This window comes from Ekhidna sp. (assembly GCF_040223195.1).
Lineage (GTDB): Bacteria > Bacteroidota > Bacteroidia > Cytophagales > Cyclobacteriaceae > Ekhidna.
Window position 1 is genome coordinate 1 of the sequence record NZ_JAVKDX010000006.1, and the last position, 57,671, is coordinate 57,671.

56 protein-coding genes (1 of these 56 running past the window's edge) are annotated in these 57,671 nt (G+C 44.1%); 33 read left to right on the forward strand and 23 right to left on the reverse strand.

Features of this window, described 5'->3' with window-relative positions:
• On the reverse strand, positions 1–1,779 hold a 1,779-nt coding region (locus tag RLN88_RS01390), incomplete at its 3' end, for a phage tail-like protein (RefSeq protein WP_502880095.1).
• Positions 1,780–2,099: 320 nt separating this feature from the next.
• Here RLN88_RS01390 and rimP point away from each other — a divergent pair.
• The 4 genes from rimP to RLN88_RS01410 all read left to right on the forward strand — a co-directional run bounded on the left by rimP (position 2,100) and on the right by RLN88_RS01410 (position 7,007).
• Complete coding sequence (rimP, locus tag RLN88_RS01395) at positions 2,100–2,549, forward strand: ribosome maturation factor RimP (protein WP_350219577.1); 450 nt, start codon at positions 2,100–2,102, stop codon at positions 2,547–2,549.
• Between the two features lies 1 nt (position 2,550).
• Positions 2,551–3,792: a transcription termination factor NusA gene (nusA, locus tag RLN88_RS01400; protein WP_350219578.1), complete on the forward strand. Its 1,242-nt coding sequence runs from the start codon at positions 2,551–2,553 to the stop codon at positions 3,790–3,792.
• Between the two features lie 21 nt (positions 3,793–3,813).
• Positions 3,814–6,486, forward strand: a complete 2,673-nt coding sequence (gene infB / locus RLN88_RS01405) for a translation initiation factor IF-2 (protein WP_350219579.1) — start codon at positions 3,814–3,816, stop codon at positions 6,484–6,486.
• Between the two features lie 167 nt (positions 6,487–6,653).
• Complete coding sequence (locus tag RLN88_RS01410) at positions 6,654–7,007, forward strand: hypothetical protein (protein WP_350219580.1); 354 nt, start codon at positions 6,654–6,656, stop codon at positions 7,005–7,007.
• On the opposite strand, the gene RLN88_RS01415 is transcribed toward RLN88_RS01410, so the two are convergent.
• From RLN88_RS01415 to RLN88_RS01425, 3 genes are all read right to left on the reverse strand, one after another.
• Positions 7,004–7,732 (reverse strand): 1-(5-phosphoribosyl)-5-[(5-phosphoribosylamino)methylideneamino]imidazole-4-carboxamide isomerase, encoded by a 729-nt coding sequence (locus tag RLN88_RS01415; protein ID WP_350219581.1) that lies wholly within the window; start codon positions 7,730–7,732, stop codon positions 7,004–7,006. The two genes, RLN88_RS01410 and RLN88_RS01415, sit on opposite strands and share 4 nt — an antisense overlap.
• 69 nt (positions 7,733–7,801) lie before the next feature.
• Positions 7,802–8,491: a response regulator transcription factor gene (locus RLN88_RS01420; protein ID WP_350219582.1), complete on the reverse strand. Its 690-nt coding sequence runs from the start codon at positions 8,489–8,491 to the stop codon at positions 7,802–7,804.
• Positions 8,481–10,091 carry a sensor histidine kinase gene (locus RLN88_RS01425; RefSeq protein ID WP_350219583.1) on the reverse strand — a complete coding sequence of 537 codons (1,611 nt, stop codon included), beginning with the start codon at positions 10,089–10,091 and terminating at the stop codon, positions 8,481–8,483. The genes RLN88_RS01420 and RLN88_RS01425 overlap by 11 nt, the downstream gene beginning before the upstream one ends.
• 142 nt (positions 10,092–10,233) lie before the next feature.
• Between RLN88_RS01425 and RLN88_RS01430 the strand changes: the two genes are divergently transcribed.
• On the forward strand, positions 10,234–11,067 hold the full coding sequence (locus RLN88_RS01430) for a T9SS type A sorting domain-containing protein (protein ID WP_350219584.1): 834 nt from the start codon (positions 10,234–10,236) through the stop codon (positions 11,065–11,067).
• Between the two features lie 48 nt (positions 11,068–11,115).
• Here the strand turns inward: RLN88_RS01430 and RLN88_RS01435 are convergent, their stop codons facing one another.
• From RLN88_RS01435 to RLN88_RS01450, 4 genes are all read right to left on the reverse strand, one after another.
• The gene (locus RLN88_RS01435) at positions 11,116–11,505 is read right to left on the reverse strand and encodes a DUF1987 domain-containing protein (RefSeq protein WP_350219585.1); all 390 of its coding nucleotides are present in this window, start codon (positions 11,503–11,505) and stop codon (positions 11,116–11,118) included.
• A gap of 11 nt (positions 11,506–11,516) precedes the next feature.
• On the reverse strand, positions 11,517–12,911 hold the full coding sequence (locus tag RLN88_RS01440) for a PP2C family protein-serine/threonine phosphatase (protein WP_350219586.1): 1,395 nt from the start codon (positions 12,909–12,911) through the stop codon (positions 11,517–11,519).
• Positions 12,912–13,006: 95 nt separating this feature from the next.
• Positions 13,007–13,705, reverse strand: a complete 699-nt coding sequence (locus RLN88_RS01445; protein WP_350219587.1) for a response regulator transcription factor — start codon at positions 13,703–13,705, stop codon at positions 13,007–13,009.
• Positions 13,698–14,933, reverse strand: a complete 1,236-nt coding sequence (locus tag RLN88_RS01450) for a sensor histidine kinase (protein ID WP_350219588.1) — start codon at positions 14,931–14,933, stop codon at positions 13,698–13,700. The genes RLN88_RS01445 and RLN88_RS01450 overlap by 8 nt, the downstream gene beginning before the upstream one ends.
• Before the next feature lie 128 nt (positions 14,934–15,061).
• Here RLN88_RS01450 and RLN88_RS01455 point away from each other — a divergent pair, with 128 nt between their 5' ends.
• The 3 genes from RLN88_RS01455 (at position 15,062) to RLN88_RS01465 (ending at position 18,778) form a co-directional block, all read left to right on the forward strand.
• Positions 15,062–15,427: a DUF1573 domain-containing protein gene (locus tag RLN88_RS01455; RefSeq protein ID WP_350219589.1), complete on the forward strand. Its 366-nt coding sequence runs from the start codon at positions 15,062–15,064 to the stop codon at positions 15,425–15,427.
• 135 nt (positions 15,428–15,562) lie between these two features.
• Positions 15,563–16,390 (forward strand): GNAT family N-acetyltransferase, encoded by an 828-nt coding sequence (locus RLN88_RS01460; protein ID WP_350219590.1) that lies wholly within the window; start codon positions 15,563–15,565, stop codon positions 16,388–16,390.
• A 3-nt stretch (positions 16,391–16,393) separates the two neighbouring features.
• The gene (locus RLN88_RS01465) at positions 16,394–18,778 is read left to right on the forward strand and encodes a bifunctional UDP-N-acetylmuramoyl-tripeptide:D-alanyl-D-alanine ligase/alanine racemase (RefSeq protein ID WP_350219591.1); all 2,385 of its coding nucleotides are present in this window, start codon (positions 16,394–16,396) and stop codon (positions 18,776–18,778) included.
• Here the strand turns inward: RLN88_RS01465 and RLN88_RS01470 are convergent, their stop codons facing one another.
• Entirely contained in the window at positions 18,779–18,907 is a 129-nt protein-coding gene (locus tag RLN88_RS01470; RefSeq protein ID WP_350219592.1) for a hypothetical protein, read from the reverse strand.
• Positions 18,908–18,969: 62 nt separating this feature from the next.
• Between RLN88_RS01470 and RLN88_RS01475 the strand changes: the two genes are divergently transcribed.
• Together RLN88_RS01475 and purE are read left to right on the forward strand one after the other, a co-directional pair.
• Positions 18,970–20,112, forward strand: coding sequence for a 5-(carboxyamino)imidazole ribonucleotide synthase (locus RLN88_RS01475; RefSeq protein WP_350219593.1), 1,143 nt, complete (start codon positions 18,970–18,972; stop codon positions 20,110–20,112).
• Positions 20,112–20,600: a 5-(carboxyamino)imidazole ribonucleotide mutase gene (gene purE, locus RLN88_RS01480; RefSeq protein WP_350219594.1), complete on the forward strand. Its 489-nt coding sequence runs from the start codon at positions 20,112–20,114 to the stop codon at positions 20,598–20,600. Before RLN88_RS01475 ends, purE begins: the two co-directional genes overlap by 1 nt.
• Here the strand turns inward: purE and RLN88_RS01485 are convergent, their stop codons facing one another.
• The 4 genes from RLN88_RS01485 to RLN88_RS01500 form a co-directional block, all read right to left on the reverse strand.
• Positions 20,601–21,587 (reverse strand): TerC family protein, encoded by a 987-nt coding sequence (locus RLN88_RS01485; RefSeq protein ID WP_350219595.1) that lies wholly within the window; start codon positions 21,585–21,587, stop codon positions 20,601–20,603. It lies immediately after the preceding gene.
• Between the two features lie 104 nt (positions 21,588–21,691).
• On the reverse strand, positions 21,692–23,143 hold the full coding sequence (locus tag RLN88_RS01490; RefSeq protein WP_350219596.1) for a sodium:proton antiporter: 1,452 nt from the start codon (positions 23,141–23,143) through the stop codon (positions 21,692–21,694).
• A 97-nt stretch (positions 23,144–23,240) separates the two neighbouring features.
• A complete protein-coding gene (locus RLN88_RS01495; protein ID WP_350219597.1) occupies positions 23,241–24,473 on the reverse strand; it encodes a Glu/Leu/Phe/Val dehydrogenase dimerization domain-containing protein in 1,233 nt (410 codons plus the stop codon).
• Between the two features lie 37 nt (positions 24,474–24,510).
• Positions 24,511–25,548, reverse strand: a complete 1,038-nt coding sequence (locus tag RLN88_RS01500; protein ID WP_350219598.1) for an anhydro-N-acetylmuramic acid kinase — start codon at positions 25,546–25,548, stop codon at positions 24,511–24,513.
• A gap of 27 nt (positions 25,549–25,575) precedes the next feature.
• On the opposite strand from RLN88_RS01500, the gene RLN88_RS01505 reads away from it, so the two are divergent.
• Genes RLN88_RS01505 through RLN88_RS01540 form a run of 8 tightly spaced genes read left to right on the forward strand, consistent with a single transcriptional unit; the run spans position 25,576 to position 32,436 of the window.
• Positions 25,576–26,289 (forward strand): type III pantothenate kinase, encoded by a 714-nt coding sequence (locus RLN88_RS01505; protein WP_350219599.1) that lies wholly within the window; start codon positions 25,576–25,578, stop codon positions 26,287–26,289.
• A complete protein-coding gene (bamG, locus tag RLN88_RS01510; RefSeq protein WP_350219600.1) occupies positions 26,286–27,530 on the forward strand; it encodes a BamG family beta-barrel-assembly machinery protein in 1,245 nt (414 codons plus the stop codon). The genes RLN88_RS01505 and bamG overlap by 4 nt, the downstream gene beginning before the upstream one ends.
• A gap of 13 nt (positions 27,531–27,543) precedes the next feature.
• Positions 27,544–28,860 carry a tetratricopeptide repeat protein gene (locus RLN88_RS01515; protein ID WP_350219601.1) on the forward strand — a complete coding sequence of 439 codons (1,317 nt, stop codon included), beginning with the start codon at positions 27,544–27,546 and terminating at the stop codon, positions 28,858–28,860.
• Positions 28,838–29,482, forward strand: a complete 645-nt coding sequence (gene lptC, locus RLN88_RS01520) for an LPS export ABC transporter periplasmic protein LptC (protein ID WP_350219602.1) — start codon at positions 28,838–28,840, stop codon at positions 29,480–29,482. Before RLN88_RS01515 ends, lptC begins: the two co-directional genes overlap by 23 nt.
• Complete coding sequence (locus tag RLN88_RS01525) at positions 29,479–29,703, forward strand: hypothetical protein (protein WP_350219603.1); 225 nt, start codon at positions 29,479–29,481, stop codon at positions 29,701–29,703. Before lptC ends, RLN88_RS01525 begins: the two co-directional genes overlap by 4 nt.
• The gene (locus tag RLN88_RS01530) at positions 29,696–30,979 is read left to right on the forward strand and encodes a hemolysin family protein (protein ID WP_350219604.1); all 1,284 of its coding nucleotides are present in this window, start codon (positions 29,696–29,698) and stop codon (positions 30,977–30,979) included. Before RLN88_RS01525 ends, RLN88_RS01530 begins: the two co-directional genes overlap by 8 nt.
• Positions 30,980–31,984: a 1-acyl-sn-glycerol-3-phosphate acyltransferase gene (locus RLN88_RS01535; RefSeq protein WP_350219605.1), complete on the forward strand. Its 1,005-nt coding sequence runs from the start codon at positions 30,980–30,982 to the stop codon at positions 31,982–31,984. It abuts the gene before it with no gap.
• Positions 31,981–32,436: a GNAT family N-acetyltransferase gene (locus RLN88_RS01540; protein ID WP_350219606.1), complete on the forward strand. Its 456-nt coding sequence runs from the start codon at positions 31,981–31,983 to the stop codon at positions 32,434–32,436. The genes RLN88_RS01535 and RLN88_RS01540 overlap by 4 nt, the downstream gene beginning before the upstream one ends.
• Here RLN88_RS01540 and RLN88_RS01545 read toward each other — a convergent pair.
• The 4 genes from RLN88_RS01545 to htpG all read right to left on the reverse strand — a co-directional run bounded on the left by RLN88_RS01545 (position 32,433) and on the right by htpG (position 38,971).
• Complete coding sequence (locus RLN88_RS01545) at positions 32,433–33,347, reverse strand: toxin-antitoxin system YwqK family antitoxin (RefSeq protein WP_350219607.1); 915 nt, start codon at positions 33,345–33,347, stop codon at positions 32,433–32,435. The two genes, RLN88_RS01540 and RLN88_RS01545, sit on opposite strands and share 4 nt — an antisense overlap.
• Positions 33,301–35,865 carry a M14 family metallopeptidase gene (locus RLN88_RS01550; RefSeq protein WP_350219608.1) on the reverse strand — a complete coding sequence of 855 codons (2,565 nt, stop codon included), beginning with the start codon at positions 35,863–35,865 and terminating at the stop codon, positions 33,301–33,303. The genes RLN88_RS01545 and RLN88_RS01550 overlap by 47 nt, the downstream gene beginning before the upstream one ends.
• Before the next feature lie 200 nt (positions 35,866–36,065).
• A complete protein-coding gene (locus RLN88_RS01555) occupies positions 36,066–37,016 on the reverse strand; it encodes a hypothetical protein (RefSeq protein ID WP_350219609.1) in 951 nt (316 codons plus the stop codon).
• A 65-nt stretch (positions 37,017–37,081) separates the two neighbouring features.
• Positions 37,082–38,971 (reverse strand): molecular chaperone HtpG, encoded by a 1,890-nt coding sequence (gene htpG / locus RLN88_RS01560; RefSeq protein ID WP_350219610.1) that lies wholly within the window; start codon positions 38,969–38,971, stop codon positions 37,082–37,084.
• 142 nt (positions 38,972–39,113) lie between these two features.
• Here htpG and RLN88_RS01565 point away from each other — a divergent pair, with 142 nt between their 5' ends.
• Together RLN88_RS01565 and RLN88_RS01570 are read left to right on the forward strand one after the other, a co-directional pair.
• Entirely contained in the window at positions 39,114–39,380 is a 267-nt protein-coding gene (locus RLN88_RS01565; RefSeq protein ID WP_350219611.1) for a YlcI/YnfO family protein, read from the forward strand.
• Positions 39,361–39,705, forward strand: a complete 345-nt coding sequence (locus RLN88_RS01570; RefSeq protein ID WP_350219612.1) for a type II toxin-antitoxin system PemK/MazF family toxin — start codon at positions 39,361–39,363, stop codon at positions 39,703–39,705. Before RLN88_RS01565 ends, RLN88_RS01570 begins: the two co-directional genes overlap by 20 nt.
• Here RLN88_RS01570 and RLN88_RS01575 read toward each other — a convergent pair.
• Complete coding sequence (locus RLN88_RS01575) at positions 39,698–40,189, reverse strand: DUF4293 domain-containing protein (protein WP_350219613.1); 492 nt, start codon at positions 40,187–40,189, stop codon at positions 39,698–39,700. The two genes, RLN88_RS01570 and RLN88_RS01575, sit on opposite strands and share 8 nt — an antisense overlap.
• Before the next feature lie 131 nt (positions 40,190–40,320).
• On the opposite strand from RLN88_RS01575, the gene truA reads away from it, so the two are divergent.
• The 3 genes from truA to RLN88_RS01590 are packed head-to-tail and all read left to right on the forward strand — an operon-like array spanning position 40,321 to position 43,447.
• The gene (gene truA / locus RLN88_RS01580) at positions 40,321–41,109 is read left to right on the forward strand and encodes a tRNA pseudouridine(38-40) synthase TruA (RefSeq protein WP_350219614.1); all 789 of its coding nucleotides are present in this window, start codon (positions 40,321–40,323) and stop codon (positions 41,107–41,109) included.
• A gap of 7 nt (positions 41,110–41,116) precedes the next feature.
• Positions 41,117–42,886, forward strand: coding sequence for an ABC transporter ATP-binding protein (locus RLN88_RS01585; protein WP_350219615.1), 1,770 nt, complete (start codon positions 41,117–41,119; stop codon positions 42,884–42,886).
• Positions 42,887–42,907: 21 nt separating this feature from the next.
• On the forward strand, positions 42,908–43,447 hold the full coding sequence (locus RLN88_RS01590) for a hypothetical protein (protein ID WP_350219616.1): 540 nt from the start codon (positions 42,908–42,910) through the stop codon (positions 43,445–43,447).
• Here the strand turns inward: RLN88_RS01590 and RLN88_RS01595 are convergent, their stop codons facing one another.
• Positions 43,448–45,232 (reverse strand): ABC transporter ATP-binding protein, encoded by a 1,785-nt coding sequence (locus RLN88_RS01595; RefSeq protein ID WP_350219617.1) that lies wholly within the window; start codon positions 45,230–45,232, stop codon positions 43,448–43,450.
• Positions 45,233–45,360: 128 nt separating this feature from the next.
• On the opposite strand from RLN88_RS01595, the gene RLN88_RS01600 reads away from it, so the two are divergent.
• The 9 genes from RLN88_RS01600 (at position 45,361) to coaE (ending at position 51,130) form a co-directional block, all read left to right on the forward strand.
• On the forward strand, positions 45,361–46,461 hold the full coding sequence (locus RLN88_RS01600) for a Glu/Leu/Phe/Val family dehydrogenase (protein ID WP_350219618.1): 1,101 nt from the start codon (positions 45,361–45,363) through the stop codon (positions 46,459–46,461).
• Between the two features lie 86 nt (positions 46,462–46,547).
• On the forward strand, positions 46,548–47,714 hold the full coding sequence (nusB, locus tag RLN88_RS01605; protein ID WP_350219619.1) for a transcription antitermination factor NusB: 1,167 nt from the start codon (positions 46,548–46,550) through the stop codon (positions 47,712–47,714).
• Positions 47,714–47,917, forward strand: coding sequence for a hypothetical protein (locus RLN88_RS01610; RefSeq protein WP_350219620.1), 204 nt, complete (start codon positions 47,714–47,716; stop codon positions 47,915–47,917). Before nusB ends, RLN88_RS01610 begins: the two co-directional genes overlap by 1 nt.
• Positions 47,918–48,184 carry a type II toxin-antitoxin system RelE family toxin gene (locus RLN88_RS01615; RefSeq protein ID WP_350219621.1) on the forward strand — a complete coding sequence of 89 codons (267 nt, stop codon included), beginning with the start codon at positions 47,918–47,920 and terminating at the stop codon, positions 48,182–48,184.
• A 12-nt stretch (positions 48,185–48,196) separates the two neighbouring features.
• The gene (locus RLN88_RS01620; protein WP_350219622.1) at positions 48,197–48,493 is read left to right on the forward strand and encodes a YtxH domain-containing protein; all 297 of its coding nucleotides are present in this window, start codon (positions 48,197–48,199) and stop codon (positions 48,491–48,493) included.
• A gap of 122 nt (positions 48,494–48,615) precedes the next feature.
• Positions 48,616–49,149, forward strand: coding sequence for a DUF1573 domain-containing protein (locus RLN88_RS01625; RefSeq protein WP_350219623.1), 534 nt, complete (start codon positions 48,616–48,618; stop codon positions 49,147–49,149).
• A 78-nt stretch (positions 49,150–49,227) separates the two neighbouring features.
• Positions 49,228–49,551 (forward strand): preprotein translocase subunit YajC, encoded by a 324-nt coding sequence (gene yajC, locus RLN88_RS01630; RefSeq protein WP_350219624.1) that lies wholly within the window; start codon positions 49,228–49,230, stop codon positions 49,549–49,551.
• A 12-nt stretch (positions 49,552–49,563) separates the two neighbouring features.
• Complete coding sequence (locus tag RLN88_RS01635; RefSeq protein ID WP_350219625.1) at positions 49,564–50,496, forward strand: YbbR-like domain-containing protein; 933 nt, start codon at positions 49,564–49,566, stop codon at positions 50,494–50,496.
• Positions 50,486–51,130: a dephospho-CoA kinase gene (coaE, locus tag RLN88_RS01640; protein WP_350219626.1), complete on the forward strand. Its 645-nt coding sequence runs from the start codon at positions 50,486–50,488 to the stop codon at positions 51,128–51,130. Before RLN88_RS01635 ends, coaE begins: the two co-directional genes overlap by 11 nt.
• Here coaE and RLN88_RS01645 read toward each other — a convergent pair.
• From RLN88_RS01645 to RLN88_RS01660, 4 genes are all read right to left on the reverse strand, one after another.
• Positions 51,071–53,629, reverse strand: coding sequence for a WG repeat-containing protein (locus RLN88_RS01645; protein WP_350219627.1), 2,559 nt, complete (start codon positions 53,627–53,629; stop codon positions 51,071–51,073). The genes coaE and RLN88_RS01645 overlap by 60 nt on opposite strands.
• A gap of 243 nt (positions 53,630–53,872) precedes the next feature.
• Positions 53,873–55,015, reverse strand: coding sequence for a hypothetical protein (locus tag RLN88_RS01650; protein WP_350219628.1), 1,143 nt, complete (start codon positions 55,013–55,015; stop codon positions 53,873–53,875).
• 7 nt (positions 55,016–55,022) lie between these two features.
• Positions 55,023–56,162 (reverse strand): hypothetical protein, encoded by a 1,140-nt coding sequence (locus RLN88_RS01655; RefSeq protein WP_350219629.1) that lies wholly within the window; start codon positions 56,160–56,162, stop codon positions 55,023–55,025.
• A gap of 105 nt (positions 56,163–56,267) precedes the next feature.
• Positions 56,268–57,398 carry a DUF2911 domain-containing protein gene (locus tag RLN88_RS01660; RefSeq protein WP_350219630.1) on the reverse strand — a complete coding sequence of 377 codons (1,131 nt, stop codon included), beginning with the start codon at positions 57,396–57,398 and terminating at the stop codon, positions 56,268–56,270.
• 124 nt (positions 57,399–57,522) lie between these two features.
• Here RLN88_RS01660 and RLN88_RS01665 point away from each other — a divergent pair, with 124 nt between their 5' ends.
• Positions 57,523–57,671 carry the 5' portion of a TMEM175 family protein gene (locus RLN88_RS01665; RefSeq protein ID WP_350219631.1) on the forward strand. It continues 601 nt past the right edge of the window, so the window shows 149 of its 750 coding nt (coding positions 1–149); it begins with the start codon at positions 57,523–57,525; its stop codon lies beyond the right edge, outside the window.

Consider the following 57,671-nt stretch of genomic DNA (forward strand, 5'->3'; position numbering starts at 1 on the left):
AATGTCGAAGGTATTTTGATCGATATCGGTTCGCAATGCTGCGGCAGAATCTAGCAGTAGTTGGTGCTGGAATGCAGAGTCCAGGTCCAGTTGGTTCTCGAAGTAGATGGAGTCGGCATCACTGTCGAGGTTGATGTTTGCAACTTCTGAATCAACATAATTTTTTGTTGAGGCATCTTGTGCGGATACCGGGTCGGTAACGTTGGCGATAATTGATGAATTAACATCCACAACCCCTGCACCGTTTGGATCGATGACCACATTGCCATCGGTATTGGTAGAGGAGATGGTGTTTCCATCGATCCGAATATTATCAGTGTTGGTGACGGTGAAAGAAGCAGCGGCAGGTACATTACCTCCAATGATGGATCCATCGATAGGCGTATTGTCAATATCACCGCCATTTATAGTGAGATCATCATCAACCTCATCATCTTCTACTGCCCCTGCTACAAGATCGGTAAGGCCAGCATTGTTGATAGTGATATCTCCTGACACAGCACGACTATTAACAGTGGTGCCGTCCCCAATAAGAATCCGCCCGTCGGCAGCAGCATCCACTTCGCTTTGGTTGTTTGTGGCATCCCCCACAAGAATGTACCCTTCGGTAAGGTCATTTTCAGCGTCTACTTGCGTATCGACGTAATTCTTAGTGGCTGCATCCTGAGCATTGATCGGGTCGGCCACATTTATGAGTTTATTATTTCCAAGACTCACATCCGCTGCTGCATCATCAAAGCCACTTAAGGGTATATTGGCTTTGTCCAAATCCGCATTTTGGACCTGACCATCTGCAATTTTTCCAGTTGTAATCGCATTGTTAGCTATGTCCGCATTCCCGACTGTATTGTCAAGAATCTCATTGGTAGTGATCGCATTGTTTTTTATCTGAACATCAGCAGATGATCCGTTATTAGTAACCGTCACATCCCCTGATACCGGGAGTCCCTGAGCAGAGCCACTAGTATTACCAACATAAATATTATTGAGAGCAAGGGAAGAGGAAGTGAAGGCTGATCTATTTTCCCATACGATCTGGCCACTAGCATTTATGACAAGAACCTTATTCGTATTGCCCTGTGGGTTAAGCTTTGAAATAGTGATTGTCCCGTTGGCAATGTCTTCATTTAGAATTGATCCGTTGACGATGTTTGCCGAGCCTATTTGGATCACTACCTCCGAAATACCCACTACCCGGCCTTTTTGATCCAAGGTTAGCTGTAAGACATTGAAAGCTTCAGTTCCATATGTACCTGCGCTTATAGTTCCCACGTTTTCGAGTTTCGCACCTGTTACGGCCAGGTTGGCAATTTTGTCGGTAGTAACAGCCCCACTATTTATTTTCTCAGTTGTAATGCTGTTGTTCTGCAATTTCTCAGTGGAGACCGCCTGATCTGCCAGTTTGTTCTCCGTAATTGCACCCACTCTAACGATCGGATTGGGATATGTGCCGTCCAGATCCCCACCTGCTTGTAGCACATTCAAAACACCCAATCCAGCATTCCACCGATTGTTACTCCAGAAATAAAATAAGTCAAAATCGGTATCGAAAACCATCAATCCTTCATCGCTGAGATTTAGGGAGGGACTCATGGCTGCACGTTGTGCGGACGTCATCCGTGGCACCAAAAACCCTTGATTAGATCCCGGTGAAACTAACTCTAATACCGCACTAGAATTTGGTGATGTTGTATTTATACCTACGGAATTATCCTGACCAATTGCGGATAACCAGACCAGCGAAAATATGGCGACCGCTGCACTTTTGAAGAAGTTCATAATGTGGGGATTTTGACAAGCTGAGGCGTACCTAAGCGGTTAAAATTCTTTTGGTTTTATGGTTAAAAAAATAGGGCGGTGAGACTACTTCAATAACTGACTGTAAAAATTAGAGTGATTGTCGATAATTTCCAAAAAATCAACTAGTTATGAATTGATCTTTAGATGAATCACGTTTTTTTGTTCTTAAAATTCAATTGAATCTGGAAATAAGTGTTTTTATTATCATTTTGGTGGATTTCAAAATTAAGTTTTCTACCTTTGTGCGAAGTTACATTTAGAATACCGAAAGAGGGGACGCCAGTCCCCTCTTTTCATTCATGGAAATAGTGGAAGAGCAAAAGATCAGAGAGATAGCTAACAAGCTAATAGAAGGGACTAAAGACCTGTTTCTGGTGGACGTTAAAATAAAGGGTAACGTAGGAAATCAGAAGGTTTTGGTTTTTGTGGATGGGGACAATGGAATTTCCATTGACCAATGCAGCCACCTAAGCAGACAACTGGGAGCTGAGATGGAAGAAGATGAAATCATGGAAGGCAAATACACCCTGGAGGTTTCATCACCGGGGTTGGATTTTCCGCTAGTGTTGAAAAGGCAATATGCCAAGAATAAAGGTAGAGATCTGGAAGTGGAGTTGGATGAAGAAAAGCTGGAAGGTAAACTGAAAGAGATAAATGAAGACTCGATCGTCCTGGAAGTAAAAAGCCAGGAACGGTTGATCAAATTTGAAGAAATAAAACAATCAAAAGTAAAAGTATCATTCAAGTAAGATGGAAGCGTCAGTATTAATTGATTCGTTTGCGGACTTTGCCAGGGGCAAAAACATTGACCGCCCAACAATGATCCGAATTCTGGAGGATGTGTTCAGAACAATGATCCGTAAGAAGTATGAGACCGATGATAACTTCGATATTGTAATAAATGCCGACAATGGGGACCTTGAGATTTGGAGGTTCAGGGAAATTGTTGACGACAATTCGGAAGATATCTGGGATCACGATAAAATCAGCCTCACCGAGGCGAGACAGATAGAGCCCGATTTTGAAATTGGAGAAGAAGTGGCCGAGGAAATCAAACTGGAAGATTTCGGAAGAAGAGCGGTGATGACAGCTCGCCAGACACTTATTCAAAAAATCAAAGATCTTGAAAAGGACATTCTTTTTCAAAAGTATAAAGACCTGGTTGGTGAGATCATTCAGGGCGAAGTATACCAGGTGCTTGGCCGTGAGGTTCTTCTCATTGATGGAGAAGGAAACGAGCTGACTATTCCAAAAGGTGAGCAGATCCCAAAAGACCGTTACAGAAAGGGCGACACGGTAAGAGCAATAGTGCATCGTGCAGAGATGGTAAATGGAAATCCTAAGATCATCTTGTCCAGAACATCACCGGTGTTTTTAGAGCGATTGTTTGAGGCTGAGGTTCCGGAAGTCTATGATGGATTGATTACCATTAAAAATGTGGTGAGAGAGCCGGGTGAGAGAGCCAAAGTGGCCGTTGAATCATATGATGATCGTATCGACCCGGTTGGGGCTTGTGTGGGTATGAAAGGGTCAAGAATCCATTCAATCGTGAGGGAGTTACAGAATGAAAACATAGACGTGATCAACTTTACCGACAATCTTGAGCTTTACCTGGCCAGGGCATTGAGCCCGGCAAAGATCACAAGTATGAAAATCAGCGATGAGAAAGACAGAGTATCTGTTTATCTCAAGCCCGATCAGGTATCTTTGGCCATTGGAAAGGGCGGTCAAAACATTAAATTGGCGAGCAAATTGGTAGGAATGGAGATAGATGTCTTCCGTGAGCTGGACGAAAGCTCAGAAGAAGATGTGGATCTTGATGAATTTACTGATGAGCTGGAAGATTGGGTAATCGATGAGCTAAAAAGAGTTGGTTTAGATACTGCCAAAAGCGTATTGAAACTTGGCTCAGATGATTTGGTAAGAAGAACAGATTTAGAAGAAGAAACAGTACATGAAGTAATTCGGGTTCTAAGCCAGGAATTCGAATAAGCTTAACTTTGAAGAGTTTATATGGCAGAATACAGATTAAGTCAAGTAGCAAGAAAGCTAAATGTAGGTAAGAATACCATCCTGGATTTCTTGAAGGAAAAGGGATTTGAGGTCGACTCAAACCCAAACTCCAAGATAGCACAGGAGCAGTACGACATGCTTGCAAGGGAGTTTGCTGACTCGGCTCATGACAAAGAAGAGGCGTCCGAGCTGACCATCGGTGGCAAAACCGACAATATGGTCATCAATGTGGATAAAATTTCCGACGAGGATAAAAACGATGACGACAGAATCCTGATAAAGGACAATGTTGCTTCCGATCCTGAGCCGGAAAAAATCTCTGCCAGAACCAGGCTGGACGGTCCAAAAGTCATTGGCAAAATTGATCTGGATAAAAAGAAGGCCGAGGAGCCGAAGAAAACCGAAGAACCGCTAAAACCTGAGGCAAAAGAGGAGCCAAAGAAGGAGCCTTCAAAAGAAGAGTCTAAACCTGAAGCTGAGAAATCGAAGGATGAGCCCAAGGCCGAGGAGAAGCCAGTGGAAAAAGAAGTAATCAAGGCAAAGGCCGATGTTCTCAGAGGACTAAAAGTGCTTGATAAAATCGAGCTGCCCAAGGACAAGCCAAAACCAGTGGCATCTTCAGATTCCAATCAGGATCGGAAAAAGCGACCAAGAAAGCGAATTCAATCGGAAGGAGGATATCAAGGTGGTGGCGGACAGCAGAGAGGCGGAAGGCCAGGGAGTGACAGAGGAAGGACGCAAGCGGGAAGAAAAACAGAGGAACTATCCGACAAAGAAATTCAGGATAAAATCAAAGCCACCCTTGCCAAGCTAAGTGGTGGAAGTGGAAAAGGAGGATCACAGCGATCTAAATACAGAAAGGATAAGCGCTCAGCCAGAGCAGAAGAAGAGGAAGAAAGACAATTACTCGCAGAAGAAGCATCAAAAACCCTAAAGGTAACGGAGTACATTTCCGCAAGCGATCTGGCCTCACTGATGGATGTATCTGCCAACGATGTTATTTCTGCTTGCATGTCGTTGGGAATGTTTGTTTCCATCAATCAGCGACTGGATGCGGAAACCATTACAGTAATCGCCGACGAGTTTGGGTTTGAGGTAGACTTCACAGAATCTAAGGAGGAGACAGACATTGCCGAAGTTGAAGATGATGAAAGCAAGCTACTGGATCGTGCACCGATCGTAACCATTATGGGGCACGTAGATCATGGTAAAACTTCACTGCTTGATTATATCAGGGATGCGAAAGTTACTGAAGGTGAGGCCGGAGGAATTACCCAGCACATTGGAGCCTATGACGTGATGACAGAAAGTGGCAAGCGTGTGGCATTCCTTGATACACCAGGTCACGAGGCTTTTACAGCAATGAGAGCAAGGGGAGCAAAAATTACTGACGTTGCAATTATCGTTGTTGCAGCAGACGATTCAGTAATGCCACAAACCAAAGAGGCAATCAACCACGCTCAGGTAGCTGGTGTTCCAATTGTAATTGCCATCAATAAAGTAGATAAGCCAAACGCTAACCCGGAAAAAATCAAAGAGGATCTCTCCAAGATTAACATTTTGGTGGAAGATTGGGGAGGAAAATATCAGTGCCAGCATGTTTCTGCTAAGACCGGAGAAGGAATCGATGACCTACTCGACAAGGTACTTTTAGAAGCAGAGCTTTTGGAACTAAAGGCGAATCCTAACAAACCAGCAATTGGCTCAGTAGTGGAAGCATCACTCGACAAGGGAAGGGGATATGTATCCACCATCATGGTGCAGGCCGGCACTTTAAAGGTAGGCGATGTGCTCCTTGCCGGGCCATATTTTGGTAAGGTAAAAGCGATGTTTGACCACAGAGGTCAAAAACTAACCGAGGCAGGCCCTTCTACCCCTGTGCAGGTGCTTGGATTGGATGGTGCACCGCAAGCCGGAGACAAATTCAATGTGATGGCCAGCGATCGGGAGGCAAGGGAAATTGCTAACAAGCGAGAGCAAATTTTGCGAGAGCAAAGTATCCGTACCAAGAAGCACATTACACTGGATGAAATTGGAAGACGTCTGGCAATCGGAAACTTCAAAGAATTGAACGTGATTGTGAAAGGTGACGTGGATGGATCCATCGAGGCACTTTCCGATTCACTATTAAAACTTTCTACAGAGGAAGTTCAGGTAAATATTCTTCACAAAGCTGTTGGGCAAATTTCGGAATCAGATGTATTACTTGCCTCAGCTTCTGATGCAGTGATCGTTGGGTTCCAGGTGCGCCCTTCCAGTAGTGCCAGAAAATTGGCAGAGAGTGAGGAAATCGAGATCAGGCTATATTCCATTATCTATGATGCAATCAACGATGTGAAGGATGCAATGGAAGGAATGCTTGAACCTACCAGTGAAGAAGTGATCACTGGAAACATAGAAGTACGAGAAGTATTCAAGATTTCCAAAGTGGGAACTGTAGCGGGATGTTACGTTACCGATGGCAATGTGAAGCGTTCGAACCAGGTAAGGTTGATAAGAGATGGTATTGTAGTTTACACCGGAGAGATCAATCAGCTGAAACGATTCAAGGAAGATGTTGGTGAGGTGAAGAGTGGATATGAGTGCGGACTGAGTATCAAAAACTTTAACGACATCAAGGTGGGTGACATCATTGAAGGATTTGAGATAAAAGAGGTGAAGAGAACATTGTAAAATTTAGATAGTTGAACATAAAACAAGAGCCCATCAGAAATGATGGGCTTTTTTAATGGGTTAAATAATATTTAATCTGTAAATACTGCAATGCATGAGTTAAGTTTTGCAAAAAGCTATAACCTTCCATTGATTATTTCGTTACTTTGTTGTTTAAGATGAAATTCTTGAGAAGAATACAAAATATATTGTTTGCATTGGGATTGACTCTTGCATTTAACATTGGTTATGCCAACACCAATGGAACAGAGAAAAACCTCAACAATCAGGAACAAGAACAAGAAGGTCGAAGGAAAGGAGATCAATCCCTTATGAGACCTGATGGAGATGTTGCTTCTCAAGCTACCTCTCAAGGATATCAGCAAGAAACTACTCGTGAGGCAGAACCTGCCATGGATGCAGAAAGACCAGTTCAGATGGAAGAAAAATCCGATTCTGTGGAAGATGATTCTGTGAGCAAATACAACTTCATTTTCTACTTCCTCTACAAATTCAAATACGACGCTGAAGAGGCACCCTAAGCCTTCACAGACTGAAAATCGTCAATATCTTTAAGTGAAATACGGCCCTCGTAAAAGGCCTTCCCGAAAATTACTCCGTATAGTCCAATATCACGAAGCTTTTTGATGTCGTCTATCCCGCGCACACCGCCACTAGCAAAAATGGATAGGTTTGGAAATTCCCTAAGCAACTCTTCATACAGCTCAAATGAAGGTCCCTCCAGAGCACCATCTTTAGAAATGTCTGTTGTTTTAAGGTACTTCAGCCCTCGATCATAAAAGTAGGCGATATGCTCAAATAGATCTTTGGAAGTTCCCTTTTGCCAGCCCCTTACTCGGATTTTCCTATCCAAGCTGTCTGCTGCCAGAGCGATCTTCTCCCGGCCATAGGACATGAGCCAATTGGCAAACTGCTCCTTTTGTGCTACAGCCACAGATGCTGCGGTGATACTTTCCGCTCCATATTCAAAAGCTTTCAACACATCTCCGTCTGTGTGCAGCCCGCCTGTAAAATTGATTTTCAGGTCAGTGTAGGCCGATATCATGTGGAGAATGTCATAATTCACAGAGGTGCCTTTTCTTGCACCATCCAAATCAATGAGATGAATCCGTGAAATGCCATGATCTTCAAATTGCTTAGCTACGTCTATCGGGGTATCATCGTATACTTTTTCCTTGGAGTAATCTCCCTGAGTGAGGCGAATGGTTCTGCCTTCAATAACCGATATTGAGGGTACAAGTAGCATGATAAGTGAGGTTAGTTCGTTTTTAGAATCGCTCCTTTCTAAAGATATATAATCCCATCCAGAATTAGCTCAATTCACCTCAACTAATTTGAAACCTTCACCGTGAATTGTCAATATCTTAAGACTAGGTTCATCTTGAAGGTATTTTCGGATTTTGGCAATATAGACATCCATACTTCTGGCGTTGAAGTAGCTGTCATCTTTCCATATTTTCTTGAGTGCGCTGCTGCGCTCCACCGTTTTATTGATGTTCTCAAAAAAGATTCTAAGCAGTTCGTTTTCCTTGGTGGTAAGGTTGATCTCTCTTTTTGGAGTAATCAGGCGGTTTTCCTGATAATAGTAAGTGAGCCCGGCAATGTTAAACATGTTTGGAAAGGGCTCTTCATCCTTTTTCGCCGCACGCTTCAGGATAGCCTGGATGCGCAGAAGCAGTTCTTCCATACTGAAGGGCTTGGTCATGTAGTCATCTGCTCCTATTGTAAAACCTTTGATGATGTCCTGCTTCATAGATTTTGCCGTGAGGAAAATGATTGGAGTTTCATCATCAGTAGCCCGGATTTCTTTGGCCAGCGTGAAGCCATCTTTTTTGGGCATCATCAGGTCTAGGATGCAAAGGTCATATGTGTCTTTTTTGAAGGCATATCCACCTTCCTCACCATCTCTTTTTAGGGTGGTGTCATATCCTTTCAAGCCAAGGTACTCACTTAATATCTCGCCCAAGTTTGGGTCATCCTCTACGATCAATAATTTAGGCTTCATGGGCTAATGGTAATGTGATTGAAAATTTGCTCCCCTTTCCCGGCTCACTGTCTACATGTATTTTTCCTCCGTGCGCCTCTACGATCCGCTGCACATAGGCCAGGCCAAGGCCAAAGCCCTTGACATTGTGAAGGTCACCTGTGGGGACACGATAGAATTTTTCAAAAATGTGTTTTTGCTGTTCGCGGGTCATCCCGATTCCTTTATCGTGAATGGAAATGATGAAATCTTCATCGTCCGAGGCAGTCCTTAGCGTTATATTCGGGGCTTCCGGAGAGTATTTGTTGGCATTGTCTAGCAGGTTTAGGATAATGTTGGTAAGATGCATTTCATCGCCTTTTACCAGGTCTTTCTCGGCTTTCTCAATCATATTGAGTCTGCCACCTCTTTGCTCCACCTGCATAGCAATATGCTCCGCCGCACTCTTCACCATATCACTCATTCGAAGAATTTCCTGCTTTAGGTTGTAATCGTTGCGATCTATGGCGGCAATCTGTAGCACTTTTTCTACCTGATCCCCCAGTCGCTTGTTTTCTTCTCCAATTACTTTAATGTATTTCGTACGAAGGGTGCTTTGTTCAATGTCCTTATCACTTAGTGCTTCTACGGCGAGAGACACGGTGGAAATAGGTGTCTTTAGCTCATGTGTCATATTATTGATGAAGTCATTCTTCATCTCAGACAATTTTTTCTGGCGAATGATGGTGCGAATGCTGTATCCAAAGCAAAACAGGATGACCAGCGCCAAAACCCCTGAGCTGACCATGGCTGACCAAACCTTCCCCATCAGATATCCTTGCTTGCCAGGGAAATCTACAATGAGAAGACTACCATTGTCAAATATGTCATTGGGAAAGAGCGTTGCTTTCAGCTCACTTTTGGCCAGCTCTTCCGCTCCATGAGACCCATCGCTGGTATGGAGGATGAATCGATTGAGATTGGGCTGTATAACCCCGTACTCATAATCTATGTCAATGCCCTTTCCTTCCAATTCATTTTTGAGCAGGGAATCAAGCTGATGTGGATTAAACCTGGAAGTGATCGCCCGATTTGGCCCCATCAGGTCCTGCATTACATCAAATGTAAGCTCATACCGTCTGGAGACTTTGGCCAGCTGCTCCTCAAGCTCCTGAATTTTAACATCCCGTTCCAGGATCATTTCCTCTGCGGAGCTCTCCGGAGGAGGTAATTGTTCAGGGAAAAAATTTTGTGCGTAGCTGGAAAAATTCACCACAAATTCGAAGGCTCCATTATTTACTGTATCTGCAAAAAAGAAAACCTGCTGATTGCCCTGATTGACGATTTCATAGTTGCCCTTAGTCGATTTTTTTGGCTGCTCTGTTTTTTTGAGATGAACCCGCTCCCTGCTTTCATCTTCATAAGGGACATTATTGAGGTAGTTCAGCTTTTGAAGGGTAGCATAGGTCTCTTGTTTTTCTAGCTTATTGGCGACCGTGTTCAGTGCATCTAGCACATCTTTCCTGAATCGCTCCTCGTTGGCGGCCACCAGGGAATCAATCCAGTAAAGCTGAAAGGCAATCAGCCCGATCATGGCAAATCCCATGAGCCCAATGATCCATCTCAGTGTCTTTCGCTGCATACCTCAAAAATACTATTAAGCACCGGTTGCAGTTCGTGTTTAACCATTTTTAACAAGGATTAACGACTGATTAACAGAGAGATAGAAAGACAGTACGTACTTTCGATTGGCGATTTGAATTAGGAACTAAACTCAAAATAAGATGAAAACAAAAACGAGAATGTTAACCCTGGCAGCCGTCCTATCCTTGGGGATGTCTGCTTTTGCCCAATCAGATGAAGGCAAGATTGTGGTGGAAATCACCAAAGAGATCAACGGTGAAAAAAAGACCTTTAAGGGTGAGTATAACAGCGCAGAGGAAATGCGCGCCGATCCTAGCTATCAGGAGTTTGCCGGTGAGCAGGAAGGTTTTAATTTTTGGTTTGGAGATACCGATGACCATGATGTGTTTCTTCATCTCGATCAAATGAAAGATCGCAATAAGTCGTTTTTCAAATACTTCCACGGTGATGATGAAGACGATGAAGGAGGCTTTTTCTTCAAGCACTTTGATGGTGATTCGGTGGATGGTTTTTTTGACCTGCGCTTTGACGGAGCTGACATGGAAGAGCTAAGGGAACGGATGAAGGAGTTGGGCATGGACATGCAGATTATGATGGATCGCTTTGATGATGAGGATCACCAGATGCATGTGATAGAGATAAAGCGAGTGAAGGTGACAGATGTAGGTGATGAGGAATTTGGTAAGAAGGGAAAGGTGGATGAGAGCAATTTGTTGGAGCTGGATGACCTTAGGTTTTATCCCAATCCGTCTTCCAACGGGAGGATCAAAGTCCGATTCAGTGTGCCGGACGAGGATGAGTTGAACATCCGCGTTTCAAACCTGGAAGGAAAGGAAGTTTTTAGCAGAAATTTTGATCGATTCAGCGGAACCTACTCGGAGTTGATTGATCTATCTGGTCAAAAAGAGGGAATCTATCTGCTCGAAATCAGCCAGGGGAAAAAGCGACTGACAAAGAAAATTGTAATTAATTAGGTTGTTTGTTTGAAATGGGAAATGGGCCGGTGAAATACCGGCCTTTTTTTAATATTCGCCTGATGTTTTCGTGATATTGATATCAATATCTACGATATCCTGAAAGTCCAGGCCGGTTTCCACCATGTCCTCATCATCTTCCTCGGCAAACCAATTGATCGTCACCTTTTTACCATGTTCTTCCAGCGTCTTCAGTTCGCGTATGATCAGGTAGATACACCTAGCAGAGCTGGTATTAAAATAGATCAGTCTGAAGTTTGCTTCAATTTTCGGCTGCCCCGTTTCTTTCAAAAGGGCGATTGCCTTAATGAAAGGATCATAAAATTCCATGGTGTTCTCAGGGCTCGATCGCCCCTTCACATCTACTTTTCCATTTGAATAATTCACACATGTGTATGGTGTGGTCCTTGTCGATTCCGTGATAAATACTTCTTCCATAATTGTAGTTCTTAAACCTGTACGCCCATGATCAGCATATCGTCCAGTTGCTCCTCATCTCTTCTCCATTCGGTGATCTCTTTTTCCAGAAGTTCCAATTGCTCTTGCGGAGAGTGCCTATGAATGGACTGAAGGAGACTCTTAAATTTTTTGGATGAATACTTTCGATCGCCCTTTCCACCTATCTGATCCTGAAAGCCATCGCTGTAGATGTAGAAAACATCCCCCGGTTTCAGCTCCATAGAATGGTTCGTGTAGGGCTTATCTATATTTCCGAAGTAGGAGCCAATTGGCATTCTATCGGCTTTGATCTCAATCAGCTCCCCATTTCTAAACAAGCACAAAGGGTTGAACGCTCCGGCATATTCAATTACGTTGGTGCGATGGTCGATGGTGCATAGAGCAATGTCCATCCCATCTCTTTGGGAGCTTTCTTCACCCTGCTGCATGGTTTTAATTACTTCCCGTCGCATCTCGTCCAGAATTTCCCCTGGCTTGGTACGGTTGTCCGGCACCACTTTATTTAGGATGGTATTTCCGATCATGCTCATAAATGCACCCGGCACCCCGTGTCCGGTACAATCCACTGCGGCTATATAGGAAACATCGTCCGCATGCTTAAACCAATAAAAGTCGCCACTCACAATATCCCTGGGGCGGTAGTAGACTAGCGATTTAGGCAGGTATTTAGCAATAGTTTTTTCGGAAGGAAGAATTGCCTCCTGAATTTTTTTTGCATAGCGAATGCTTGAGGTGATGTCCTTGTTTTTGGATTCAATGATCTTCTTCTGTTCATTGAGCTTTTTATTCGATTCCTCTAGGGATAGCCGGGCAATGATTTCACGCTTGGTCAGGTTGTAGCGGGTCTGAATCAGGATGATTGAAAAAATCATCACAGTACCGGTGAGAAGGCCCCCACTTGCAAGTATTTCTTCCAGACCAAGTGTGCTGTTTCGCACGAGGAAGAAAATATTGGCAGCAATAGAGAGTGCCACCACGATGATGGACCAATAGATCTTCCAAAGCACGAGCATACCAGCACCTATGAAGAGGGCGATGTATGCAAGTGTGTGTTTTTGAAGATCATCCACATCCATCAGGCTCCACATGAAAGCATTTTGAACGGAGATTAAAAGCACTGGCACGAAAATTAGAAAGTCAGCGGAAATATTGAGGGGCTTCCTTAAAACCAACGTGATGGCCGTAATCGATGAAACTGCCAGCCTGAATATGAAAAAGACCTCAAAATGATGATTGACATTGATATAGTCAGTCGCACCAAAGATGAGGTTGAAAATAACAGCGACCCAAGCTCCGGCGATGTGGTACTTGATGGTGGCTCGCCTGAGCGCTTCCTCCCACTCCACTTCCAGGGCTCGTTGTTTAAGTAAATTCGATGGACTCATTAAATAAGGTTGTTGGTTTTAGATGGTTGAAAGATCGATGAAAGCTCCCTGTCATCAATCGGTTAACCTACGAGAGTCACAACCTCTGCGGATTTCTATTGTTCTGAATTGCCCGAAACTTTCAGGCTAAAACCCACACCATGGTGGTTGCGGATTTCGAGCGAGGAATCGGCTTTTAGATATTTCCTGAGCCTGGTGATAAATACATCCAGACTTCTGCCTTTGAAGTAATCATTCTCTCCCCAGATGCTCTCCAATATGTACTCACGCTTTACAAGCTCATCCCTATTATCCAAAAGCAGCTTGAGCAGGTTTGCTTCCATTTGAGTGAGGGTATGCGTCTCTTCGCCACATGCGTATGTAAGGTTCCTGAGGTCAAATGTAGACTGGCCAAATGCAATACTCTGGCCTACTGGTGCTGTGGGCTGAGTGGATGATCTTCTAAGGAAAACGTTGATCCGGTGGCTTAGCTCTTTGATGGAGAATGGCTTGGTCACATAGTCATCACCTCCAATTTCAAATCCGGAGAGCCGATCTTCTTCCTGTGATTTGGCTGTAAGAAAAATGATCGGGACAAACTCACTCAAAGACCGGATATTGCTTGCCAGCTCAAACCCGTCCATTCTGGGCATCATTACATCTAGTATGCATATTTCAAAATTGGCGGTCTTAAATTCCTTCAGCGCCCGCTCGCCATCAGCACTCAAGCTCACCTCATGGCCCAGGGATTCAAGGTTGTCCTTGATCATAAACCCCAGGTTTTCGTCATCTTCTGCCAGCAATATTTTAGCCATTGGGTAATGTAATTTTAAATGTGGTGCCCATTCCTATCTCAGATTGCAGTACAATTTTCCCCTTTAGTCTTTTCACCGCAGATGCCACGATCTGCAGTCCAAGTCCAAAACCTTTTTCATTGTGCTGGTTTTGTGCCTCCGGCACCCGATAAAACTTATCAAAAACCTTCTTTTGGTACTCTTTAGGAATTCCTTTGCCATCATCAGATACCTCAATCCGGGTGCTTTTGGAATCTTGCTCAAGGGCAATGCAAACATTCCTTCCCCCATACTTCACTGCATTGTCAGCCAGGTTTCGGATGATATTTTCCAGTAATTTCCTATTGGAGGAAATTTGGTTCTTTGCCTCACCTTTTATTTCCCATTGGATCATTCGTGACGCGTATTCATCTTTCAATTCTCCAATGATGGTTTTTATAAAATGCTGTACATCTACTTTCTCCATTTTAAGTGGGGACCGGGATTCCAGTTGGGAGGAGTGCAGAATATCTTCCACATTTTTTTGTAGCCGGCCTACCTCTGTTTGGATGATCTTCAAATATCTATTGTCTTTATCGGACGCCTTTTCTAGAAGGGTGTTTGAAGCCAGGGATAAAGTGGCCAGTGGGGTTTTTAACTCATGACTCACATTATTGATGAAATCTTTTTGCACCTCACTCAGCCTTTTCTGCCTAAGGATCACAAAGAGGGCATACCCAAAGAAAATGATCACTGCGAAGGTGAGCAGCGTGGTAAACTTCCACAGATCAAATCCGGCGAAAAGGTTTCTCGACTTATTAGGGAAGTAGACCCCAAAGTAGTATTCATCGTTTTTCAAAACCGGCATTACAGATACGGTGCTCTCCCCTGCAATATTCACATTCTCCGCATAAACCATCTGATCATTGGCACAGTCATAAACGCCATATTCAAACTCCTGAGAAATTGCTCTTTTCTTTATCTCGGCGGAGATCAGATATTCCAGATTAGTCAGGTCTATCCGATCGTTGGTGCGCACGATGAAGTAATTGCCGGAAACCTGTTCGATTGGGTTGACAGCCGGAAAGTCTTTGCCATTGGCTTCACACAGGGACTCCACCACATTCCGAAGTGCCACTTGTACATTGTAATTGAAAACCTGGTCCTGTTGCTCAATGGCACGGTTGAGCCAAAATACCTGCGTGCCTATGATGCCGATCAGCGACAGTACCGCCAGGATGATTAAAACACGGATGGGGGTGTTTTTCATGATCCAAAAGTACAGGGGAAAATGATGGGATTTCTGGGTTTAACAACTCATTAACAATCATTATGAACTCGTTAACAGAGCCTTTCATGCCATCCGATCACATTTGGACAAATTAAAATTTTTCAAAAATGAGAAAAGCAACATTTATCGTAATGCTTGGAATTGCAGTAGCTGTAGTTGCAGGTATGTCACCTATCAAATGGAAAACTACTTCGATCGACTTGGGTCAGGTAGCCAAGAATGAAATGAAGGAGCTGACTTTTGAATTCACCAATACCAGCGGATCGAGCATTCAGATTTTAGAGGCGAAAGGATCGTGCGGGTGCACGGATGTGAAGTATCCGGAAGGAGAGATCAAAGCTGGTGAGACAGCCTCAATTTCTGCCAATTTTCAATCAGGAAAAGTGGGAGCCTTTAAGAAAAACATCAGAATCAAAACTTCTGAATCTGAAGAGTACACCTACCTATATTTCAACGGAGAAGTCGTGGAGTAGGGCAGCCCAGTCGCAAATGATCAGGGGGGTGTTTTCACACCCCTTTTTTTATTGTCTTGACTTTTAGACAGATAAGCATCATTTTAGTTTAACAATAAATTAAAGAGCTGAGCAGGCTTTCTGCTTTTTGGTTTTATGGAAATCCGTCTTTTGTCTGAATCCGATTTTGATCAGTTATTTTATACATTTAAAATGGCTTTCTCGGACTATGAGGTGAAGTTTCAGCCTACCAGGGAGGAATTCTCCTATCGGATTCATCATAAACTTCAGTGCGATCGGGAGATTTCCTGTGGGAGCTTTGATGGCGATGAAATGACCGGCTTCATTCTCCATAGTTCCAATATTTATCAGGGTATCCCTACGGCTTACAATGGGGGCACAGGTGTATTGCCAGGCTTTAGAAATCAAAAAACTGCTGAGAGGATGTATGAGTTTCTAATCCCGGCAATTCGCAAGAAGTTTATAGCGAGGATTCTGCTGGAGGTGATCGAGAGCAACAAGAATGCGATAGCACTTTATGAGAAAATCGGTTTTACGTTTAAAAGAAGATTCCGGTGCTATAAAATGAGCAGGCCCCTAGCTTCTCACGCAGAAGTCGGCATTGAGGAGGGCAAAATGGAAGACGTGAAATTTAGTTTCAATGATTTTCAACCCTCATTTCTTGATAGCTCAGAGCATCTAAAACATGGGGATGAGCGGGTATTATTCGCCAAACGTGATAATATAGTTGTCGGACACATCATTTTCCAACCACACATTGGCCGCATATCACAGCTGGCTGTGGATCGGATTCACAGGCATGAGGGGATCGGGGAAGCCCTGCTCGTGCAAGCTCAAAATGAATCGAAAAAGCCGCTAACCATCATGAACATTCCGGATGATGAATTTGGTTTTGATGCATTCCTTGTCAGGTGCGGATTCCAAAATCAAGTCAATCAATATGAAATGGAATTGATAATTTAGGTGATGCTTTTTTCTCAGCTAGCCAAAATCACCGGAGGTCAAATTCATCTCAACCAAGATCTGGATGTCAGCCATTTTTCTGCCGACACACGCACCCTTTCCGGTCAGCCTTACGAAGTATTTGTGGCCATTAATGGGAAGAGAGATGGTCACGATTTTGCCCGAGCTGCCTCCGAAAGAGGGGTAAAAAATTTTATTCTTGAAAAAGATTTAGACCTTGGTGCTGCGAATAAGCTGGTGGCGGATGATTCACTTGCCGCTTTTCAGCAAATCGCCCGCTATCATCGGATAAAATTCAGTATACCCATCATAGGAATTACGGGCAGCAACGGAAAGACCACCGTGAAGGAGTGGCTATCTACTATTCTGTCTTCCAGGCATTTTGTAGTCAAAAGTCCAAAGAGTTATAACTCACAAATAGGCGTCCCCATTTCCCTGCTCGAAATCAGAGAAAACCATGAAATAGGTTTATTTGAGGCTGGAATTTCCCGCAGTGGCGAGATGAAGAAACTTCAGGAAATGATCCTGCCAACACACGGGATATTTACGAATCTTGGAGTAGCACACGATGACGGATTTGATTCGTCGGACCATAAACTTCGTGAAAAGTTGAACCTGTTTGTGGAATCAGGCAAGGTAGTTTGTCGCTGTGATCAGGAGCACTTCGCAACTATCAGTGAGGTGCTGAGGGATAAGATTATTGGCTGGAGTTTGAATGGAAAGGGCACCTATCAGGTTAGTTGGAAGGATGGATCCGTGCAGGTCAATAATGACAAGTTCAGCACCGACTTTCAAAGTGAAACCCTGCTCGAGAACCTGACACACGCCATTGTGATGGCATTGGAAATCGGACTTTCACGGGATCAAATCCAGGCCGGAATTGACCTGATAGAAGGTGTGCCTATGAGGCTGGAACTTAAGCGAGGAGTCAACGGATGTTACATTCTGGATGATAGCTACAACAATGATGAGGCTGGGCTCAAGGTAGCTTTGGATTATCTGGAATCGCATCGGCAAAATGAACGCCGGACGCTCATCCTTTCAGACATTTTACATTCGGGCAAAGGTGACAAAGAGCTTTATTCAGACGTATCCGCGCTTTTGCAAAACCGAAAGATCAGTCGGCTGGTAGGAGTGGGCAGCAGGATTTCAAATCATGCAAGCCTTTTCCCCATGGAGACGATCTTCTTCGATGACACGGAGGCGCTGCTGACCGATCTGCCTGAGTTTCGTGAGGAAATGGTGGTGGTGAAAGGTGCCCGAAACTTTGCCCTGGAGCGCGTAGTGCAGCGGCTTCAGGAGAAAAGCCATGGTACCGTTCTGGAAGTCAATTTCGAGTCACTGCAGCATAACCTGAATCAATATCGTGCCTTACTTAAGCCAACTACTAAACTGATGGTGATGGTGAAGGCCAATGCGTATGGTAGTGGGTTGCTGGAGGTGGCTAATTTTTTGCAGCACCAGCGTGTAGATATGCTTGGGGTGGCCTATGTAGATGAGGCGATCCAGCTAAGGAAGAATGGCGTATCGCTCCCGGTTATGATCATGAACCCTTACATAGAGAGTTTCGAGCAGTTTGAGCGGTATGACCTTCAGGCAGAAATCTTTAGCCTGACTCACCTAAAGCGAATGCTCAAGGACACCAAAAACCACCCGGGGGTTCATCTGAAAATTGATACCGGGATGCATCGATTAGGATTCTCAAAAAAGGATATACCAGCCTTGATCGAATTGCTGAAGCACAATCCCGGGCTGAAGGTTGAAGGAATTTTCACCCACTTTTCCAGTTCTGACATGGCGGATGAGGATGATTTTACTGTAAGCCAGGCTCACCTTTTCGAGGAGGCATACCGGCAGTTGACCGATGCATTGGGCTATCACCCAATCAAACATGCGTGCAACTCTCCGGCCATGGTTCGATGGCCACAATACCATTTCGATATGGTCAGGCTGGGTATTGGCCTGCACGGATTTGACCCTACGGGTCAGCTAAGCTTGCGGCATACTAGTGAGCTCAAAAGCACCATTTCTCAAATTCAGCATTTGGAAGCAGGGGATACTGTGGGCTATTCACGAAAGGGAAAAATCGATCGGGATAGCGAAATAGCGATCATCCCGATCGGCTATGAAGATGGCTACAGTCGCATCTTTGGTAATGGAAATGCCCGGGTTTCAATAAATGGAAAGCTATGCCCTACCATCGGGAATGTGTGTATGGATATGATCATGGTGGATGTGACGGGAGCCGGAGTGCAGGAAGGGGATCAGGTAATGATTTTTGGCGCCAATCCGGGTATTCAGGATTTGGCCAAATGGGCGAATACCATCCCATATGAGATTTTGACAAACGTGAGCAACCGCGTAAAAAGAGTTTTTATTTCTGAGTAACTAGCCCCCACACCCTAAAAACTTCTTGAAGTCCACTTCCTTAGGAAATCCGGGCTTTTTCTCTTCCGATACTTCCTCCTCTTCTTTTTCCTTTTGCTTTTTTCCCTTTTTAGTTTTTTTCTCGTCCATGATTAAGCGCATTCGTCCATAAATGTAAACCGTAAACTAGCAGCCAAGGTTATCTTTGCAGCATGTCCGCAAAAGATATTACAGACTTGAAGATTGGAGTATTGGGAGGAGGTCAGCTTGGCCGTATGATGATCCAGTCCGCCATCAATTATAACCTTGACATCTCCATATTAGATCCTGATGAGCACGCCCCTTGTGCTCATTTGGTGAAGGATTTTTCGGTTGGCAAGCTGACAGACGAAGAGCTGGTGTATCAATGGGGAAAGAAGTTTGACCTGATCACAATTGAGATTGAGAATGTGAGTGTGGAGGCACTAAAAAGGCTACAGGACGATGGAGTACAGGTGTTTCCTCAGCCGGAAATTGTTGAGTTGATTCAGGATAAGCGCAAGCAAAAGACATTTTACAAAGCCAATCGAATACCTACTTCGGATTTTGTGCTGACGGAAAATGCAGCCGATGTGGCGAAGTATGAAGACATACTCCCGGCGGTAAACAAGCTTGGCAAGGAAGGTTATGATGGTAGAGGCGTACAGATGATCCGTACGAAAACTGATTTAGAAAAGGCCTTCGATAAGCCGGGCCTGTTGGAAAAAATGGTGGACTTTGAGAAGGAGCTCAGTGTGGTTGTAGCAAGGAATAAGAATGGAGAAATGAAGTGCTTTCCGGTGGTGGAGCTGTCCTACCACCCGGAGCAAAACCTGGTAGAATTTCTGTTTGCTCCGGCGCAGATTACGGAAGAAATCGAGGAGAAGGCATATAATCTGGCCAGAAGCGTGATAGAACATCTGGATATGGTGGGGCTGCTGGCTGTGGAGATGTTTTTGACTAAGGAAGGTGAAATCCTCGTCAATGAAGTGGCTCCCCGTACACACAACTCTGGTCACCACACCATTGAAGCCAACAGGACCTCCCAGTTTGAACAGCACCTCCGTGCCATCCTGAATATGCCATTGGGCTCTACAGATCTGATCACTCCTGCCGCCATGGTAAACCTGCTGGGTGAGGATGGGTTTACGGGCAATGCACAGTATGAAGGAATGGAGGAATGCATGGGAATGAACGGAGTTTATGTGCATCTTTATGGCAAGAAATTAACCAAGCCTTTCCGAAAAATGGGTCACGTGACCATCACGGACGACTCGATAGAGGAACTGAAGATGAAGGCACGAAAGGTGAAAGACACACTAAAAGTAAAAGCATAATGGCACCCAAAGTAGGCATTATCATGGGGAGCAAGTCAGACCTCCCGATCATGCAGCAAGCAGCAGATATTCTTGAAGAATTAGGGGTCGAATTTGAGCTCACAATTGTTTCGGCGCACCGCACCCCACACCGGATGATGGAGTATGCAGAAGGGGCCAGGGAAAAAGGACTGCAGGTGATTATTGCTGGAGCGGGAGGTGCCGCCCATCTGCCTGGCATGGTCGCATCACTCACCACACTACCAGTGATTGGTGTACCGGTAAAATCCAGCAACTCAATCAATGGCTGGGACTCCATTCTATCTATTCTTCAAATGCCGGGGGGTATTCCTGTAGCTACTGTTGCATTGGATGGGGGCAAGAATGCAGGCATTCTTGCTGCGGAAATCGTAGGTGCAACAGATAAGAAAATTGCCGATAATCTTCAGAAATACAAAGACAACCTTAGGGATAAGGTGATGGAAACGGTAAAAGAAGTCGAGAAGTAATTACTCTTCAGAGGGCAGTTTCTCCTCTATGATTTCCTCAGGAGTCTCATCTTTTGGGAACATCAAAGAAAGCACAATAGCCAGCACAAGTGCGCCAATAATGATGCTAAAGGATAAGAATATTGGCACATGCAGGTCGATTATCTCTGCGAGCATTTTTGCCCCGATGAAGATGAGTACCACCGAAAGTCCTTTCTGAAGCAGATAGAATTTATCCAGCACATTTGCCAGCAGGAAGAACATCGCTCGAAGGCCCATCACTGCAAAAATGTTTGAGGTATAGATCACAAATTCATTTTGCGTGATTGCAAAGGCAGCAGGGATCGAATCCACTGCAAAGATTAAATCCGTAGACTCAATGAGGATGATAACCAGAAACAGAGGGGTGAACAAAAGCTTTCCATTTTCCCTCAACCAAAATTTGCCCCCTTTATCTTGCGTGCTCATAGGGAGGATCTTTTTAGCAGCCTTTAAAAGAGGATTTTTTTCTGGCTCCAGTTCCATGTCGTCATCTCCTCCAAAGAGCTTGATCCCAGAGTAAACAAGGAATACACCAAAAATGTAGAGTATCCAGTGAAACTCTGAGATCAATAGTGCGCCTACAAAAATGAAAACCGCTCGGAACACAATCGCTCCAAGAATGCCCCAGAAAAGGATGTTGTGATAGTATTCTTCTTTTACATTGAAATACCGCAGAATCAGCAGGATTACAAAAATATTGTCAACTGAGAGGGCCTTTTCGGTTACATAAGCAGAGAAAAACTCCAGTGTGGCTGCCGGTCCTTCTCCATAAAAATAAATGAGCATGCCGTAACCCACAGATACCAGTACCCAAAAAATAGATTGCTGAATTGCTTCTTTTTGAGAGACTTTATGATGCTTTTTGTGAAAGACACCCAAATCCACAATGAGGAACAGGACGATGATAACACCGAAGACTCCAAACAGAAGCCCTTCATTTTGTCCTGTAAATAAGTTTAAAAGCATCTTTTAGGCGATTATTAATAATTGGGCGCTACTCAAAGTAACTAATTCAGCGCAAATAAAGAAAATTTTATTCTATATAGGAATAGCACCATTTTTTCCAGGCATCAATGTCCCATGAAAAAGATGAGCCAAATGATGACCAAAACGGGAAGTAGAATAGGAATGGAATATCTTATGATATAAGAAAAAAACGAAGGCATCTTGATACCCACCTGCTCCGCAATGGACTTCACCATGAAGTTTGGCCCATTACCAATGTAAGTGAAAGCCCCGAAGAACACCGCACCCAAAGAAATAGCCATAAGATCCAGTAGCGAATCTTTGTATTCATTATTAGCAAATGCGATGACTTCCTGCATTTTATTTACATCGGCTCCCACGCTGGCCATGGATGCGGTAAGGAAATTCACATAAGTAGGTGCATTGTCCAGAAATCCACTCAGCACCCCTGTGCCCCAGTAAAGTGTGCTTGGGCGAATCAGTTTTTCTCCCTCGGGCGATTGGGCAAACTGGCTCACCAGCTCCAATGCAGGCATCATGGTGAAGAATATCCCGATGAAAAGGAAAGCCACTTCACGTATCGGTTCAAAGCTAAATTCATTGCCCTGCATAGCCTGTAGATCTGAAAACTGGTAAGATCCAAAAGCGGCCATTAGCATAATGATTTCCCTTAAATAGGAAAATTTCTGACCTTCGTATTCAATTCCGGGCACCCATTCGAAGACATTGGGATCAAGGAATACTGCCCCAACCACAATGGCCAGCCAGATGAAATTTTTCTTTCCTTTGAGATCAATCTTTCCGGTAGGTGGCTCTTCTTCCTCTTCATCCCCCCGCATAAGGGCATAATTGGTTTTGTTTCGAATATCGAAAAAGTAGAAAAAGGTGATAAGTAGGATACAAGCAATCGCCCATGGCACCAGATTGTGGATCAGCGTCCATTCAAAGGGAATACCTTTTAAGAATCCCAGGAATAATGGAGGGTCACCAATGGGAGTAAGAGAACCTCCCACATTGCTCACAATGAAAATGAAAAAGACGATATGGTAAGCTTTTATTCGATTTCTATTGAGCCGGATAAAAGGCCGGATGAGTAGCATGGAAGCTCCGGTAGTCCCGATAATGTTTGCAATCACTGCCCCAATGGCCAGGATGATAACGTTGGTGAGTGGGCGAGCCTCCTTGTCCACAATGATCAGAATACCTCCGGATGCAACAAAGAGCCCGGTGAGCAAGGCAATAAACTGAATATACTCCGCACCGGAATGAACGGGGCTGTGCATGTTTTCAAGTCCAAAGAGATAATATGTGCAGACAAGAAAGGCCAGAATGATCGATATGACAGGGTAGCTCTTGTGCCAAAAATGCGGATAGAAGAGCGGCCCGGTGGCGATCATTACCAACAAGAGTACGAATGGAAACACACTCCATATGGCCGGCTTGGCTGATGAGCGATGATCGTCCCCTTCAGCATCATGACTTATGGTTTGGTGGGTTTCCTGTTGCTCTTGAATAGGAGAATGGTCGCCGGCATGAGCCACCAAGATTACGGTCATTAATAAAATGGCAACAAGAATTCTCCCGATCATGCTTAGGCGTTACTGATTAATACTAAAGTTATCATTAGCGCAGACAAAAACAAACCTATCAAAATCAAACAAGCTTATTTAACGAAATGGTAAAGGCGGTTTCAGCAAGGTTTACACGGGTGCTGTTTTCCTTATGTACTGCCCGCAGTGCGCTTCCGATGGTACGCGAGCAGTCATTGAAAATGTCTGCATCTGTAAGTACATCATCATTGTCGGGATTCATCAGGAAAGCAAAGGTTCGGGCCATGCCACAGTTGGCGATGAAGTCAGGTAGAAGCGAAACCTTCCTGTCCACAAACTCCGCAATGGGCCCGTAGAAGATTTCAGTATCGTTGAATGGTACATTTGCACCGCATGACACCACCTCCAGCTCATTGCTGATCATGGCTTCTGCTTGCTCTTTTGAAACCAACCTTGATGCCGCTGCAGGGATAAATATTTCAGCTCCCATCGACCAGATTTCTTCATTCACCTTTTCAAAAGGGATGAGATTTTCAGCCACCAGTTTGTTGCCGTCTTTATCATGGAAAAATCTCTTGATATCATCCAGGGTGAAGCCGTCCGGATTCATGAGTCCCCCTACACGATCGATAATCCCCACGATCTTCACACCGTATTTGGAAAGGTACAGGGCGGCAGTAGAGCCCACATTTCCCCAGCCCTGAATGATTGCCCGTTTCTCGCCTATGTTTCCTCCCCAGATTTGGTAGTAGTGACGAACAGCCTCTGCAACTCCATATCCGGTAATCATATCGGCCACTACATATTTTTTCGGTGAGTTTGGTATATACTCCTGATCTTCCAGCACTTTTGAGACCCCATGCCTGAGGCGCCCCAGCATATGGATTTTGGTAGGTTTTCGTGGATTGTAATGACCATTCACAATTCCTTCCTGGGGATGCCATAATCCAAAATCTTCTGTGATCGGAATCACTTCATGAATTTCATCCACGTTGAGGTCGCCACCAGTGCCGTAGTAATTTTTGAGAAGTGGATAAACGGCATGATACCATCGCTTTAGTACTCCTTCTTTTCTTGGGTCATTTGGATCAAAATTGATTCCAGATTTTGCACCGCCAATTTGTGGCCCGGAAACGGTGAATTTGATCTCCATGGTTTTCGCCAGCGATTCTACTTCTCTCTTATCCAGCCCCACCCTCATTCGGGTACCACCACCAGCAGCTCCACCGCGCAGGGAGTTTATCACCACCCATCCTTCGGCTTCCGTTTCCGCATCAGACCATTCAAAAACGATTTCAGGTTTCTTATTTTCAAATTTTTTAAGGAGTTCTTTCATGGGGTACTATGTGTTTTTGAGGGCGCAAATCTAATAATTAAGGGAGATGAATCACACCCGAGCTGCTGTCTTTGGACGCCCCGGTCACAGAGGCGAGGACATTGATTTCATTTCTAAAGCATTTGAGTGCTAAAAATGCAAATATCAAAGATTCCTTGAAATCGACCAGTTGACTATCTGGCACCACCACCTCCCAGTTGTTCAACTTGCTCCTGATAACCTCGATGAGAAAATCATTATGAGCCCCTCCACCTGTCACAAGCATGCGTCCATGCTTATTTATTAGGCTTTTTGAAATTTGATCTGCGATGAACTGAATGTATGTTCTCAGTCCATCAGTGGGGTTCGTATCATCAAGGATAGCTGAGGGAATAAAATTGTTGGGGAGTGATTTTGGGGGTTTTAGAGAGAAGTATGGAAGGTCTGACAGACTCTCGTAAAAACTTTTGTGCAGATTACCTGTTCGTGCCAGATTGCCGCCTTCATCATAAGGTTTTCCAAGCTTGATGGCGAAATAATTGAGCACCTGATTGCAGGGACAGATATCCCATGCAGTTTGACTGGACTGTAGGGAGATGTTGGCAATTCCTCCAAGATTCAGACAAGCATCAAAACCTCTGTAAAGCTGAAAGTCCCCGAAAGGGACGAGGGGCGCGCCCTGCCCGCCTAATTGAATATCAAGGGTTCTGAAATCTGTGACAACAGGTATTTGGCTGATCTTTGAAATAACCTCCCCACTTCCCAGCTGCCAACTGATCCCATCCTGCGGACGGTGGAGGACCGTATGTCCATGCACTCCGGCCAGGTCAACCCCTGCATTATCTTTTTTGAACAGATTGATTTGTTCCGCTATCCATTTCCCGAAAACATCATCCAATTGCAGTTGTATCTCCTTTTCATCATCTGGTGAAGCTTTTAGCTGTTGAAAGAGCTCTTTTTCATAAGGTACGGTCTGCGCTTTTTGGATTTTATATAGCCAGGAGTCCTCTCTCAAGGAAAAATCTACCAATGCGATATCTAAACCATCCATTGAGGATCCAGCCATCACACCTATCACTGAATAACTTGTTTTCATTTCCTTTGCTGCTTTATATTCCGCCAAATGAGCGAAAAGTTAGAGGTAATACTGGTAGACATAGGCAATTCTTCTGTGAAAACTACAGAGGTAAGTCAAGGCATATTTCGCGAAGAAATGGTTTGGGGCTCATTTCAGGAGGTCGCCAAAAAATATGGCAAAGTCCCGATGATGATTTCATCCGTCAGAAAAATAGATGCGAACCAACTAAGGGATTTGGATGCGAAAGTCCTTACGTACCAAACTCTAATGCCTATTACGCTTGATTATGAAACGCCGGAGACCCTGGGGGCAGACCGGATTGCAGCAGCGGCAGGAGCCAATGAGATGTTTCCTGATCAGGATAATTTGATCGTAGATATGGGTACATGCATGACTATTGACCTGATAGATAGATCCGGGACTTTTCGTGGGGGGATTATTTCTCCTGGCTTAAAAATGCGCATGAAATCCATGTCCCATTTCACGGATCAGCTGCCGGATATTTCCAATGAATGGAAGAAAATCAATTCTGTAGAGCTGGGAAAAAGTACAAAGGAGTGTCTTCTTAGTGGGTCTTATTGGGGGATGATCCATGAAATAAACGGGGTGATGAGTGCAATGAGCAGAAATTTCACAAGTCTTAACACGATAATCACAGGAGGGGACGCACATTTTTTTGAATCCAAATTAAAAGCTCACATCTTTGCTGGCTCAAAAATTGTGCAGAAGGGTCTATATCGAATTTGGAAGTATCAATGAAAAGGATTTTAGCAGGGGTTGCCTGTTTTTTTGTTTTAGGGCATATCGTCCTGGCACAGTCAATATACTCATTTCAAGGGCTGGGCAGTCTCAACCATCAGGGCATGCCCAATAATTTCGCCATGGGTGAGGTAGGGATAGGCACTCCCTCCGTGTGGCACATCAACACACAAAACCCGGCTAATCTTGTCTATAACAATTTCAGCACGTTTCAGGTTGGTCTTGAAGTGGATAGACGTAAGTTTTCAGGCGATGATGTTTCGGGATCTGATACCGGTGGAGGGCTGAGATTTTTGGCGTATGCATTCCCAATCATGCCAGGAAAATGGTCTTCATCTTTCGGTGTGCTCCCTTACAGTTCAGTGAGTTATAATACGTTTTCAAGTGGTGAGATTCCGGGAACTGACGGTGACGTTTCACAAATTTCAGACAACAGGGGTGAGGGAGGCCTTACGAATTTTTTCTGGTCAAATGGATTTATGATCAAGAACAAATTTTTGGTGGGGCTCAGGATCAATTACACTTTCGGATCCATTGAGAAGAAAACAACTATTTCAATAGGAGGAACAGATGTCCCATTGAGTAATGTCACATACGAGGAATTAGAATCGTATTCAGATTTGAATGTTTTATTTGGCGCTGGATACAAGCACAAAATTAGCGACGGAAGGTACATAAACTTTGGAGCTATATATTCACCAAAAAGCTCATTGAATGGCACTTCAGAGCTTTTCTTGATACGATTGACAAACACAGGGGGTGAAATTGAGACAGTTCCTGTAGGGGAAAGCAGTCTTCAGTTTGATTTACCTCAGCTTTTTGGTTTAGGTGCCTCGTACGAAAGAGCGAATCTCTATAAAATAGGATTTGACCTTGAAACACAGCGATGGAGTAAGGCTGGGGAGGTCGCTCAGAGATACAATAACTCTCTCAAAGTGGCACTTGGTATGGAATGGACTCCTGATTATGATAACGTAAGTTCATACTTCAAGAGAATAAAATATTCAGCAGGATTTAATTATTACAAACTTCCATATATCGTAAATGATCAGGCTCTTACTGATTTTGGTATTAATTTTGGTGCCTCTTTACCGGTTAGTGGATTTTCGAGCTTGGATTTAGCCTTCAAATGGGGCCAGTTGGGGGAATCTTCAAATGGATTAATTAAGGAAACTTATTATAAGATTGTTATAGGTGCAACCATCAACGACAGATGGTTCATAAAACGAAAATATGATTAGCAAAAAGTGAGATATGAAGATCAATATTAAAATACTAGGAGTAGCTTTTTTCCTCTTGCTATCACTTGTCTCAAATGCTCAGGACGGATGGAATTGGGGAGATCAGGTAGATAAAGCAAAGGAGAAAAACGTGCTCTATACTGATGCACTTAAGGCAAATAATTATAAACTAGCTGCTGAACACCTTACCTGGCTTTTGGAAAACACTCCCGATCTAAACCCGTCCATCTATATCAATGGAGTAAAGATTTATGAAGGGCTGGCAGAGCAGGAAAAGGATGCTGTGAAGAAGGATGAGTATATTCAAAAGGGTCTTCAACTTCATGATACCCGTATTAAATATTACCCTGAAGACAAGTCGGATATAGTAGAGAGAAAGGCAATTTATGCCTACAGCTATTATAAAAAGGAGAGCGACCAATATTTTTCTGTACTTGAGATCTTTCAAAAAGCTTTTGATCTAAACGGAGCTAAAATGAATCGTGGTGCTCTGGTAGCCTACATGGACATGGTCTATAAGAATTATCTCTATAAAAAGCTGACTGACGAGCAGGTAATTGATACCTACTCACAAATTTCTGAGGCACTGGATGAGCAGCGAAAAAATGCCAGCGACTCAGAAAGAGATAAAGTGGATAGCTCGGCGGATTTGGTAGATCGTCTGTTGACAGCCACTAAGGTGGAAATCAGCTGCGATTTCGTAGAAGAAAGGCTTGGCCCTAAGCTGGATCAGGGGAATGATGTAAACATGGCCAAGCAGATATTTAGATTGATGCTAAAAGGAAAGTGTCTGGAGAGCCCACTAGCTATGAAAGCTGCAAGCATTATTCAGAATGATGAGCCGACCTTTGGTGTGGCCAAATTCCTGGCCCAGAAAAATGCCCAGGATGGCAATGACGATAAAGCAATTGAATACTTTCAGGAGGCAGCAGGCCTTACTGATGATAACTCTGAAAAAGCCGATATGTATGTGAGCATTGCTCGCCTTCAAATGAAAAATGGACAAAAACCCACAGCAAGAAATAGCGCCAGAAGGGCACTTTCGTTTGATCCTTCATTTAAGGATGCTTATGAGTTGATTGGGGATTTGTACATGAGCAGTTTCAATGATTGCAAGCAAGAGCAAAGTCAGGTGCAAGATCGTGCAGTTTTCATTGCAGCATATAATGAATACCAGAAGGCAGGCAATAGCTCCCGAATGGCTGCAGCCAAAGCACAATTTCCTTCCATTGAAGACATCTTTAATGAAGGTAAGGAAGAAGGTCAATCAATCACGGTTGGATGTTGGATAAACGTAACAGTATCCCTTGAGCGAAGACCTGCGAATTAATATCACTACTAAAAAAAATACCATTGCGGCCTGGAAGAGTCTTTCCGGCCGCTTTTTGGTTTTAGGCCTTTGGCTGATTTTGCTTGCTTGCAATCAGCGCAAGGATTTAGTGGATGCTCCTTTGTATGAGGGGCCTCTTTCCTCCATGGATAGCGCCATTACCCTCCTCAGCGATTCCGGGATTGTCGTGATGCAAATGAACGCTAACCGACAGAATAATTTTGAGAACGGTGATCGCGAATGGCCTGAGGGGCTCTATATCGAATGGTATAACCGAAGGGGTCAGGTGACAAGCTATTTCAGGGCCAACTATGTCTATTTCACCAAGTCCGAAAACCTTTATAGAGCAGAAGGCAATGTAGTTATAAAGAGCAATGCAAAGAACGATGAGTTAAATACTGAGGAGCTTTTCTGGGATCAGGCGGAGGAAAAATTCTATACCGATAAGTTCGTGACCATTAATTCAGATGGTGAAGTTCATACCGGTGAAGGTATGGAGTCAAATCAGGATTTTACGGAATATAGAATCTTAAAACCTAGCGGGACGTTTAGGCTGGAGGATGATCCGGGGAATCCTTCTGAAACCGATATTTTGATCAAACCTACACCTCAGCGTCAATGAGATTATTTGATGTCATCCTCTTTGTTTTGGTTTTTGTTACCTTCATTGTTGGTATCGATCAGGCAATGGTGGTTGGGATAGCAGAATCCTACTGGATTTTTATGTTTAGCCTGGCTCTCCTATTTTTATATGGGTATCGTAAGGGCCAGCGGCAGGCCCGAGAGAAGGAGAAATCAAAAACCTCCAACAACCAAAAGAAAAAGAAGCGAAAGCATGGATGACCCATTTCCCTATTTGATTATACTGATTTGCTTGCTGTTTTCGGCATTCTTTTCCGGCATGGAAATCGCTTTTGTTTCTGCGGATAAGCTGCACATTGAAGTACTCCGAAAGAAAGGCAATTTCCCGGGCAGGGTACTTGCACTTTTTACCAATAATCAGTCCCAATTTCTGGCCACCATGCTGGTGGGAAACAATATCGCCCTGGTGCTGTACGGAATCTTCATGGCGGGATTGCTGGAGCCGGCAATAGTGTCGCTGCTCCCTGCAAGTTTCTCGTCAGATGCGATTGTTCTGGTTATCCAGTCGCTTCTTTCTACTGCTTTGGTTTTGCTCACAGCTGAGTTTTTGCCAAAGAGCCTGTTTCTGATCAACCCGGATTTCTCACTCCGATTATTCGCCATCCCCATGGGAATTGTATTCCTTTTGATGTATCCGGCAGTGTTTCTGGTAGTAAAATTGTCAGCCTTTTTTATCTGGCTCTTCGGATATAAGCTCTCTGATGAGAAACCTGTTTTTGGACTTACCGACCTGAACAACTACATCAAAAACAACATCCTGAATATCAAGCATAAAGAGGAGGCTGAAATTGATGCAAAGATTTTCAATAATGCCATCGAGTTCAAAACGATCAAAGTAAGGGAGTGCATGATCCCTCGCACGGAGATTGTGGCTGTGGACGTAAATGACCCTATCGAAGAGCTGAGGAAACTTTTTGTGGAAAGTGGCCACTCCAAAATCATCGTCTATAAGGAATCTATTGATGATGTAATCGGGTATTGTCATGCTTTGGAGCTCTTTAAAAAGCCCAGTCACATTAAAAGCATATTAACGGATATCCCCATCGTGCCAGAGACGATGCTGGTCAATGAGCTCCTGATACAGTTTATCACAGATCGGAAGAGCCTTGCCCTGGTGGTGGATGAATATGGAGGCACCTCAGGGCTGGTAAGTATCGAAGATGTGATTGAGGAAATATTCGGAGATATCAGGGATGAGCACGATGATGAATATCTCACCGAACAGCAGCTGGATGAATTCAATTTCATTTTTAGTGCCAGACACGAAATTGATTACCTCAACGATCGCTATGAGCTCTCGCTACCTGAAGGGGAATATGACACCCTCGGCGGACTGATTTTTGCGTATCATGAAGACATCCCCGAAGTAAATGAAGTCATAGAAATACCTCCGTTTATCATCACCATTTTCACTATGGAAGAGAACAGGATTGACAAAGTGAAGTTGACCCTTATCAACAAAGAAGAGCTTGTTTAGATGACTCCCTTTTATGCTTTTTTTAGGGCCTTAATTAAGTTTTCACTTCGTTTATACTTTAAAAAAATTCGCATTGAAGGGCTGGAAAATATTCCACGAAACACTCCGCTACTCATTACCCCCAACCATCAGAATGCCCTGATCGACCCACTGCTGGTAGGAGCATTTACACCAATCCCCATCCACTATCTCACTCGATCTGATGTGTTCAAATGGTGGCTGAAGCCGCTTCTGAAAAGAGTGAATATGATGCCTATTTATCGAATAAGGGATGGGTATGGCAAGCTTTCACTCAACGATGCAGTATTTTCCAATTGTTTTAAAGTGTTCCAAAACAATGAATCTGTTTTGATTTTTGCCGAAGGAAATCACGGAAAGGAATACTATCTGCGACCTCTCACGAAAGGGGCGGCACGCCTGGCCTTGCAGTCGCAATTGAAACTTGATCAGGATTTGATGGTGCTACCGGTTGGGTTGAATTTCTTTGACCACCAGCGGCCACAATCGGTCGTCTTGATGCGATTTGGGAAGCCAGTTTCTGTGCGGGACTATGTAAGTGCCTACGACGAAAATCCTGCGAGAGGCCTTATCAGCATGCGAGACGCGATAAGCGATGCAATGAAGGAGACGCTGGTCATACCTGATGAAACAGAGGACTATGCCCAGCGGAAGGCGGGCATTTTTCAGCAAAAACATCAAGATCTATCCTTTGATCAACTAAAAGAGTTGAATGTTGCTGGCAGCCAAATTGATAAAAGAAAAAGGTCAGCTCACCTGCTGGCAAAGTTCCTTAATCCCATTCCCTATTTGATCATTTATTTTTTTTTGAGAAGGGAAAAGGATGTAGTGTTTCACTCCACCCTGAAATTTGGTGTCGGTCTTTTTGCATTCCCTTTTTGGTGGGCGATGGTCTTTTTGATTTTTTCTTTTACCGTGGGGGTGAAAATTGCGTTATTAGCTGTTATAGTAATGATCCTGGGATTATTCTTTAGCTATCAGCGATGATCGAGATTGTCAACTACCAACCTGACCATGCACAGGCGTTCAAGGAACTCAACGAAGCATGGATCAACCAATACTTTGAAATGGAGGATTCTGATCGCAAAATGCTTGGGGATCCTCAGGGGTATATCCTGGACAAAGGAGGGGCGATACTCATTGCCACCATGGACGGGAAGCCGGTGGGCACCTGCGCGCTGATCAAAAAGGAAGAAGGTGTATTTGAGTTGGCCAAGATGGCGGTTTCCCCGGAGGCACAGGGACAAAAGATCGGGTGGAAGATGGGTGTAGCCACATTGGAAAAGGCCAGGGAGATGCGTGCCAGCAAGGTTTATTTGGAGACAAATAGTGTTTTGACTCCTGCCATTAATCTTTACAAAAAGCTAGGCTTTAAGGATACCGAAGGGTATTGTTCGCCCTATGCCCGCTGCAATGTGCAGATGGAAATCACGCTCTAATTCCGTCCTTTGAGAAACTTAGCCCGATCATAAATCAACACTCCCTTGTCATCCCATTCCCTGGAGATGTAGGGGTTGAATTTGAAATCAAAAGGATCGTCCGGGTAGATCACCTCCCTTTTCACACGACCCCCGTCGTAGTATTCCCTCCACAATCCCACCTTGTGGCCAAACTTGTACTCACCTCTCACCGCTAGCGAGCCATCTTCGTGAAACGCCCAGTACTCACCGTTTTTCTCACCAAAGTGGATGGGGATTACTTCTCTCAGTCTGGTTTTTTTGAAATCATAATATGCCAACCTGGACTCCTGTGGCCAGCCTTTCCACCAGTAGTTTTTGTCTTGCAGGATGTCATGACGGTTGAATCGAACCCACCGCCGATGCTTCATTCCCTTGTAGTACCACCCTTCTTCTACCACTTGCTCACCCAGCATTTTTTTGTATGGACCATGCAGCACTCCGGCATTTTTCTTATCCACCTTTAGGGAGTTCATGATCTTCTTTTTCTTGTAGTCAAACCAATAAAAATCAGCGGCGTACTCAGGTGGCCCCTCGTATTCTTTTAGCACGTTGAAGATTTCGAACACCACGTCATTGCCAAACCCGGTTCGGGTAAAGGCCTTTCGGGTTTTGATGCCAAAGTAGACATTGCGCTTTTTCTTTTTCTTCTTCTCTTTGACGGGCCCCACTTCACCATCTCCTTCTTTTTCCTCTTCCAGATCCAATGTGAGGGGAGTGTCATAGTTTACCTTGAAGAGGTCTTCAAGAGACTCTCCGTCTTGAGAAAAAACAGAAAGCCCCATGAAAATGAGGCTCAATGTCAATATTGGTTTTAGCTGAATTTTCATCCAGTAGTTTTTTCTTTTATTCTCCGGCACCCCGGCTGATCGACTCTCCAAAAAACAACGCATTCATAAAGATTTTATTGGTGCCATACCAGAATGCCCTGAAGTTTGGATTGTCCGCTAATGTAATCACTTTCCCCCGACCTACATTAGAAACTGTGACAGCCGCAGAATTTTTGAACCGCTCCAGATTCTCTTCCGAGACATACCCCGATATCAAAGGATTCTCTGTGTACACGAATGGATTGGCGTAGGCATTCTTAGATTTTTCCATCACCAGGTTGTGGTTTCGGAATAGCGGCATCCGGTCGCTCTCCATACCATAGGCCAGTGGGTGGGTCAGGTCAACCTTGGCCTCAAAGATGGAACCTCCTGTTACCTGGGCTCCCTGATCTTCTTCCAGATTTTCATAGGTTCTAAAGGCATCCTCTTCTTCCTTATCTTCTTCGTCTTCTTTCGCATATTTCACCCCGGTTATTTCCGCATCCGCCAGCCACTTTCCACCATTTTTCCAGGCAATCACAATGCCTCCCTGTGAAATCCACTCTTTCAGGCTTTTCTTTTGTCCATCACTGAGCGATCCCCACATGTGAGGAATGATGATGCGATTATATCTGGAAAGATCGCGGCTCAGGCGATCTACCGGCAGCTTGGTCACTTTCATTTGATATCGCTGATCGAGCAGGTGCCACACCTCACCGGCTTCATAGCTGCTCACTCCGCCCTCTACCAATACAGCAACCTTTGGTTCTTTCATGGTGGTGTTGCTGCGGCTACCCAGGTCCACCCCGGTTTTGGCCAGGCCTGTATTCAGTGCATAGACATTCACCCCATCTTCTTTCACGATCTTATCAATTGTTTGCTCTATCCATGCTCGCTTATTTTCTTGCACACCCACAGGAATCACCATGGTGCCGCGAGGCAGGGTTCTGTTGCCATCGCTATGTGTTTCGTGCAGCATTTGCACCACTACTTTTTTTGTCAATAGCCGGTTGATTGCACGGAATGATAGGTAGCCATAAGGTTCAATGGCGTAGGCATAGGCGCCTTTTTCGCCGATCAGTTCCCCGATAGGCATGGTTGCATAGTCAAGTTTTTCACCAAGCATGCTTATGTTAAAATCTTTGCTCCCCAGCTCGGCATACGGAAGATTAAAAGCCAGCGGCATAGTCCAGGTAGAAACATCATAAAAAAGACTGTCTTCGAAGATGGTGCGGGTTTCAAAGATTGCCTTCGCAAGACGGTATTGCTTCTGGTTCATCGGGACTATGAAGGCATTGTCTTTTTGAAATGACTTTCCGTTTTTGCTTAAGTCCCTGTTTAGCGGATAAACTTCAATTTCATGCTGAACAAGCATGTTGGCAAGCTCATAATTTCGATAAGCGTCTTTGGTGGAGCCGAAGACATACGCCTTCACTGCGTCTCTGGAGGCAAGGTTAGATGCACCCTGGTAAAACTCCCGCTGATAATCCAGAAACTCTTTGCGGTGCGCTATGCCTGATGCGAGTGTGGAAAGCGAAGTGGTGAAGTGATTTCTTACTGCCATGGGGAAGGTCAAAATACCAAAATCATTTTCCTGGGCATGCCCTCTTGAGCTGGCCTGCTCAAACAGTATGCCTACACTTCCATTCACATCCGGATAGGTCGATCCTTTTCCAATATAGAAATCATCAAAGCTTTCTTCACTGTAATAGAGCGAACCAATTTCATCCAAGTACCTGGCATGGAAAGCTGCCATTTTGTGTGTTAGATCCACGTTTTTATCTGGGGTCCACGGGAATTTTCGTGAAGGAATTCCCGGCTGGAAAAAGAAGGTCGAGTTTGTTCCCATCTCATGATGGTCGGTTAGGATATTTGGCTTCCATTCATGAAATCGAGCAATTCTGGCCCGTGATTCCGGGTGAGCTAGCGGCAACCAGTCTCTATTCAGGTCAAACCAGTAGTGGTTGGTACGACCACCGGGCCAGGCTTCATCATATTCTCTATCATTTGGATCTGGATTGATGATGTCTGCGCGGTGCATGTTTACCCAAGTAGAAAAACGATGCAGCCCGTCGGGATTGTAAGATGGATCAAGAATGATGATGGAATTTTCAAGCATCTCGTCGATTTCTGCTCCGATCGCGGCAGCCAGATAGTAGGCGGTGATCAATGACGCATTAGATCCACTCGCTTCATTTCCATGGATAGAATAACCAAGCCACATTACTATCGGCATATCATCGGTATTCATTGAACCGGAAGAGGATGGATCTGTCAATTTTTTGTGATCAGCTTTGATCTGGTCCAGATTGGCAAGATTAACTGGGGAGCTCACCGTCAGCTGCACCAAAGGACGACCTTCATACGTTCGGCCAATTTCTTGCATGATCATACGGTCAGAAGCTTCAGAAACTTCCCGCATGTAATAAAGTAGTTGATCATGGCTCACGTGCCACTCTCCCGGGTGATAGCCCAGCACTTCGTAGGGAGTGGGGATGTCCGGATTGTAAGAAAGGCCTTCAGGGAGGTAATAAGTCATATCAACCTGTGCAAAAGACCAAAAGGATAGAATGGTTAATAGTAAGGTGAGGTTCTTCTTCATATCTTGGATTTTTTAGGATCACTAAATCTAAGAAAATGAACAGGGAGATGAAAGGAAGGTTTGATGGGTGGTTATGGAAACAAAAAACCCACTCAACCGGGTGGATTTTTTCAATGTCATGTTGAGCTTGTCGAAACATAGACATGGTGTCTTCTAGGATGTGTAAGGCCGTACAAACAATGGATGAAGATTCTTGCGGGCTAGAATGATTCAACTTCTAACCAAAAATTAGGCTCAGAGTTTGGATTAAAATGGTTTTCCAATAATTCTAGACACGTTTTAGTATGATGCAAACTTGTAGAACCTCGAAAAAGGTTCCTGATTCTATTTATATCATTTTTCTTCTGAGAATAAATTGAAGCATAAACGTTAACCCCATTTAGTGTTTTAGAATCTAGTCCTAATCTTTCCAAATTTTGATCATCAAAACCAAAACCAAGAAAAAACACATCATCAGCTGTGTCAATTAGCGAGAATGCGTCATGGTCATATTCTCTATCTTCATCAATTATCTTGATTTCTTGTATTGCTCTCGAAATTCTGTATTCTGGGTTGACAGTGCCGTAGTTAGAAATTGAGCCATTGACTAGTTGCAAGTCCCCAAGACTTCCATATACATGATGAATTGTGAATGGTATATCTTCCACTGAACGTTTATCAACGGGAAATTCCTTTGTGAAAGTATGCCATATACTTTCGAGGAAAAACATCTCAAATGAACGATCATAGTTAAAAGTGATAACATTGAGATTGTTACAATTCTCCACAAAATCGTCGAATGTTTCCGTTCCTTTATTGAGAACGTTAAATAAGAAAGAATACCAATCCTCTTTTGGATAATTAGATTTTTCTCTAAATCTAGATGAGCTCTCATAAGTCAAGAGTGATCCTGCAATACAATACTTTCCTATTTCTAAGTACTGTGGGTTCTTTGTCAAATGATTGTCAATTGAGCTTAATGAGGATTTTTCAAAAATTTCTCTATACTCTTGGTATCTGTTTAATTGGGACTGTAATTCAAGTGGCATCTCATGCATGAAATCTGAGAATTGTTCATTTCCTATAATAGAATGACGCAATCCCGCAGCTGTTGGAAATCCATATGGAACGTTTGCACCAGCACCAACTACTAAAGTTGTTATTTGATCCATCAAGTTAAATTAAAAAAACCCGCTCATCTAAGCGGGTTTTCATTTGATTTCGTGTCGCGTAGCGACTAAGCGAGACTCAACTCCACGCTTCGGTTCACAAAGTCTGTCAGGTCTTTACCTTCCAGCATTCCTTGAGAGAGCAATGCCAGGTCGTAGGCCTGTTTTGCCAGCTTCTGTTTTGCTTCGTCTGAGTCTGCTTCCAAAATCTTCTTCGTCATCGCGTGGTTAGCGTTCACCGCTACTGAAAGTGTCATCGGGAAGTCACCAAACATCATCGGACCACCACCGGTCGCTTGCATATCTTTCATCCTGCGGATAAACTCTGACAAAGTGATCGTCACAGGCATGTCGTCAGTTGCCATAGGCTGTACTGCCACGTTGTTGTTTTTGTTATTGATCGCCTTCTCAAAGATCTCTTTGAGTGTCTCCTGCTCCTTATTAGAAAGCACCGACTCTTTCTTCTCGTCCTTGTCGATCAGCTTGTCGATCACGTCCGCATCTACACGCTGCAGTTGGAAATTTTCATTCTTCTGCTCCATGTGACTGATGAAGTGACTGTCGATCGGGCCACTCAGCTCAATCACATCGTAGCTGCGCTTCTTCGCCGTTTCGATGTAGCTGTGCTGCTTGTCTTTGTTGGTGGTGTAAAGTGCCACCACATTTTTGTCCTTGTTCGTCTGATTTGCCTCGATGTGCTTCTTGTACTCCTCAATGGTGAAGTGCTTGCTGTCAAGATTTTTCACTAACGCAAAATCCTTTGCTTTTTCGTCAAACTTCTCCTCGGAGATCATGCCGTACTTCACAAATACGCCAATGTCTTCCCACTTCTCTTCGTATCCTTTTCGGTCATTTTTGAAAAGCTCACCCAACTTATCCGCCACCTTTTTGGTGATGTATCCGTTGATCTTTTTCACGTTCGAATCCGACTGAAGGTAGCTTCTGGATACGTTCAATGGAATATCCGGAGAGTCAATCACTCCATGCAGCAATTGCAGGAATTCCGGCACGATATCTTTCACCTCATCGGTGATGAATACCTGACGAGAGAACAATTGAATCTTGTTTTTCTGCAGGTCGAAATCCTTTTTTAGCTTCGGGAAGTAAAGCACTCCGGTAAGGTTGAACGGATAGTCTACATTCAGGTGGATCCAGAAAAGCGGATCTTCACTGAACGGATACAGCGACTTATAGAAAGCGAGGTAATCCTCGTCTTTCAGGTCACTTGGAGATTTCGTCCAGATCGGGTCGGTATCGTTGATGATATTGTCAACCTTCTCTGTTTTGTATTTAGGCTTACCGTCCTTGTCTTTACCATCCTCTATCTGCTTTTCCTTCTGACCAAACTTGATTGGGATTGGAAGGAACTTCGAATATTTGTCGAGGATGCCTTGCAGTCTGTGCTCTTCCAGAAACTCTCCTGAGTCATCTGCCACGTGAAGAATAATGTCCGTACCTCGGGTTTTTCGCTTTCCTTTCTTGATCTCAAAGTCTGTCTCTCCAGTGCAGCTCCAGAGTGCCGGCTCGGCACCTTCCTGGTGAGAGAGTGTATCGATCTCCACTTTCTTAGCCACCATAAATGCAGAATAGAACCCAAGACCAAAGTGGCCGATGATCTGCTGGTTGTCAGCCTTGTCTTTATATTTCTCTACAAACTCGGTAGCGCCGGAGAAGGCGATCTGGTTGATGTATTTCTTGATCTCATCAGCCGTCATCCCGATCCCATTGTCGGAAATGGTGATGGTTTTCTTCGCCTTGTCGAATGACACTTCGACAGTTAGATCACCAAGCTCACCGGTGTATTCTCCAAGTTGTGCCAGCTGTTTGATTTTCTGTGTTGCATCTGCTGCATTAGAAACCAACTCCCGAAGGAAGATCTCGTGATCGGAATACAGGAATTTTTTAATAATCGGAAAGATGTTTTCCGTGTGTATTGAGATTGTACCTTTCTCTGCCATCGTCTGATTACAATTTTTTTGTTAATACTCAGACCGGATAAACTCAAATTCTATTCCAGAGGCAGAAAACTGACAGGTTGGCAGAAGAACTTTTAAAGTAATATATTCGTATTGCCTTTTGTATTACCAATTAGAATACGACATGAAAACGATTAGTTTGAAAATGCCCGAGGAAATCTATGAGAAAGTTGAGAAATATCGGAAGGCAATGGACAAAAACCGAAGTGGCTATGTAATGGAGGCGGTGGTTGAGTATACCAAAAAGTTGGAACGTGAAGAGTTGGAAGAACAACTTCGAGAGGCTTCAAAGAAAACAGCACGACAATATGAAAAGATGAAGGATGAACTGAAGGACTGGGATAACGCCATCTTTGATTACGAAAAGTATTATGGCGTTGAAAAGGAATAAGTTCGATCTTTGGCTTGCGGATTTGGGGGTGAAGGCGGGGACAGAAATGGGAAAGGTGAGGCCTGTTGTTATAGTGCAATCAGACATATTGAGTGCCCTCAATTCAACGATTGTTTGTCCTATCAGTTCTTCCCCCTGGGAAATAACCCCTTTACAAATTCAAATTGAAGGGGGGGAATCTGGACTACTTCACGATTCGGTAATATTCATGGATCAGCTAAGAGCACTGAATAACGACAAATTGATTCGGAAATTAGGTACACTTTCCATTGAAAAACAATCCATGTTGAATCAGAAGCTTAGACAAGTCCTTGACCTCACCTAATCCTATCCGCACTTCTCACCAGCTGCTCGTCTTTTCTGATGAAGCGGTTGGCGATCATGTTGTTGATCATTGCAACTATAATTAAGATTCCACCAAATAGTGGAGAGCCAGTTAATTGGGGATCAAACTTCCTTATGTAAATAATTATTCCAACCAAAATCCCAGAAATTAGTAAGGAGAAGAGTGAATTTAGTTTGATCTGTGTCATGCGGCTTTTATATCTCGTGATGGACCAAAACATAACTAAAGCGCTCAGAACCGCTCCAATTGAAATTGGGATTGTTGACTTGACAGCTTTAACTTCAAGTATATCATTATTGGGATTTCTTAGTTCATGTCTAAGTTCACGTGCATTCAGAATTAGATATTCACCTTGCACATCTCCCTCGGTATACTTGGACATTTCCCAAATAGGAAAGAAAAGTACCAACACCATTGAAATCGCAGCAATAGTCATGAAGATGGTCTGTACTCGTTGTAGCATAATTTTCTTGTTAGGGCATCTCAATTAAGGGGGTCATTCTGAACTTGTTTCAGAATCTATATAAACAAATGATGAAAGATGCTGAAATAAATTCAGCATGACCTTAATTAACATAGTATCTGCAAATATGAATGGAAACACCTATCAAATGGAAGGAATCCTACATTTTTGTCGCCGTGAGGTATTTCATGGACATCAGTTACCGGGGCACGCATTTCAGCGGGTGGCAGATCCAGCCCAATGGTGTGACGGTGCAGGCAGAGATCGAAAAGGCGCTGGGCATCCTGCTGCAAAAGGAGACGCCTATCACGGGGAGCGGCCGCACCGATGCAGGCGTTCATGCAGCGCGGCAGATTGCCCACTTTGATGCAGAGAGCATTGACCCTGATCAGCTGATTTTTAAGCTAAATTCTTTCCTGGGTGAAGATATTGCTGTACATGGGATCAGGCTGGTAAAGGACGATGTGAGTGCGAGATTTGAGGCGGTCTCCCGGAAGTATCACTACCACATTCACCAGGAGAAGGATCCGTTCAAAAACGGAGTGTCATACTACTTCCGCCCCATACTTAATGTAGCGTTAATTAAACAGGCTTGCGAAATAATTAAGGATTGGCAGAACTTTGAGTGCTTTAGTAAGGTTCATACCGAGGTAAACCATTTCAACTGCGACATCTTTCATGCGGAATGGAAGCAGGAGGGAACCAATCACCTGTTTGTGATCACGGCCAATCGTTTTTTGCGCGGGATGGTCAGGGCCATTGTGGGGACGTTGATTGACGTGGGGTTGGAGAAAACCTCTCTTGAGGAGGTGAAAAAAATTCTGGAAAGCAATGACCGAAGCAGGGCTGGAAGAGCCGTTCCCGCCGAAGGACTTTTTTTGCAGGAAGTCGTTTACCCGCCAGACATCTATTTAGACTAGAGATACCTTGGAAAAAGAAAAAGCAAGTGGAAATATCGTAGACCTGACGGTTCTGAAAAGGCTGTTCGTCTTTGCAAAACCTTACATTGGCATTTTCTATTTTCTGGTTTTCCTCACCATCGCTTTGAGTGTGGTAGGGCCACTTCGTCCATGGCTTATTCAAAAGGCAATTGACAATAATGTGGCTGCAGGCGACTACCCCGGTCTGGTCAATATGATTTTATTGTTGATCGGTTTGCTGGTGGTGCAGTCTATCGTTCAGTACCTGCACACGTTTTATTCCGGATGGCTCGGTCAAAACATCATCAAGGATATCCGAATCAAGCTCTACCGGCACATACAGAGCCTGAAGCTGACCTTCTTTGACAAAACCCCGATTGGAAGGCTTGTTACGCGAAATGTATCAGATATTGAAACGCTTGCCGAAGTTTTCAGTACCGGGATAGCCGGGATCATTGCCGATGTGATGCAGCTGTTAGTCATTCTCGGCTTCATGTTTTGGATGAACTGGTCACTCACGTTGGTGAGTTTGTCGCTACTGCCGATTCTTATTTTGGCCACTTATGTCTTTAAGGAGAAAATCAAGGTAGCGTTCAACGAGGTACGGGCAGCCGTTTCCAACCTTAATTCATTTGTGCAAGAGCACATCACCGGGATGAATATTGTGCAGATATTCAACAGCGAGAAACGGGAGTTTGAGAAGTTCAAAGAGATCAATAAAGAGCACCGCAAGGCAAACATCAACTCGGTGCTTTACTACGCCATTTACTTCCCGGTTTCTGAGGTCATCCAGGCGGCAGGCATTGGTTTGATCGTCTGGTATGGAGGAGGTCAGCTGGTGCAGGGAAATGTAGAGTTTGGTATGTTGATCGCCTTTATCCTGTATTTGCAAATGTTCTTTCGTCCCATCCGAATGATCGCCGACCGGTTCAATACGCTTCAGATGGGTATTGTTTCTTCCAACCGTATTCTCGATCTGCTGGACAACAACGATCACATCCAGGACAATGGCACGTATTCACCGGAACATGTAAAAGGCGATGTGAAATTTGAAATGGTATGGTTTGCCTACAATGACGATGACTATGTGCTGAAGGACATTTCATTTGAGGTGAATACCGGAGAGACCATTGCACTGGTGGGTGCAACCGGAGCAGGCAAGTCATCCATCATCAATCTGCTGAGCCGGTTTTACGAGATAAATAAGGGAAACATTTATGTGGATGAAACGGATGTGCGGGAGTACAACCTGTCCAATCTTCGCAATCATATTGCCGTGGTGCTTCAGGATGTTTTCCTCTTTTCCGATTCGATCTTCAATAACATCACCCTGAAAAATCCGGAGATCTCCCGCGAGAAAGTACGGGAAGCGGCTGAGATGGTAGGTGCACTATCATTCATAGAAAAATTGCCGGGCGGATTTGATTATAATGTGATGGAGCGTGGAGCCACGCTTTCAGTTGGTCAGCGCCAGTTAATCTCCTTTGTACGAGCGATGGTTTACGATCCTAAAATCATTGTGCTGGATGAAGCCACCTCATCTGTGGATACCGAAACGGAGGAGCTAATTCAGTCGGCAATCCAGAAGATGATGCATGGGCGTACTTCTATTGTCATTGCACACCGACTTTCTACCATTCAGAATGCCAACCAGATTCTGGTGCTGGATAAAGGTAAAATCGTTGAGCGTGGTGATCATGACACCCTTCTGGAGAAGGATGGCTACTACGCACAGCTGCACCGGATGCAATACAAGGAAGTTGCAAAAGCCGTCTGATTCCCGATTATATTTGACCTCATGAAGCGAGCCAAGATCTTCTATTCGATCATCATCGTCCTGTGTTTGGTCACAATAATTTTAAGTACCTATTATTCGCTGGGAGGCTTTGATCCGGTGGAGGTCTATGTGATGGCGGGAAAGGGGCGTACGGTTATTGGAAATGAGTACATCGAAAAGTACGATTACACCACATTTGACAAGCGGATGAAAGAAACAAGGGCTGCCATCGACTCAGGCAAGTTGAAGGGAATGCTGACTGTTGTATTTTTCAAAAATGAAAGTATTGGAGAAGATTCAATTCACTACTTCATGGGAGCGTCCATTGATGAAATAAAAGACGTGCTGAGGTTGCCTGCCGGATATTCCTATAGAGAGTTTAGCACACCTAAAGTATTTAAGATTTTTATGACTCAGCATACGCTGGTAAGGCCAAATCCTGAGGAGGTGGCTAGACTAATGGAGGTCAAGGCAATCGAAGAAGGTACATTGCTTAAGCCCTATTGGTTTGAGTTGTACTATCAGGATGAAAGCTTAAGCGTGGAATACTGGGCAAAGTAATCAGGCTACTTCTTCTCCGGCTAGCTGTTTGTCATGGAGCTCTTTATACGCTCCCCCTTTCGAAAGCAACTCATCATGGGTTCCTTGCTCCACGACCACACCATCATCCAGCATCACCACTTTATCAGCCAGTTTAGCAGAAGATACCCGGTGTGAAATCACGATGGAAGTCCTGCCCCGCATGATTCTTTGCATCGCATTCAAAATGGCGTTTTCCGTTTTGGTGTCCACTGCGGACAGAGCATCGTCCAGAATCAGAATCTTGGGTTCCCTGGCAATGGCCCTGGCTATAGATACCCGCTGCTTTTGACCACCGGAAAGCGTGATCCCTCGCTCACCAAGGCGGGTCTGAAAGCCGTCTTTGAAATCTTTGATATTGTTGAGCAAATCCGCATCCTCGGCTGCCCGCTCGATTTCCTCTTTACTCATCGACCGGTTTCCGAAAGCGATGTTGTTCTCAATAGTATCAGAGAATAAAAACACATCCTGAGGCACATAGCCTATCTGGCTTCTTAGCGAAGAAATATTGTAATCTTCCACCCCAAGTCCGTCTATCGTTAGCGCACCCTGATCAATGTCATACAACCTGCAAACCATGTTAGCAATTGTGCTTTTCCCGGAACCGGTGGTACCCACAATAGCAATTGATTCCCCAGGACGCACTTCAAAAGATACATTTTTCAACGCCTGAATGCCCGAATCAGGATAGGTAAAACTGACATTGTCGAAAACAAGATGGCCTTCGATTTCCCTTTCGATATTCTTCTCTGAGATGATGTCTGTTTTGGTGTCCAGAAATTCATTGATTCTCCGCTGCGAAGCAGCGGCTCTTTGTATAATGGAGGTAATCCACCCTAGAGCCGTCACCGGCCAGGTCAGCATGTTTACATAGATGATAAACTCTGCGATATTACCAGTGCTCACTTCTCCATTGAACACCTGTATGGAGCCAACCCACACAGTCAGGATCACACTCAATCCGATCAGCCCCATGATCAGTGGCATAAACAACGCTTGCACAAACGAGAGTTTAAGAGAGCGATCCCGGTATTCGATGCTCTCTGTCTCAAAATTCTTTGCGACTTCCTCTTCCCGCACAAAAGCCTTGATCACCCGGATACCGGAAAAAGCTTCCTGCACGTAGGTGGAGAGCCCGGACAAGCTTTCCTGTATTTCCGTAGATCGTTTGTTGATGATGTTGCTCACAAAATAGATGCTGAGTGAAAGTACGGGCAGAGGGAGCAATGAATAAAACGTTAGCGTAGGATTGATGGTAATCATGTAAGGAATCACCATCAGGAAAAGTGTGAAAAGATTGATGCCGTACATGATGGCTGGGCCTATGTACATTCTCACCTTGCTTACATCTTCGGAGATCCTGGCCATTAGGTCTCCTGTATTATTCCTTCGGTAGAAACTTAACGGAAGCGTTTGGTAGTGTTCGAAAATCTCGTTTTTCAAATCATATTCTATGTGACGAGACATCACAATAATGGTCTGGCGCATAAAAAAAAGAAACACCCCTCTCAGTAGTGCTGATGCTAAAATCAGGATGGCCAAAATAATGATACTAGAGCCAATGATTCCCACCGTTTCAGCCTGCAGTTCAAACCCCTCAAACGAAGAGAATATACCGTAGCTCCGTTGCAAAATATCGAAAGCATATCGAACAATTACTGCAGGAACAATCGCAAAAAAATTTGCAATAATGATAAATAAGGCACCAAAAATTAGGTGAAACTTATATTTGAGCAGGTATTTATTTAGGTATCCTAGGTCTTTCACAAAATTTTATAAAGGCCTGATAGCCAGTGTGTTTTAGTTAAAATGGAATATTTTTGCAGCCCCTTTTCTACTGTAGTGCAACTGCACCCGGGAAAGAAGGTTTAAAGTTAGAATAAAGTTCATTTACAATGATAGACACACAACCCGAAGTAAAATCGAACAGCGTGTTCGATCAGATGGCCAACCTTCAGCATGAGCAGGTGGTATTCTGCAGAGACGAGCATACCGGACTTAAGGCAATCATTGCCATTCACAACACTGTATTGGGCCCATCCATGGGAGGAACGAGAATGTGGAACTACGCCACAGAGGAAGAGGCGCTGAGAGATGTGCTGAGATTATCCCGGGGGATGACGTTCAAGTCGGCCCTGGCAGGACTCAACATCGGTGGAGGAAAGGCGGTCATTATCGGTGATGCCAGAAAGATCAAGAACGAAGGATTGATGAGACGATTCGGGAAGTTTGTGCACAGCCTGAACGGAAAATATTATACTGCTGAGGACATGAACATCACCATGCGTGATATCGAGTATATGAGCATGGAAACTCCTTACGTGGTGGGCAAGCCGGAATACATGGGTGGATCGGGAGACCCCAGCCCGATGACTGCTTATGGGGTGTACATGGGCATGAAGGCCGGAGCGAAGAAAGCTTACGGACTCGATTCACTAGGTGGAAAAAATATCCTTGTACAAGGCGCGGGCCAGGTAGGTAAATACCTTATTGATCACCTGATCGAAGAAAATGCGAACGTATTTATCGCTGATATTTTCGAAGACAAAATCAAGGTGATCACTGATAAGCATTCCAAAGTATCTGTAGTTGATCCAAATAAGGTATTCCAGATGGAGATGGACATTTACGCTCCATGCGCAATGGGCGCTACGCTTAATGACGAAACCATTCCCGAGCTGAAATGCGCAGTGGTGGCAGGAGCAGCAAATAACCAATTGGCGGAAGAGCAAAAGCACAGCGCGATGCTCAACGATCAAGGGATCATCTATTGCCCGGATTTCCTTATAAATTCCGGGGGTATTGCAAACGTATATCACGAATATCTGGGCAACTACAACAAGGACAGGGTGCTTGCATCCACTGAGCATATCTTTGACGTATGCTTGGATGTATTGAATCATGCAGAAGAAAACAAGATGGGATCACATGAAGCCGCTTTGGAGCTGGCGCTTAAGCGAATTGAGACCGTGGGAAAAGTAAAACTTGGACAATAACGAATTATCCCACATCTTCAGCATCCGAAAGCGGACGACTGGTATATTTGAAATAAAGGAAGAAGTAAGGCGAAAAGCCAACAACCATGCTAAACAGACGAATACTAAGGGTTAAAGCCATGCAGGCACTTTACGGTCACTTTACGGCCGTAGAATCACTGAAAGAAGTGAAAAGAAATGAGCTTGAAGAGATGCATGCGCTGGATCCTGCTAAGCATGATTTTGCTGACAAGGCACTCTTCGAAGCAAGAAAGAAGGAAGCGGTTAAATTGTTTAACCAAAATCTACTTTCCGGAAAAGTGGATAATCCGGGTGATGCAGAAGAAGAGGTAGTTGTGAACGTGAATGCTGCTTTATCTGAATATGAAAATCAGGTTCAAAAGGAGGCGCGCGTGAGGAAGAACGACATGATGAGAGAGGCTGAACGGATTCAGGATACGTATTTGAAGCTTTTACTTCTTCCCATTGAAATAGAGCAGCGAGAGAAGCTGGATAGCGAAAAGGAAGACAAAGCCTATATCGCGAAGGAAAAGAAGAAATATCCCTTTATTGGAAATAAGATTGTTCAACATCTGAAGGAATCGGACTTGCTCCGCAAGGAAGTGGCCAGATCATCCATCAGCTGGGATACTGAGCAAAATGAAATCAAAGCGTGGTATCGGGAGCAAATCCGCACAGCAGAGCCATTAGCACATTTTTTTGGTGGTCAGAAATCGGAAGATACTTCAGACAATGATATTGTTCTTGAGCTATTCAAACGCATTGTTTTTAAAAACGAGGCAATCGCTTCATATCTGGAGGGCAATCACCTGCAATGGGAAGAAAACCAACCGATCTTGAAAAGTATGGTGGTGAAAACCATCAAGGCCTTGCAGGATGGCGAAGAGCTGGAGCTGGCCGAACTCACCAAAAATGGAGAGGATGACTTTAAGTTTTTGGAGCGCCTGTTTATGGACGTAATCAACCAGAATGAATTTTTGGAAGAGATCATTCAAAGTAAAACACTGAATTGGGACGTAGACCGGATCGCATTAACGGACCGGGTGATATTGAAGCTGGCATTGGTGGAAATGATGAATTCTCCGAGCATTCCCGTAAAAGTGACTATCAATGAAGCCATCGAAATCTCCAAAATATATAGCACGCCCAAGAGTAAACAATTTGTGAATGGGGTTTTGGATGTACTCTCAAACGAATTAACTTCGAGTGGTAAAATTCGTAAGAGCGGTAGAGGTCTTATCGATAACAAGTGATGGAAAGTATTGTAATTCAGGCGGATTCCAAGGAAACAAAGGCTCTTTTTGAAAAGCTGGCTAGGAAGATGGGTCTGAGCTTTCGAAATCTGGATGCGAAGTTTCTTGAAGAAATGGAGGAGGAGGCTTTGGGAGCTGCAATAGTGGAGGGAGAGAAAACTGGTTTTGTTTCTGAGGAAGAGGTAAGAAATGCGCTTCGGTAAATGAAGGTTGCTTTTCGATCAGGGTTTCTTAAGGATGCAAGAAAAGTAAAAGACCAGAAGGTTAGAAAAAGGCTGGAAGAACTGGTGGACACAGTGAAATCATGTGAATCGATTGAGGAGATTTCTAACCTCAAAAAGTTGAAAGGTTATCAGAATTTTTATAGAATTAGAATAGGAAATTATAGAGTTGGTTTGGTAGCAGATAATGAAACGCTGATTTTTTCCAGGGTTTTGCATCGCAAAGACATTTATCGCTACTTTCCTTAAATACAAAGTACAATGAGCAGATCAGGTGGTTCTTTTTTCGCATTTCTTTTAGGTGTTGTTACCGGTGGGGTCTTAGGTATTTTATATGCCCCGGATAAAGGAATAAACACGCGAGATAAGCTTACTTTTCAACTGGACAAGCTCAAAAAGCAACTCGAAGGGTTTGTGGATGAAGTGGCAGATGGAAAGGCGGTATTCAACAATGACGCCAAAAACCAGGGAGAGAAGATTGTAAAAGATGCCAAAGACAAAGCGGAGCGCTTGCTTGACGATGTAAACGGGTTGATCAGTCAGATCAAAAAGAACTAATCCACCTTTAACAATTCATTAAGAATATTGAAAACATATCTTTCATAGATTTGTGGTTCAATTGTTTTTAAACATAGTAGAGTAGTGAAGTCCCGGCGGGGACAAAATAAAAACGAGTAACAATGAAAATAGCAAAGATTTTATTAGGAGTGATTGTGGCAGCAGGGATCACTAGCTGCGGCAATAGCGAGCTAGAATCCAGAATTACAAAACTGGAAGGAAGAGTAGCAGCGCTGGAAGGAAAAGGCGGACTTGCAAAAGCTAATCCTACTGCACAGCCCTTGGCGGTAAACAACCCCGCAGAATCTGCTCCGGCAGAGAAGCCAGAGGGGCCACTTCCGGCAATTAAGTTCGAAGAGGAACTTCACGATTTTGGTACCATTAAGGATGGTGATGTAGTAGAGCACGTTTTCTCATTCGTAAATGATGGAGAAGCTCCGCTTATCATCTCTGATGCAAAAGCAACGTGCGGATGTACTGTGCCAGAGTGGCCAAAAGAGCCGATCCCGGTAGGTGGATCTGGCGAAATCAAAGTGCGGTTCAACAGCAAAAACAAGCCAGGTGTTCAGAATAAAACTGTGACTCTTACAGCAAACACATGGCCTACTACTCAGCGAGTAAGAATTAAGGCAAATGTTGTGAAGGAGGGAGAGTAAGAACCCACTTTGCACATCAAATTTTATTAACATTGTCCCGCATTTAATGCGGGACTTTTTATTTCAACTAAATACAACATGAATACAGTTTTATTGCAAGCAGGAGGCAGTGACTTCACTTCTTTTTTGCCGATCATCGGTATGATCGCCATTTTCTATTTCTTCTTCATTCGTCCACAGCAGCGGAAACAAAAGGAGACCAAAAAATACCTGGAAGAAATCAAAAAAGGTGAAATGGTAGTGACCGTTGGGGGAATTCATGGAAAAATCATGGAAGTATCCGATACCACGGTTCTCATCGATGTGGATCGGGGCACCAAATTGCTAGTGGAAAAAGCCTCAATTTCCCTGGAAGCAAGCAAGCGCCTGAATGAAAAAGGCGAGAAGAAAGAAAAGAAATAATACGTATTCAGCATGGGAATACCCAACATATTAGGAAACTGGAAGGTGGTGCTGCTCTCATTTTTGGGGGCCACTACCTTTTGGTTTTTTAGTGCCTTGGGCAAAGACTACAATTCCCGGATCAAATACCCGATCGAGTTCATTTACAACAAAGACAGCTTGGTGGCCATCAAGCCACTTCCGGAGTATGTGGATATTGATGTGTCTGGGGGAGGCTGGGACCTTTTTCGTGAGTCATTCTGGTTTGGGGGTGACCCTATCGTAATAGAGCTGGATAATCCAGCAGCCATTCGGTACCTTACACGCCCAACTATCCTGCCCATCATCACCGAGCAGTTGAATGAGTACCGGATCAATTTTCTTTTTACAGATACCTTATTTGTAAACATTGACCGAAAGATTTCGAAGAAGGTAAAACTCAGGGTGGATTCATCCTCGATCAGTATGGATGCCGATCATCGGATTACTTCTCCCATCACACTTACTCCAGATACGGCCACAATCGTGGGGCCTACCAGTTTTCTGGATACTATCAGAAGGGATTATGCCATCAAGCTGGATGCAGAAAATATTGATAAAACATTCGATCGATTTGTCAAGTTGGGTCTTCCCGAAGATTTCGGGATCCAATCCAACCCGCCTACTGTCAATGTCAAGTTTGAAGTGGATCAGTTTGATCGGCTGGATTTGATGGCAAAAGTGGAGATGCAAAATTTTCCACGTGATTCTTCAGTATATGTGACCAACCCTGAGGTCACAGTTAGATTTGTCGTTCAGCGGGAGTTGCGGGAAGAGTACTTTGCCGATGACTTTAAAGTGGTGGTGGATTACAACCTGATCAACAAAGCGGACTCTACTGCTCCTGCCATTGTGGTGTTTCACCCGGAAAATGTGATTGAGGTGGAGACCATCCCTGATTCCTTATCCATCACCTATGAAAAATAGACCTCCATTGGTCGGGATTACCGGGGGTATCGGCTCAGGCAAGACTACCGTATGCAAAATCTTTGAGACGCTTGGCGCAGGCACCTATTATGCGGATGATCGGGCGAAATGGCTCATGGAAAATGATGCTCCTCTGATAAAGGAGGTCAAGCAGCTTTTTGGTGAGGAGGCTTATACTGATGGGAAGCTGGATCGTAAGCACATTGCGGGGGTGGCATTCAGGGATGAGGGGTTACTGGAAAAGCTAAATGCAGTAGTTCATCCTGCCGTGGGTCGTGATTTTGAGGGCTGGGTTAATGAGAACCTTGAAGCTAGACTTTTGTTAAAAGAGGCGGCTTTAATTTTTGAAACTGGCTCCTACAAGTTGCTGGATCAAACCATTCTGGTCACTGCTCCTGAAGATGTGAGGATCAAACGAGTGGTGACAAGGGATACGCACCGAACCGAGAAGGATGTCAAAGACATCATCGCAAAGCAAATGAGTGATAAAGAAAAAGCCGGCCTGGCTGATTTTGTTATCGAAAATGATGGAAAGAAATCGCTGATCAAACAAGTGATGACCGTGTATCAACAGCTAGTTGTCGCACAAAATCCGATCAAACTCTTCCCTGGTATACGCCTTGGAGAGAATTAACTCCCCGACTTGATTGATGTAACTAACCACATGAAATCCGGCCTTGTCCAGGTGCTGATCCGCAAAAAATAAAGGATCTTGCCGCGATCCGATATTGAATACATCGGTAAACTCTGGGCCTAGTAGCTGTCCGTATTCACTGCTCATTAGCCCATATCTTCCGTCTTTGATATACTGATACATTTTATGGCGATCATTTTGGACGAGAAGCTTCACGCTTTCCATCTGCTCAAAGACGGATTCTTCCTTTCCGTTGATAATCAGATATTCTCCATCCTGCTTCACCAAATAGGAGGTGTCATTCCACTGACTAATTTCTTCATAGTCGAACGATATGATTTCCGATTTAGCAAAATCGATGACTCCATACTTGCCATCTTTTTTAGCCAGATAATATTTTCCTATCCGCTCAATTCGGGCTTCATATTCTGTCCTGATCAGTTGATTAATGACAGGGTCATAGCATCCGATTTTACCATTGATGAGGGTTAGGATTAAGCCATCTTTCTCGTCGATAGCATCAAAAACCGGATTCAACACCCAATCGCCATTTGTTTTGATCAGCCCTTGTTTGCCACGGGTTTGCACACGAATCAGCGAGTCGTTGAAGAACATCGTGCTTTCGAATTTGCCGGATACTACAGGCTCTCCATCTGAATTGTAGATGGTAGTTTCTGATGCGGATGAGAGGGTAGTGTATTCCTTTCTTCCAGGGAAAGTAGCCACCAGCTGATCAGTTAATTCCAGTTCCAAACCGGAAGAGAAGAGCAACTTCTTTTTGTTTTCTTTAAGTAGGATAGCAGCGTAATCATTCACAAGCTTGATGGAATCATATCCTCGAGATGGTAATAATCCTTTTTTTCGTGGGATCAGCATCCAATCGGTTTCGATTTTTAAAGCCAGCCATCCTGCATTGGATTCAAGGTAGGGATAGTGCCGATCCATCACGTCTTCCTCCGCTTCATTATATAGCCGGTAGCCTGAATCAGATTTCAGATACCAGCCGGATTCTTCGGGGTATACTTCATGATTTCCCCAGGGGATTAGGAAGCTCAGGGTAGAGTCCAGGAGGCATTCACGGCCATCACGAAACCCAATAAGCGCATTTGAATTTACCAATTCGATATCGTCAAACTTGAATTCAAGGGAAAGCCCACGCTCTTCGATTTCTTGTAGGATCAATCGCTCGGTGTATACTGCCAGCAATCCATTTTTCTCAAACACCCAAAAGGTACCCTCCCTGAAAATATCATCGTAAATGCTTTCAGCAATGGTAAGCCCCGTGAAGCTCACAAGTCCCCATTTCCCTCCTTGCTTCACTTTTATCCATTTGCCCGAAATCACCTCGGCATCCTCTGCGGGTTTAGAGAGTATTTTGAATCCACTCTTGTGAAAAAGGTACCAGAATCCTGTTTTTTTTATCAGCCCAACGTCCCGGCTGATGCTTCGGTAATCCTCCACATTTTGAAATAGGAGTTTACCGTCTTTTCTCAGAATTTTCCCCGCTTCCCCTTTTCCATAAACCCAGCTATCATCACTGAGATGGCATTTGATGTCTTCCTGAATTTCAGTGTATTGATAGTCAATCTGAAGCTGTCCCGACTGATCATGAAATCCATATCGGCCTCTTTCTATCACCGGAAACAATGCGGTCTTAGAGATTTCGATCACCTCTCTCAAAGAATCTCGTAACGGATGGAAGACAAAATCTTGCTGATCGTCAAGGTAAAAAAGTATATCTGCTGCCTGTTTTTTAAGTGCCTGGTTTGACGCAAACTGGACAAATGCCCTGTAGGCATCTGCATCATGCGATGCGGTGGATACGCGCAAAATGTACCGCTCCAGTTTTTTCCTGTGTTTGGTAAAAGGGTATTGGTCCAGAAAATTATAATAGTCTTTGAGCGAGCCGGTTTTCTCCAAATCTTCTACCCGTAAATTATCCAAAAGGGAGTCTGCCCGGGGCTTAAAAACTGAGGTTGGGTGTGTTTCTATGAAGGTTTGCAAAGCGGACTGAGCGTTGACTGCCCTGGCCGATTGGAACTCCATACTGTCCAACTTATAGGTAAGGATGTCTTCATAGATTGAGTTTGGAAACTTGCTTTGAAAATCGGATATGCCAGAAGGGGACAAATCTGTGAGCGTGTTTTGAAAGGCAAGATCCCTAATTTTGTCGTAGAGCACTTCGATCATTTCAGGTGTGATACCATCATCTTTCACCTCTTGTTTTAGCTCAGCGTTAGCATTGTCAAAGTCTTTTTTAGCTTTTTTTATTGCCGTTCTGGCGGTATCAATGCTATATCCGGTGAAGGATTGATCAAAGAATAATAAAGCCTTGTAGTAGCTGATTCCAGGATTATCCGGCTCCTTTTCAAGCCCCTTCAGTATCAATTCATGAGCTTTGTCATATTCCTTTTTCTCCATCGCCTTTTGTATTCGGTCAAGTGTACCGAATACCAGTAACTGTGGAAAAATCAGAAAACATACTAGCTGCCTCACCATACAATTGGCAAATTAACGCATCAAATTATAACCCTGCCCGGCAATAAGGCCTCAAAAAATTCCTCGATAAAAAATGTACAATCTTGTCAGATAGTGGTTACTTATGATTATATTTACTGTCTACATTTACAGGCGAGTAAATTAGGCGGTGATTAGATTCGGCTTTTGCCGGATCGAAAGTTCGATCCAACCAGCACATTGGGATCGGCTATGGGAGTACGAAGGTGCTCCCTTTTTTTGTGCCTATTCCAACCTGAATTTTAGCTTAAGCTCCTCTTTTGAAGGGGTTCGCTCTGTTCCTGCCAGATCGAATGCGTAGTGGGGAGTATTGCCGCAAACGTCTTCAAGGCGAGGATCAATGACAAGTTCCAACTCGTCTGAATCGTCAAGTTTCCATAATATCCGAAACTTTTCGGGGTTATCGAACTCTACCCTTGAAGGCAAAATTTGCCCATCCTTTCCTCTGATAAACAGCATTCGTTTGGCCAGGGGCTGATCGAGTGGATGGTCTGACACCACATGCAAAATGCCAATATTTTTTCGCTCGGCGCGCAACGCCCAGCTATTGATATTCATCGCTCTTTCCAAGGGGTTAGTTGCATTGATTGTTTGGGTAAAGGTTGCCTTCAATGGCTCTCCGCTAGCTCCCTTCCAATCCTTGCTAATTTTCAAAGTATAGTTATTTCCAGCCATCAATACATCCCCCATTGTCATATTTGGTCCAACACCTTGCTTGATTCTTCCGGGATGCAAAAGAAGGGTTAGCCGTGTATGATTAATGTTCCATAGCCCCTCCGGGATAACCACAAAGGGATCAACGAGTGCCTTGCCGCTTTTATCTTCTATAGTTATGAAATCATAAGGATTCTGAAGGCTCATTGGAGCCGAGAAATACACGTAAAATCTTAGGAGGTTCGCCGGGACTTCATTGAGGGTAGGTATAAATGAAGTGACTTCAGGTTGAGTGGTTTCAGGGGGCTCAAAAGAGGCCACATCTGTATACTCATTTTGGTCTTCGATATTTTGGGAGATCAGCTCTCCGAGCTTTGGGTATGAGAAAGTCACAAAGTACTGGACTTTAGGGTCTGGTAGAAACTTTGGGCTAAAGGATAGGTGATTATTGACAATACCATACTCACCTAGAACGGGAGGTGCTCCGGGAGTGGTCTGGACAAAGAAAAAGCTAGACCACTGCTCAAAAGTGAAATTTTCCTTTTCAATGAGCCTGACAAGATCCTCCGGGACCAAGCGGGTGGTTATGGTTCCATAATTTTCAGACTTTGGGAGTGTTTTGGCGGTAAAGAAACTCTGGCCTAGTGCGGTGCTGGAGATAAGAAAAAAATAAAGGAGGCCAATTGCACCTCCCTTTGTTATAGTTGGTTTCATAATTTGATTAGGGATATAGCCACGATTTAGGCAATGAAATTAATGCAAGTTTCCCATTTGGGAGTCTTTGGGTGGCAAGAATATACTTTGCGTTGAAATCGGCAAGCTGCTGAATGCCCGAACCGGAACGAGGGGTATACTTCACTCCAGCGAGGTATCCTTCTACCTTTTCAGTAATCTCTCCCTCATAATTTGCTACGTCCTCAGGATCGAATAATAGCAAGGGAAGAGCGCTATTTGACATGAGTATATAATCCTTTCCATTGTTCTGATATTTGATCATATCGATTGGGAAATTCCCGGAACCGAACTCGGCAACTGTTCTTCCTTTCACATGCTTTCCATCCACTAGGTTGCTGGCGTCAATGGTAACCAGAGGGGTGCATAGATATGCTGCCAGCAATTGCTTTTGATTGTTTAGTTCGTATGGAAGAAATGCGCGAACAGGTGAGGCGGTTTCCCATTCTCCATGAGCTCCATGATATATCTCAAGCGTGTTGGCTTTTACATCATCGGTAAATGGATATGAAGCTGTCCACATGGAAGCCCTAAATTCTTCATTGGATAAGCCAGAAACGTAGACTGTGCCACCATCAAAGCCAATATCAGTAATGGCATTAGCTCTAAGCTTTGCCCCCTTTATCCATTCATGATCTACACCAGGGTCCACAGGGTTTGGGATCTGCACACTCGAAAACTCAACATTTTCAAGGCTCACTTCGGATATATCACCGGAAGGAGAAATTCGGAGCAGAACGCTGGCATCTTCCAAATCATTTGGTGTTTCCCACCTTGATGCCCACTTTGCCCTGCCACGTGATACACTTACGTATGCATTTTGAGAAATAGGATTTACTGCTAAATCATGGATCATCACATTCTCAGCAGTAGTTCCCAGCATGGCTGATATTTTGTCTTCCAAATCAGGGATCACCAGTCCTTCTTCATTGCTGCTAGCCTCATTGTCATTTAAGTCTACAGCATAGATGGCGCCTCCTTTGGAATCACCAATAAAAAGAATTCCATCACTATTGAACTCCAAAACTGACAGTGAGATAATGTCCGGAGTACCTATTTTCATTCCGGGTTCTTTGGCTGAAACGAGAGAAATAGTGAAAATCAATAATAGGGTTAAGATTGGTCGCATGGGTTATTTTTTTTATTCAACTTAATAACGGCTTTCCCTTTTTTGGGTTTGGAAGAAAAAAGCCCACCAGATATTGGCAGGCTTCTCAGTTGCGTTGCTAATGAATTAGTTGATGTCTTCTCCTTTTTCCAATTTAGCAATGTTTTGATCAATGATCGGCCCGTTTAAGGTATCCCCGGCAGGAATATTCTCTTTGGCCAGCTTCATATACTTGAGGGCTTGCTTGTAGTTGCCAACTGCAGAATAGCCACGAGCTAATCCATAATTGGTAGGCCAGGCACCATTATTTGTTTTGTGGTTGTATTTGAATATTTCGAGGGCTTTATCCTTTTGACCAGCTGCAATCAATTGACGTCCATATTGGTGAATAGCCCCAGCGGTTGCTCCTGGAAGTCTGATCGCTTCATCCATTACCTGTGCAGATTCTTCTGATTTTCCGGCAGCTGCCAATACCGCTCCTTTGGTAGACATGGTTGCCCAGTTTTTTTGACCAAAGAACGGGGCATTGATAGCCGCATCAGCCCACTCGATTGCTTTTTCATGCTCACCTACACTGGAGGCATATCCGGCAGCTGCAGTGAAGTTTTGATAGTTGAAACCCTGCTGGTTATTCAGCTCGGCGGTCAGTTGTGCAATGTGTGCGCCCACCGGATCGGCCAGCTCGATTTTGACCGGAAGCTTTTTATCACCCCAGATAAGCGCCACAGTGGTGGAAGTGTTTTGCCGATCAATAAACTCATACGTCAACCATTCATGGAAGCCTACATCTTCAGGTGTAACCTCCACCCGAAGCGCATCATTCTCCGCTTTGTAGTAAAAGCTTCCCCAGTGGTTGTTGTCTTTCGAGAAAATCACCGTCCATGCTCCCTCAGCAGCTGGAGCCACAAAGAAGCCGTACTTGCCTGCGGGCAATTCCTTTCCTTCAATCTTCACGTCGTGAGAAAAGGTAAACGTAGTATTCTGATCTGCACCTGCTCGCCAGGGGGAGGGATTCTCCGCAGTGCTCAGCCCAAAACCAAGATTGTTAAATCCGTATGGCACCACATTACCATAGATAGTCCTGCCACGTGCGCCCGGGCTGCTGTAGGAAATGGCTACACTTCCTACCCCGCCGATGTGCTGTTTTACATACGACTTTTGACTACCTCCCCCCGGAGGTGTGCTCAACTGTGCCAATCCTGCAAAGCTCACGAAGGAGAGGATTAGCATTCCCATTAATTTTCTGTTGTTTTTCATAGTATTTGAGAGTTGGTTTTCTTGTAGTCTCAAAAACGATCAGTATCTGCCAAGCCTTTTTATTTTCTATCAGGGGGCTATTTTAGAGATGAATGGTTATCTTGAATAGCCAACTGAGCCATCGATGAGAAATATCAAAAATCAACTTGTGGGACTCGATTCACGATTCGAATATCGGGGGTTGAACCAGACACGAATAGAAACTTTTAGTGATGCAGTTTTTGCGGTAGCCTTTACGTTGGTGGTGTTATCCTCTACTGTCCCGGAGACATT

Excerpts from the sequence above, each read along its gene's own strand:
- RLN88_RS01530 (WP_350219604.1), top strand. The coding sequence starts at position 29,696 with ATGGATGACCCATTTCCCTATTTGATTATACTGATTTGCTTGCTGTTT.
- RLN88_RS01525 (WP_350219603.1), top strand. The coding sequence starts at position 29,479 with ATGAGATTATTTGATGTCATCCTCTTTGTTTTGGTTTTTGTTACCTTC.
- RLN88_RS01415 (WP_350219581.1), bottom strand. The coding sequence starts at position 7,732 with ATGCTACTTGTACCCTCAATATCGGTTATTGAAGGCAGAACCATTCGC.
- RLN88_RS01425 (WP_350219583.1), bottom strand. The coding sequence starts at position 10,091 with ATGCAGCGAAAGACACTGAGATGGATCATTGGGCTCATGGGATTTGCC.
- RLN88_RS01475 (WP_350219593.1), top strand. The coding sequence starts at position 18,970 with ATGTCCGCAAAAGATATTACAGACTTGAAGATTGGAGTATTGGGAGGA.
- RLN88_RS01625 (WP_350219623.1), top strand. The coding sequence starts at position 48,616 with ATGAAAATAGCAAAGATTTTATTAGGAGTGATTGTGGCAGCAGGGATC.
- purE (WP_350219594.1), top strand. The coding sequence starts at position 20,112 with ATGGCACCCAAAGTAGGCATTATCATGGGGAGCAAGTCAGACCTCCCG.
- RLN88_RS01650 (WP_350219628.1), bottom strand. The coding sequence starts at position 55,015 with ATGAAACCAACTATAACAAAGGGAGGTGCAATTGGCCTCCTTTATTTT.
- rimP (WP_350219577.1), top strand. The coding sequence starts at position 2,100 with ATGGAAATAGTGGAAGAGCAAAAGATCAGAGAGATAGCTAACAAGCTA.
- coaE (WP_350219626.1), top strand. The coding sequence starts at position 50,486 with ATGAAAAATAGACCTCCATTGGTCGGGATTACCGGGGGTATCGGCTCA.
- RLN88_RS01615 (WP_350219621.1), top strand. The coding sequence starts at position 47,918 with ATGAAGGTTGCTTTTCGATCAGGGTTTCTTAAGGATGCAAGAAAAGTA.
- RLN88_RS01495 (WP_350219597.1), bottom strand. The coding sequence starts at position 24,473 with ATGAAAGAACTCCTTAAAAAATTTGAAAATAAGAAACCTGAAATCGTT.
- RLN88_RS01535 (WP_350219605.1), top strand. The coding sequence starts at position 30,980 with ATGACTCCCTTTTATGCTTTTTTTAGGGCCTTAATTAAGTTTTCACTT.
- RLN88_RS01440 (WP_350219586.1), bottom strand. The coding sequence starts at position 12,911 with ATGAGTCCATCGAATTTACTTAAACAACGAGCCCTGGAAGTGGAGTGG.
- htpG (WP_350219610.1), bottom strand. The coding sequence starts at position 38,971 with ATGGCAGAGAAAGGTACAATCTCAATACACACGGAAAACATCTTTCCG.
- infB (WP_350219579.1), top strand. The coding sequence starts at position 3,814 with ATGGCAGAATACAGATTAAGTCAAGTAGCAAGAAAGCTAAATGTAGGT.
- RLN88_RS01515 (WP_350219601.1), top strand. The coding sequence starts at position 27,544 with ATGAAGATCAATATTAAAATACTAGGAGTAGCTTTTTTCCTCTTGCTA.
- nusB (WP_350219619.1), top strand. The coding sequence starts at position 46,548 with ATGCTAAACAGACGAATACTAAGGGTTAAAGCCATGCAGGCACTTTAC.
- RLN88_RS01465 (WP_350219591.1), top strand. The coding sequence starts at position 16,394 with ATGCTTTTTTCTCAGCTAGCCAAAATCACCGGAGGTCAAATTCATCTC.
- RLN88_RS01590 (WP_350219616.1), top strand. The coding sequence starts at position 42,908 with ATGAAGCGAGCCAAGATCTTCTATTCGATCATCATCGTCCTGTGTTTG.
- RLN88_RS01575 (WP_350219613.1), bottom strand. The coding sequence starts at position 40,189 with ATGCTACAACGAGTACAGACCATCTTCATGACTATTGCTGCGATTTCA.
- RLN88_RS01460 (WP_350219590.1), top strand. The coding sequence starts at position 15,563 with ATGGAAATCCGTCTTTTGTCTGAATCCGATTTTGATCAGTTATTTTAT.
- nusA (WP_350219578.1), top strand. The coding sequence starts at position 2,551 with ATGGAAGCGTCAGTATTAATTGATTCGTTTGCGGACTTTGCCAGGGGC.
- RLN88_RS01570 (WP_350219612.1), top strand. The coding sequence starts at position 39,361 with ATGGCGTTGAAAAGGAATAAGTTCGATCTTTGGCTTGCGGATTTGGGG.
- RLN88_RS01655 (WP_350219629.1), bottom strand. The coding sequence starts at position 56,162 with ATGCGACCAATCTTAACCCTATTATTGATTTTCACTATTTCTCTCGTT.
- RLN88_RS01430 (WP_350219584.1), top strand. The coding sequence starts at position 10,234 with ATGAAAACAAAAACGAGAATGTTAACCCTGGCAGCCGTCCTATCCTTG.
- RLN88_RS01635 (WP_350219625.1), top strand. The coding sequence starts at position 49,564 with ATGGGAATACCCAACATATTAGGAAACTGGAAGGTGGTGCTGCTCTCA.
- RLN88_RS01505 (WP_350219599.1), top strand. The coding sequence starts at position 25,576 with ATGAGCGAAAAGTTAGAGGTAATACTGGTAGACATAGGCAATTCTTCT.
- RLN88_RS01645 (WP_350219627.1), bottom strand. The coding sequence starts at position 53,629 with ATGGTGAGGCAGCTAGTATGTTTTCTGATTTTTCCACAGTTACTGGTA.
- RLN88_RS01490 (WP_350219596.1), bottom strand. The coding sequence starts at position 23,143 with ATGACCGTAATCTTGGTGGCTCATGCCGGCGACCATTCTCCTATTCAA.
- RLN88_RS01420 (WP_350219582.1), bottom strand. The coding sequence starts at position 8,491 with ATGAAGCCTAAATTATTGATCGTAGAGGATGACCCAAACTTGGGCGAG.
- RLN88_RS01545 (WP_350219607.1), bottom strand. The coding sequence starts at position 33,347 with ATGCGTTGTTTTTTGGAGAGTCGATCAGCCGGGGTGCCGGAGAATAAA.
- RLN88_RS01620 (WP_350219622.1), top strand. The coding sequence starts at position 48,197 with ATGAGCAGATCAGGTGGTTCTTTTTTCGCATTTCTTTTAGGTGTTGTT.
- RLN88_RS01455 (WP_350219589.1), top strand. The coding sequence starts at position 15,062 with ATGAGAAAAGCAACATTTATCGTAATGCTTGGAATTGCAGTAGCTGTA.
- RLN88_RS01500 (WP_350219598.1), bottom strand. The coding sequence starts at position 25,548 with ATGAAAACAAGTTATTCAGTGATAGGTGTGATGGCTGGATCCTCAATG.
- RLN88_RS01445 (WP_350219587.1), bottom strand. The coding sequence starts at position 13,705 with ATGGCTAAAATATTGCTGGCAGAAGATGACGAAAACCTGGGGTTTATG.
- RLN88_RS01600 (WP_350219618.1), top strand. The coding sequence starts at position 45,361 with ATGATAGACACACAACCCGAAGTAAAATCGAACAGCGTGTTCGATCAG.
- RLN88_RS01555 (WP_350219609.1), bottom strand. The coding sequence starts at position 37,016 with ATGGATCAAATAACAACTTTAGTAGTTGGTGCTGGTGCAAACGTTCCA.
- RLN88_RS01660 (WP_350219630.1), bottom strand. The coding sequence starts at position 57,398 with ATGAAAAACAACAGAAAATTAATGGGAATGCTAATCCTCTCCTTCGTG.
- truA (WP_350219614.1), top strand. The coding sequence starts at position 40,321 with ATGGAAACACCTATCAAATGGAAGGAATCCTACATTTTTGTCGCCGTG.
- RLN88_RS01610 (WP_350219620.1), top strand. The coding sequence starts at position 47,714 with ATGGAAAGTATTGTAATTCAGGCGGATTCCAAGGAAACAAAGGCTCTT.
- bamG (WP_350219600.1), top strand. The coding sequence starts at position 26,286 with ATGAAAAGGATTTTAGCAGGGGTTGCCTGTTTTTTTGTTTTAGGGCAT.
- RLN88_RS01435 (WP_350219585.1), bottom strand. The coding sequence starts at position 11,505 with ATGGAAGAAGTATTTATCACGGAATCGACAAGGACCACACCATACACA.
- RLN88_RS01450 (WP_350219588.1), bottom strand. The coding sequence starts at position 14,933 with ATGAAAAACACCCCCATCCGTGTTTTAATCATCCTGGCGGTACTGTCG.
- yajC (WP_350219624.1), top strand. The coding sequence starts at position 49,228 with ATGAATACAGTTTTATTGCAAGCAGGAGGCAGTGACTTCACTTCTTTT.
- RLN88_RS01485 (WP_350219595.1), bottom strand. The coding sequence starts at position 21,587 with ATGCTTTTAAACTTATTTACAGGACAAAATGAAGGGCTTCTGTTTGGA.
- RLN88_RS01470 (WP_350219592.1), bottom strand. The coding sequence starts at position 18,907 with ATGGACGAGAAAAAAACTAAAAAGGGAAAAAAGCAAAAGGAAAAAGAA.
- RLN88_RS01565 (WP_350219611.1), top strand. The coding sequence starts at position 39,114 with ATGAAAACGATTAGTTTGAAAATGCCCGAGGAAATCTATGAGAAAGTT.
- RLN88_RS01550 (WP_350219608.1), bottom strand. The coding sequence starts at position 35,865 with ATGAAGAAGAACCTCACCTTACTATTAACCATTCTATCCTTTTGGTCT.
- RLN88_RS01540 (WP_350219606.1), top strand. The coding sequence starts at position 31,981 with ATGATCGAGATTGTCAACTACCAACCTGACCATGCACAGGCGTTCAAG.